Source organism: Aeromicrobium sp. UC242_57 (genome assembly GCF_044452305.1).
In the GTDB taxonomy this organism is placed as follows: domain Bacteria; phylum Actinomycetota; class Actinomycetes; order Propionibacteriales; family Nocardioidaceae; genus Aeromicrobium.
Genome location: NZ_JBIOAM010000005.1, coordinates 384,416 through 438,236, shown reverse-complemented (window position 1 = coordinate 438,236; position 53,821 = coordinate 384,416). Strand labels below are relative to the sequence as shown.

General features: G+C 67.5%; 58 protein-coding genes, 2 tRNA genes, 1 other RNA gene and 13 pseudogenes (2 of these 74 cut by a window edge). 50 read left to right on the top strand and 24 right to left on the bottom strand.

Translation table 11 applies throughout. The annotated features are described in order from the left end of the window. The 5 genes and pseudogenes from ACHMWU_RS24200 to ACHMWU_RS24180 form a co-directional block, all read left to right on the top strand. Positions 1-105: the 3' portion of an ATP-binding cassette domain-containing protein gene (locus ACHMWU_RS24200; protein WP_396047864.1), read on the top strand. The gene continues 681 nt to the left of window position 1, outside the view; the window shows 105 of its 786 coding nt (coding positions 682-786); its start codon lies off the left edge, out of view; the stop codon is at positions 103-105. Positions 106-113: 8 nt separating this feature from the next. Next, a complete protein-coding gene (locus tag ACHMWU_RS24195) occupies positions 114-1,292 on the top strand; it encodes a sugar ABC transporter permease (protein ID WP_396047862.1) in 1,179 nt (392 codons plus the stop codon). A 44-nt stretch (positions 1,293-1,336) separates the two neighbouring features. Continuing rightward, positions 1,337-3,202: pseudogene (locus tag ACHMWU_RS24190) on the top strand (acetoacetate--CoA ligase); the annotation flags it as partial. Then, positions 3,090-3,488: pseudogene (locus ACHMWU_RS24185) on the top strand (TetR family transcriptional regulator); the annotation flags it as partial. The pseudogenes ACHMWU_RS24190 and ACHMWU_RS24185, both read left to right, overlap by 113 nt. A 66-nt stretch (positions 3,489-3,554) precedes the next feature. Next, a complete protein-coding gene (locus tag ACHMWU_RS24180; protein ID WP_396049196.1) occupies positions 3,555-3,965 on the top strand; it encodes a hypothetical protein in 411 nt (136 codons plus the stop codon). Between the two features lie 62 nt (positions 3,966-4,027). On the opposite strand, the gene ACHMWU_RS24175 is transcribed toward ACHMWU_RS24180, so the two are convergent. Next, complete coding sequence (locus ACHMWU_RS24175) at positions 4,028-4,156, bottom strand: hypothetical protein (RefSeq protein WP_396047860.1); 129 nt, start codon at positions 4,154-4,156, stop codon at positions 4,028-4,030. 223 nt (positions 4,157-4,379) lie between these two features. Here ACHMWU_RS24175 and ACHMWU_RS24170 point away from each other — a divergent pair, with 223 nt between their 5' ends. From ACHMWU_RS24170 to ACHMWU_RS24160, 3 genes are all read left to right on the top strand, one after another. After that, positions 4,380-4,640, top strand: a complete 261-nt coding sequence (locus tag ACHMWU_RS24170; RefSeq protein ID WP_396047858.1) for a hypothetical protein — start codon at positions 4,380-4,382, stop codon at positions 4,638-4,640. Continuing rightward, a complete protein-coding gene (locus tag ACHMWU_RS24165) occupies positions 4,637-5,329 on the top strand; it encodes a GGDEF domain-containing protein (protein WP_396047856.1) in 693 nt (230 codons plus the stop codon). The genes ACHMWU_RS24170 and ACHMWU_RS24165 overlap by 4 nt, the downstream gene beginning before the upstream one ends. 62 nt (positions 5,330-5,391) lie before the next feature. Beyond that, positions 5,392-5,565 carry a CsbD family protein gene (locus ACHMWU_RS24160; RefSeq protein WP_396047854.1) on the top strand — a complete coding sequence of 58 codons (174 nt, stop codon included), beginning with the start codon at positions 5,392-5,394 and terminating at the stop codon, positions 5,563-5,565. Between the two features lie 80 nt (positions 5,566-5,645). On the opposite strand, the gene ACHMWU_RS24155 is transcribed toward ACHMWU_RS24160, so the two are convergent. From ACHMWU_RS24155 to ACHMWU_RS24145, 3 genes are all read right to left on the bottom strand, one after another. Continuing rightward, the gene (locus ACHMWU_RS24155) at positions 5,646-6,020 is read right to left on the bottom strand and encodes a hypothetical protein (RefSeq protein WP_396047852.1); all 375 of its coding nucleotides are present in this window, start codon (positions 6,018-6,020) and stop codon (positions 5,646-5,648) included. A gap of 183 nt (positions 6,021-6,203) precedes the next feature. Next, complete coding sequence (locus ACHMWU_RS24150) at positions 6,204-6,719, bottom strand: hypothetical protein (protein WP_396047850.1); 516 nt, start codon at positions 6,717-6,719, stop codon at positions 6,204-6,206. A 48-nt stretch (positions 6,720-6,767) separates the two neighbouring features. Next, positions 6,768-7,619: an alpha/beta hydrolase family protein gene (locus ACHMWU_RS24145; RefSeq protein ID WP_396047847.1), complete on the bottom strand. Its 852-nt coding sequence runs from the start codon at positions 7,617-7,619 to the stop codon at positions 6,768-6,770. A gap of 119 nt (positions 7,620-7,738) precedes the next feature. On the opposite strand from ACHMWU_RS24145, the gene ACHMWU_RS24140 reads away from it, so the two are divergent. The 3 genes and pseudogenes from ACHMWU_RS24140 to ACHMWU_RS24130 all read left to right on the top strand — a co-directional run bounded on the left by ACHMWU_RS24140 (position 7,739) and on the right by ACHMWU_RS24130 (position 9,230). Beyond that, a complete protein-coding gene (locus ACHMWU_RS24140; protein ID WP_396047845.1) occupies positions 7,739-7,882 on the top strand; it encodes a hypothetical protein in 144 nt (47 codons plus the stop codon). 59 nt (positions 7,883-7,941) lie between these two features. Next, a pseudogene (locus ACHMWU_RS24135) lies at positions 7,942-8,217 on the top strand (cation:proton antiporter); the annotation flags it as partial. A 122-nt stretch (positions 8,218-8,339) separates the two neighbouring features. Next, positions 8,340-9,230 (top strand): cation:proton antiporter, encoded by an 891-nt coding sequence (locus ACHMWU_RS24130; protein ID WP_396049195.1) that lies wholly within the window; start codon positions 8,340-8,342, stop codon positions 9,228-9,230. A gap of 28 nt (positions 9,231-9,258) precedes the next feature. Here ACHMWU_RS24130 and ACHMWU_RS24125 read toward each other — a convergent pair whose 3' ends face one another. Both ACHMWU_RS24125 and ACHMWU_RS24120 read right to left on the bottom strand, forming a co-directional pair. Continuing rightward, positions 9,259-9,729, bottom strand: a complete 471-nt coding sequence (locus tag ACHMWU_RS24125; protein WP_396047843.1) for a LytR C-terminal domain-containing protein — start codon at positions 9,727-9,729, stop codon at positions 9,259-9,261. A gap of 31 nt (positions 9,730-9,760) precedes the next feature. Beyond that, positions 9,761-10,063 carry a type II toxin-antitoxin system VapB family antitoxin gene (locus ACHMWU_RS24120; RefSeq protein WP_396047841.1) on the bottom strand — a complete coding sequence of 101 codons (303 nt, stop codon included), beginning with the start codon at positions 10,061-10,063 and terminating at the stop codon, positions 9,761-9,763. Positions 10,064-10,340: 277 nt separating this feature from the next. Here ACHMWU_RS24120 and ACHMWU_RS24115 point away from each other — a divergent pair, with 277 nt between their 5' ends. Both ACHMWU_RS24115 and ACHMWU_RS24110 read left to right on the top strand, forming a co-directional pair. Further along, positions 10,341-11,108, top strand: coding sequence for a helicase HerA-like domain-containing protein (locus ACHMWU_RS24115; protein WP_396047839.1), 768 nt, complete (start codon positions 10,341-10,343; stop codon positions 11,106-11,108). Further along, entirely contained in the window at positions 11,092-11,811 is a 720-nt protein-coding gene (locus ACHMWU_RS24110; protein ID WP_396047837.1) for a helicase HerA-like domain-containing protein, read from the top strand. The genes ACHMWU_RS24115 and ACHMWU_RS24110 overlap by 17 nt, the downstream gene beginning before the upstream one ends. 148 nt (positions 11,812-11,959) lie before the next feature. Here the strand turns inward: ACHMWU_RS24110 and ACHMWU_RS24105 are convergent, their stop codons facing one another. Next, positions 11,960-12,196 (bottom strand): hypothetical protein, encoded by a 237-nt coding sequence (locus tag ACHMWU_RS24105; protein WP_396047835.1) that lies wholly within the window; start codon positions 12,194-12,196, stop codon positions 11,960-11,962. On the opposite strand from ACHMWU_RS24105, the gene ACHMWU_RS24100 reads away from it, so the two are divergent. Then, complete coding sequence (locus ACHMWU_RS24100) at positions 12,195-12,743, top strand: phosphatase PAP2 family protein (RefSeq protein ID WP_396047833.1); 549 nt, start codon at positions 12,195-12,197, stop codon at positions 12,741-12,743. The genes ACHMWU_RS24105 and ACHMWU_RS24100 overlap by 2 nt on opposite strands. 324 nt (positions 12,744-13,067) lie before the next feature. Next, positions 13,068-13,532 (top strand): DsbA family protein, encoded by a 465-nt coding sequence (locus ACHMWU_RS24095; RefSeq protein ID WP_396047832.1) that lies wholly within the window; start codon positions 13,068-13,070, stop codon positions 13,530-13,532. 159 nt (positions 13,533-13,691) lie between these two features. On the opposite strand, the gene ACHMWU_RS24090 is transcribed toward ACHMWU_RS24095, so the two are convergent. Beyond that, positions 13,692-13,777: transfer RNA gene (locus ACHMWU_RS24090), tRNA-Ser, on the bottom strand. Between the two features lie 82 nt (positions 13,778-13,859). Here ACHMWU_RS24090 and ffs point away from each other — a divergent pair. After that, positions 13,860-13,956: signal recognition particle sRNA small type (gene ffs, locus ACHMWU_RS24085), an RNA gene on the top strand. 354 nt (positions 13,957-14,310) lie between these two features. On the opposite strand, the gene ACHMWU_RS24080 is transcribed toward ffs, so the two are convergent. Beyond that, positions 14,311-15,603 carry an MFS transporter gene (locus tag ACHMWU_RS24080; protein ID WP_396047830.1) on the bottom strand — a complete coding sequence of 431 codons (1,293 nt, stop codon included), beginning with the start codon at positions 15,601-15,603 and terminating at the stop codon, positions 14,311-14,313. Between the two features lie 82 nt (positions 15,604-15,685). Here ACHMWU_RS24080 and ACHMWU_RS24075 point away from each other — a divergent pair, with 82 nt between their 5' ends. Next, positions 15,686-16,333, top strand: coding sequence for a TetR/AcrR family transcriptional regulator (locus ACHMWU_RS24075; RefSeq protein ID WP_396047828.1), 648 nt, complete (start codon positions 15,686-15,688; stop codon positions 16,331-16,333). A gap of 67 nt (positions 16,334-16,400) precedes the next feature. Here the strand turns inward: ACHMWU_RS24075 and ACHMWU_RS24070 are convergent, their stop codons facing one another. The 5 genes and pseudogenes from ACHMWU_RS24070 to ACHMWU_RS24050 form a co-directional block, all read right to left on the bottom strand. Next, positions 16,401-16,814: an acyl-CoA dehydrogenase family protein gene (locus tag ACHMWU_RS24070; RefSeq protein WP_396049194.1), complete on the bottom strand. Its 414-nt coding sequence runs from the start codon at positions 16,812-16,814 to the stop codon at positions 16,401-16,403. A 439-nt stretch (positions 16,815-17,253) separates the two neighbouring features. Beyond that, positions 17,254-17,547 (bottom strand): annotated as a pseudogene (locus ACHMWU_RS24065) (acyl-CoA dehydrogenase family protein); the annotation flags it as partial. A 1-nt stretch (position 17,548) separates the two neighbouring features. Then, on the bottom strand, positions 17,549-18,715 hold the full coding sequence (locus tag ACHMWU_RS24060; RefSeq protein WP_396047826.1) for an acyl-CoA dehydrogenase family protein: 1,167 nt from the start codon (positions 18,713-18,715) through the stop codon (positions 17,549-17,551). Between the two features lie 64 nt (positions 18,716-18,779). Further along, a complete protein-coding gene (locus ACHMWU_RS24055; protein WP_396047824.1) occupies positions 18,780-19,430 on the bottom strand; it encodes a TetR/AcrR family transcriptional regulator in 651 nt (216 codons plus the stop codon). 57 nt (positions 19,431-19,487) lie between these two features. Further along, positions 19,488-20,792: a threonine/serine exporter ThrE family protein gene (locus tag ACHMWU_RS24050; RefSeq protein WP_396047822.1), complete on the bottom strand. Its 1,305-nt coding sequence runs from the start codon at positions 20,790-20,792 to the stop codon at positions 19,488-19,490. A 99-nt stretch (positions 20,793-20,891) separates the two neighbouring features. On the opposite strand from ACHMWU_RS24050, the gene ACHMWU_RS24045 reads away from it, so the two are divergent. The 15 genes and pseudogenes from ACHMWU_RS24045 (at position 20,892) to ACHMWU_RS23975 (ending at position 33,830) form a co-directional block, all read left to right on the top strand. Beyond that, entirely contained in the window at positions 20,892-21,878 is a 987-nt protein-coding gene (locus tag ACHMWU_RS24045) for an alpha/beta hydrolase (protein ID WP_396047820.1), read from the top strand. A gap of 3 nt (positions 21,879-21,881) precedes the next feature. Further along, the gene (locus tag ACHMWU_RS24040; protein ID WP_396047818.1) at positions 21,882-23,858 is read left to right on the top strand and encodes a DNA polymerase III subunit gamma and tau; all 1,977 of its coding nucleotides are present in this window, start codon (positions 21,882-21,884) and stop codon (positions 23,856-23,858) included. Then, a complete protein-coding gene (locus tag ACHMWU_RS24035; protein WP_396047816.1) occupies positions 23,836-24,561 on the top strand; it encodes a chorismate-binding protein in 726 nt (241 codons plus the stop codon). Before ACHMWU_RS24040 ends, ACHMWU_RS24035 begins: the two co-directional genes overlap by 23 nt. A gap of 82 nt (positions 24,562-24,643) precedes the next feature. Further along, positions 24,644-25,546, top strand: a complete 903-nt coding sequence (locus ACHMWU_RS24030; RefSeq protein WP_396047814.1) for a chorismate-binding protein — start codon at positions 24,644-24,646, stop codon at positions 25,544-25,546. Continuing rightward, a pseudogene (locus ACHMWU_RS24025) lies at positions 25,441-25,734 on the top strand (aminotransferase class IV); the annotation flags it as partial. The gene ACHMWU_RS24030 and the pseudogene ACHMWU_RS24025, both read left to right, overlap by 106 nt. Before the next feature lie 198 nt (positions 25,735-25,932). After that, a pseudogene (locus tag ACHMWU_RS24020) lies at positions 25,933-26,531 on the top strand (anthranilate synthase component II). A gap of 43 nt (positions 26,532-26,574) precedes the next feature. Further along, positions 26,575-27,735: an amidohydrolase family protein gene (locus ACHMWU_RS24015; protein ID WP_396047812.1), complete on the top strand. Its 1,161-nt coding sequence runs from the start codon at positions 26,575-26,577 to the stop codon at positions 27,733-27,735. A 33-nt stretch (positions 27,736-27,768) separates the two neighbouring features. Further along, a complete protein-coding gene (locus ACHMWU_RS24010; RefSeq protein ID WP_396047810.1) occupies positions 27,769-28,383 on the top strand; it encodes an amidohydrolase family protein in 615 nt (204 codons plus the stop codon). Continuing rightward, positions 28,380-28,919, top strand: a complete 540-nt coding sequence (locus ACHMWU_RS24005; RefSeq protein ID WP_396047808.1) for a TetR/AcrR family transcriptional regulator — start codon at positions 28,380-28,382, stop codon at positions 28,917-28,919. Before ACHMWU_RS24010 ends, ACHMWU_RS24005 begins: the two co-directional genes overlap by 4 nt. A 122-nt stretch (positions 28,920-29,041) precedes the next feature. Further along, positions 29,042-29,654: pseudogene (recR, locus tag ACHMWU_RS24000) on the top strand (recombination mediator RecR). Positions 29,655-29,768: 114 nt separating this feature from the next. Then, a complete protein-coding gene (locus tag ACHMWU_RS23995; protein ID WP_396047806.1) occupies positions 29,769-31,064 on the top strand; it encodes an aspartate kinase in 1,296 nt (431 codons plus the stop codon). Beyond that, positions 31,061-32,083: pseudogene (locus ACHMWU_RS23990) on the top strand (aspartate-semialdehyde dehydrogenase). Before ACHMWU_RS23995 ends, ACHMWU_RS23990 begins: the two are co-directional and overlap by 4 nt. 47 nt (positions 32,084-32,130) lie before the next feature. After that, positions 32,131-32,601 (top strand): hypothetical protein, encoded by a 471-nt coding sequence (locus ACHMWU_RS23985; RefSeq protein WP_396047804.1) that lies wholly within the window; start codon positions 32,131-32,133, stop codon positions 32,599-32,601. A gap of 486 nt (positions 32,602-33,087) precedes the next feature. Further along, the gene (locus tag ACHMWU_RS23980; RefSeq protein WP_396047802.1) at positions 33,088-33,474 is read left to right on the top strand and encodes a hypothetical protein; all 387 of its coding nucleotides are present in this window, start codon (positions 33,088-33,090) and stop codon (positions 33,472-33,474) included. Beyond that, the gene (locus tag ACHMWU_RS23975; protein WP_396047800.1) at positions 33,456-33,830 is read left to right on the top strand and encodes a hypothetical protein; all 375 of its coding nucleotides are present in this window, start codon (positions 33,456-33,458) and stop codon (positions 33,828-33,830) included. Before ACHMWU_RS23980 ends, ACHMWU_RS23975 begins: the two co-directional genes overlap by 19 nt. Positions 33,831-33,880: 50 nt before the next feature. On the opposite strand, the gene ACHMWU_RS23970 is transcribed toward ACHMWU_RS23975, so the two are convergent. Both ACHMWU_RS23970 and ACHMWU_RS23965 read right to left on the bottom strand, forming a co-directional pair. Beyond that, positions 33,881-33,953, bottom strand: a tRNA-Pro gene (locus ACHMWU_RS23970). A 7-nt stretch (positions 33,954-33,960) separates the two neighbouring features. Beyond that, entirely contained in the window at positions 33,961-34,875 is a 915-nt protein-coding gene (locus ACHMWU_RS23965; protein WP_396047798.1) for a metallophosphoesterase, read from the bottom strand. Between the two features lie 39 nt (positions 34,876-34,914). Between ACHMWU_RS23965 and ACHMWU_RS23960 the strand changes: the two genes are divergently transcribed. From ACHMWU_RS23960 to ACHMWU_RS23935, 6 genes and pseudogenes are all read left to right on the top strand, one after another. Beyond that, complete coding sequence (locus ACHMWU_RS23960) at positions 34,915-35,376, top strand: GatB/YqeY domain-containing protein (protein WP_396047796.1); 462 nt, start codon at positions 34,915-34,917, stop codon at positions 35,374-35,376. 110 nt (positions 35,377-35,486) lie between these two features. After that, complete coding sequence (locus ACHMWU_RS23955) at positions 35,487-36,503, top strand: hypothetical protein (protein WP_396047794.1); 1,017 nt, start codon at positions 35,487-35,489, stop codon at positions 36,501-36,503. Further along, entirely contained in the window at positions 36,500-37,354 is an 855-nt protein-coding gene (locus tag ACHMWU_RS23950; RefSeq protein ID WP_396047792.1) for a hypothetical protein, read from the top strand. The genes ACHMWU_RS23955 and ACHMWU_RS23950 overlap by 4 nt, the downstream gene beginning before the upstream one ends. 102 nt (positions 37,355-37,456) lie before the next feature. Further along, the gene (locus ACHMWU_RS23945) at positions 37,457-38,212 is read left to right on the top strand and encodes an RCC1 domain-containing protein (RefSeq protein WP_396047790.1); all 756 of its coding nucleotides are present in this window, start codon (positions 37,457-37,459) and stop codon (positions 38,210-38,212) included. Further along, positions 38,143-38,463, top strand: a pseudogene (locus tag ACHMWU_RS23940) (hypothetical protein); the annotation flags it as partial. The gene ACHMWU_RS23945 and the pseudogene ACHMWU_RS23940, both read left to right, overlap by 70 nt. A gap of 59 nt (positions 38,464-38,522) precedes the next feature. Continuing rightward, entirely contained in the window at positions 38,523-39,593 is a 1,071-nt protein-coding gene (locus tag ACHMWU_RS23935) for a fibronectin type III domain-containing protein (RefSeq protein ID WP_396047788.1), read from the top strand. Here ACHMWU_RS23935 and ACHMWU_RS23930 read toward each other — a convergent pair. Genes ACHMWU_RS23930 through ACHMWU_RS23920 form a run of 3 tightly spaced genes read right to left on the bottom strand, consistent with a single transcriptional unit; the run spans position 39,590 to position 41,742 of the window. Beyond that, positions 39,590-40,366 carry a penicillin-binding transpeptidase domain-containing protein gene (locus ACHMWU_RS23930; protein WP_396047786.1) on the bottom strand — a complete coding sequence of 259 codons (777 nt, stop codon included), beginning with the start codon at positions 40,364-40,366 and terminating at the stop codon, positions 39,590-39,592. The two genes, ACHMWU_RS23935 and ACHMWU_RS23930, sit on opposite strands and share 4 nt — an antisense overlap. Positions 40,367-40,376: 10 nt before the next feature. Then, positions 40,377-40,580 (bottom strand): hypothetical protein, encoded by a 204-nt coding sequence (locus ACHMWU_RS23925; RefSeq protein ID WP_396047784.1) that lies wholly within the window; start codon positions 40,578-40,580, stop codon positions 40,377-40,379. Continuing rightward, a complete protein-coding gene (locus tag ACHMWU_RS23920; protein WP_396047782.1) occupies positions 40,555-41,742 on the bottom strand; it encodes a transglycosylase domain-containing protein in 1,188 nt (395 codons plus the stop codon). The genes ACHMWU_RS23925 and ACHMWU_RS23920 overlap by 26 nt, the downstream gene beginning before the upstream one ends. Before the next feature lie 174 nt (positions 41,743-41,916). Between ACHMWU_RS23920 and ACHMWU_RS23915 the strand changes: the two genes are divergently transcribed. Beyond that, a complete protein-coding gene (locus ACHMWU_RS23915) occupies positions 41,917-42,174 on the top strand; it encodes a WhiB family transcriptional regulator (RefSeq protein WP_396047780.1) in 258 nt (85 codons plus the stop codon). A gap of 19 nt (positions 42,175-42,193) precedes the next feature. Here the strand turns inward: ACHMWU_RS23915 and ACHMWU_RS23910 are convergent. Both ACHMWU_RS23910 and ACHMWU_RS23905 read right to left on the bottom strand, forming a co-directional pair. Further along, a pseudogene (locus ACHMWU_RS23910) lies at positions 42,194-43,387 on the bottom strand (ArsA family ATPase). Then, positions 43,384-44,343, bottom strand: a complete 960-nt coding sequence (locus ACHMWU_RS23905; protein ID WP_396047778.1) for an ArsA-related P-loop ATPase — start codon at positions 44,341-44,343, stop codon at positions 43,384-43,386. The pseudogene ACHMWU_RS23910 and the gene ACHMWU_RS23905 overlap by 4 nt, the downstream one beginning before the upstream one ends. Positions 44,344-44,458: 115 nt before the next feature. Between ACHMWU_RS23905 and ACHMWU_RS23900 the strand changes: the two genes are divergently transcribed. The 5 genes from ACHMWU_RS23900 (at position 44,459) to ACHMWU_RS23880 (ending at position 47,261) form a co-directional block, all read left to right on the top strand. Then, complete coding sequence (locus ACHMWU_RS23900) at positions 44,459-45,019, top strand: hypothetical protein (RefSeq protein WP_396047776.1); 561 nt, start codon at positions 44,459-44,461, stop codon at positions 45,017-45,019. 52 nt (positions 45,020-45,071) lie between these two features. Next, positions 45,072-45,227, top strand: a complete 156-nt coding sequence (locus tag ACHMWU_RS23895; RefSeq protein ID WP_396047774.1) for a DUF4177 domain-containing protein — start codon at positions 45,072-45,074, stop codon at positions 45,225-45,227. Beyond that, entirely contained in the window at positions 45,227-45,685 is a 459-nt protein-coding gene (locus ACHMWU_RS23890; RefSeq protein ID WP_396047772.1) for a RidA family protein, read from the top strand. Before ACHMWU_RS23895 ends, ACHMWU_RS23890 begins: the two co-directional genes overlap by 1 nt. Beyond that, a complete protein-coding gene (locus ACHMWU_RS23885) occupies positions 45,682-46,275 on the top strand; it encodes an NUDIX hydrolase (protein WP_396047770.1) in 594 nt (197 codons plus the stop codon). The genes ACHMWU_RS23890 and ACHMWU_RS23885 overlap by 4 nt, the downstream gene beginning before the upstream one ends. 224 nt (positions 46,276-46,499) lie before the next feature. Further along, positions 46,500-47,261 carry an MBL fold metallo-hydrolase gene (locus ACHMWU_RS23880; protein WP_396047768.1) on the top strand — a complete coding sequence of 254 codons (762 nt, stop codon included), beginning with the start codon at positions 46,500-46,502 and terminating at the stop codon, positions 47,259-47,261. Positions 47,262-47,362: 101 nt separating this feature from the next. On the opposite strand, the gene ACHMWU_RS23875 is transcribed toward ACHMWU_RS23880, so the two are convergent. Continuing rightward, complete coding sequence (locus tag ACHMWU_RS23875) at positions 47,363-48,040, bottom strand: Crp/Fnr family transcriptional regulator (protein ID WP_396047766.1); 678 nt, start codon at positions 48,038-48,040, stop codon at positions 47,363-47,365. A 122-nt stretch (positions 48,041-48,162) separates the two neighbouring features. Between ACHMWU_RS23875 and nth the strand changes: the two genes are divergently transcribed. The 5 genes and pseudogenes from nth to ACHMWU_RS23850 all read left to right on the top strand — a co-directional run. Continuing rightward, positions 48,163-48,870, top strand: coding sequence for an endonuclease III (gene nth / locus ACHMWU_RS23870; RefSeq protein WP_396047764.1), 708 nt, complete (start codon positions 48,163-48,165; stop codon positions 48,868-48,870). Between the two features lie 46 nt (positions 48,871-48,916). Beyond that, positions 48,917-49,189, top strand: a complete 273-nt coding sequence (locus ACHMWU_RS23865; RefSeq protein WP_396047762.1) for a hypothetical protein — start codon at positions 48,917-48,919, stop codon at positions 49,187-49,189. Next, entirely contained in the window at positions 49,104-49,565 is a 462-nt protein-coding gene (locus ACHMWU_RS23860) for an NUDIX hydrolase (protein ID WP_396047761.1), read from the top strand. Before ACHMWU_RS23865 ends, ACHMWU_RS23860 begins: the two co-directional genes overlap by 86 nt. Beyond that, positions 49,562-50,272 (top strand): annotated as a pseudogene (locus ACHMWU_RS23855) (CvpA family protein); the annotation flags it as partial. The gene ACHMWU_RS23860 and the pseudogene ACHMWU_RS23855, both read left to right, overlap by 4 nt. Before the next feature lie 82 nt (positions 50,273-50,354). Further along, a pseudogene (locus ACHMWU_RS23850) lies at positions 50,355-50,735 on the top strand (trypsin-like peptidase domain-containing protein); the annotation flags it as partial. Between the two features lie 13 nt (positions 50,736-50,748). Here the strand turns inward: ACHMWU_RS23850 and ACHMWU_RS23845 are convergent. Together ACHMWU_RS23845 and acs are read right to left on the bottom strand one after the other, a co-directional pair. Next, a complete protein-coding gene (locus tag ACHMWU_RS23845; protein ID WP_396047758.1) occupies positions 50,749-51,138 on the bottom strand; it encodes a phage holin family protein in 390 nt (129 codons plus the stop codon). Between the two features lie 72 nt (positions 51,139-51,210). Further along, positions 51,211-53,168: pseudogene (acs, locus tag ACHMWU_RS23840) on the bottom strand (acetate--CoA ligase). A 214-nt stretch (positions 53,169-53,382) separates the two neighbouring features. Here acs and ACHMWU_RS23835 point away from each other — a divergent pair. Then, on the top strand, positions 53,383-53,821 hold the 5' portion of the coding sequence (locus ACHMWU_RS23835; protein WP_396047756.1) for a LuxR C-terminal-related transcriptional regulator. 293 nt of this gene lie beyond the right edge of the window; only the first 439 of its 732 coding nucleotides appear in the window; the start codon lies at positions 53,383-53,385; its stop codon lies off the right edge, out of view.

Sequence of the window (53,821 nt, the reverse complement as noted above, 5' to 3'; positions counted from 1 at the left end):
GACCGGGTCGTCGTGCTGCGTCTCGGCACCAAGGTCGCCGAGTTCGAACGAGGCAAGTACACCGCGACGGATCTCGTCTCGGCCATCACCGGTGCACACGAATGAGGAGCACGATGAGCAAGACACCAGCAGCGGGCAGCACCGAACGGGCGACGCCCATGGGGGCCCGGTTGATCGGCAGCTTCGACGAACGGTTCCGCAGCGTTCCGGTGCTGGGCGTCCTCGCGCTGATCTGGCTGTTCTTCTACACCCAGAACTCGGCGTTCCTCAGCTCACAGAACATCACGAACCTCGCCCTGCAGATCGTGACGACCGCGATCTTGGCCCTCGGCATCGTGTTCGTGCTGCTGGTCGGAGAGATCGACCTGTCGTCGGCGGTGCTGTCGGGAGTCGCGGCGACGATCGCAGCCAATCTCGCGGTCAACCACGGCTGGAACCTGTACGCGGCGCTCGCAGTCGCCCTCGTGGTCGGCGTCGTCGCGATGCTGATCCAGGCGGTCATCGTCGTGTTCGGCGTGCCCTCGCTGATCGTGACCCTCGGCGGCATGGTCGTCTTCCAGGGTCTGCTGCTCGTCGTACTGCCGCCTGAGTTCACCGTGAGCGTCGGTGGCACCGAGTACGCCAAGATCGCCAGCTCGCACCTGCCGACCAGCATCAGCTTCATCCTGACCTTCGCCCTGTGGGCGGCGTTCGCGGTCACCCGCTGGCGTGCTGGAGGTGCGAGTCGGCCGCTCGCGGCGCTCGCCCCGATCGTGCTATGCGGGATCGCGTTGTTCGGCGGAGTGGCCATCCTGACCCAGGCCAATGGGCTGCCCGTGCCGGTCCTGATCCTCGCGGTCATGCTGGTCGGCGCGTCCTACCTGACGACGCGGACCCAGTACGGAGTGCGCCTGTACGCCGTCGGCGGCAACCGCGAAGCCGCCCAGCGAGCGGGCATCCCGGTCGCGCGGATGGTCATCTACTCCTTCCTGATCCTCGGCGCCTGCGCCGTGATCGCCGGCGTCATCGACGCATCGCGGCTGCTCGGCGTGTCCAACTCGTCCGGCGGCGGTCCGCTGATGCTCAACGCGATCGCTGCGGCAGTCGTCGGCGGGACCAGCCTGTTCGGCGGCCGTGGCACCGTGTGGTCGGCGCTGCTCGGAGCCTTGGTGATTGGATCGATCACGAACGGGGTTCAGCTGCTGGGCTTCTCGCCTGAGGTGCAAAACTTCGCCACGGGTGGCGTACTGATAATTGCAGTGGCAATGGACGTGGTCATCACGCGCGGCTCCTTGTGGCCGCGACGCGTGTGAACGTCCAGCTGTCCGCACCTACAGACCAGAGGAGACCGTCAGACATGATGCGGTCGGTTGAACCCACACCAGATGAAGGGCAGCCCGCGTGGACTCCCACGCGTGACCAGGTCCTCGGATCACGGATCGTCGAGTTCGCGCGCTGGGTGCAGGAGCGCGAAGTCACCACGTTCGCCGACGTCACCGACTACCAGGAGATCCACGCCTGGGCGTCGACCCACCCGGAAGGGTTCTGGGGCTCGGTCGCCGAGTTCTTCGCGGTCGAGTTCCACACCCCGCCGAGCGCCGTCTGGGAAGGGCCTCAGATGCCGGGGACGAAGTGGTTCCCCGGTGCGACCCTCAACATCGCCGAGCACCTGCTCCGGTCTGCTGACGCCGACCGGGACGCGATCATCATGCTGCGCGAGGACGGCCTCGAGTCGTCGATCACGCATGGCGAGCTGCGCCGTCAGGTCGAACGCCTCGCCGGGTGCCTGCGTGCGCTCGGTGTCGAGAGCGGCGATCGCGTCGTGGCCTACCTGCCCAACTCGATCGAAGGCGTCGTCGGCTTCCTGGCGACCGCCTGGATCGGAGCCACCTGGGCGCAGGCGGGCCTCGACCTGGCCGCGCCGTCGGCCGCTGACCGGCTCGCCCAGCTGGAGCCCAAGGTCCTGATCGGCGGTGGCGGGTACTTCTTCAAGGGCATCGTCCAGGACCGGCGCAACGAGGTCCGGCAGCTGAAGGAGCTGTTGCCGACCCTGACCCACACCATCGCGGTCAGCACGTCGGGCCTGTCGCTCGACGCCGAGGGTGACGACGTCCTCGCGTGGGAGACCGCGCTCGCCAGCGCCGATCCGGTCGAAGTCGTGCCGGTGCCCTTCGACCACCCGTTGTGGGTGCTGTTCACGTCAGGGACCAGCGGCCTGCCCAAGGGCATCGTGCACGGGCACGGTGGAGCGCTGCTCGAACAGTTCGCGTCGCCCGGGTTCCACCTCGACCTTCGGGCCGAAGACGTCTTCTTCTGGTACACCAGCCCGAACTGGATGATGTGGAACGCCCAGGTGTGCGGGCTGCTGCACGGCGCCACCATCGTGCTGTTCGACGGCAGTCCCATCGAGCCCAGCGCCGACCGCATGTGGCAGATCGTCGACGAGCACCGGGTCACGGTGTTCGGCACCAGCCCGGGCTTCTTGAAGACGTGCGAACGGGCCGGCTGCGAGCCGGGCCGCGACTTCGACCTCGACCACATGCGCGTCATCGGCGTGACCGGCTCGATCCTGCCGGGCACCGCCAACGCGTGGGTGCGTCAGCACGTCAGTCCCACCGTCCAGGTGGGATCCACGAGCGGCGGCACCGATGTCGTCGGCATCTTCGTCTCGAGCAACCCGATGCTCCCGGTCTACGACGGTGAGATCAGTGGCGTCGCGCTGGGCATCTCGCTCGAGGTGTGGGACGACGACGGGCGACCGGTGCCCCCGGGGGCGTCAGGCGAGATGGTCATCACGCGGCCGATGCCGTCGATGCCGATCGGCTTCTGGAACGACCCCGACGGCGAGGCGTACACGTCGACGTACTTCGCGGAGTTCCCCGGCGTGTGGCGTCAGGGCGATGCGATCACCCTGACCGACCGGGGCACCGTCATCATTCACGGTCGCTCCGACGCGACGCTGAACCGCAACGGCATCCGGATCGGCAGCGCCGAGATCTACGACGCCGTCGAGTCCCTGCCCGAGGTCTCTGACTCCCTCGTGGTGGGCGTCGAGCGCGAGGACGGCGGCTACTGGATGCCGTTGTTCGTCGTCAACGACGGCAGCGAGGGTGACGCCGAGCTTGTCGAGCGCCGGATCCGTGACCGGCTGCGCGAACGGACGTCACCGCGTCACGTCCCCGACGAGATCGTCTTCACCGAGGCGTTGCCGCGCACCAAGTCGGGCAAGAAGCTGGCAGGTCCCGGTCAAGCGGCTCCTCGCAGGGCGACCGGCTTCCGACGTCGTGAGCAACGGCGCGGTCGACAACCTCGACGCCTTGCAGTGGCTCGTCGACTTCGCTGCGGAGCGGGCCGCGACGGCTGGCGAGGCGGCAGTCGAGCCGACCGACGACTACAGCAACTGGCGGACGTACTCGACCCAGCGCATCTCCAACATCCTGGCGGCGGCGTTGGACGCCTTCGCGGAGAAGGGCTATCACGGCACCAGCACCCGTCAGCTGGCCGAGCGTGCGGGACTGTCGGTGCCGGGGATCTACCACCACTACCGGTCGAAGCAGGACATCCTGGTCGACCTGATGATGGTCGTCATCGACGAGCTGATCGAGCGCAGCCGGTACGCGTTGGAGGAGGCGGGTGACGAGCCGCGGGCCCAGTTCGACGCCTTGGTCGACTCGTTGCTGCTGTTCCACATGAACCGGCAGAAGGGCGCGGTGCTGTCGGCCAACGAGATGCGCAGCCTCACCCCCGAGAACCGCAACAGGTACGTGTCGCGGCGCGACGAGCAGCAGCGCATGCTCGACATCGTGGTCTCCGACGGGGTCGAGAACGGCGACTTCAAGACGCCGCACCCTGGCGATGCCAGCCGGGCGATCACGTCGCTGTGCCTCGGCGTCTCCAGCTGGTACCGCGCGGACGGCGAGCTTCCGGAGGACGAGTTCCTGAACCGTTACCGGGGCATCGCGCAGTCGATCGTCGGAGTTCCCTGACGCTGACCGGTGCCGATCGCGTGGGCAGTCTGCTCGTGCGATCGGCCCGTCTGCTGGACGGGTCAGGCCTTGTGCTTGCGGGACCGGTTGCGGATCGCGTCGAACGCGATCAGGAGCGCGAGGACCAGGAGCCCGCCAAGGATCGTCATTACCGCAGTCATGATGATGAGACGGCGCAGCTGACGTTTCATGACGCGGATCCGACGAGACGGTTTGGAGAGGTGTGCTCGCTCCGCTGGACGGGACCGGGCTGTGTCAGCCTTTCCGAACTACGCGGAGTACCAGCAAAAAACCGAAAAGAACTACTCCGGTGTTCCGGTTGACGCCTTCGGAGTAGTTCATCCGGACCATTCTGCGCTGAGTGGTTCGTGTCAGGCTGTCTCCCCTTTTAGACTTGGGGCGAGGGAGACTGACATGAGGGTGAGACCGATCGAAGGGCTGCGCGCGCTGCCACCGTTGGCAGCCGCCTCGGCCTTGATGTACGGCGCGGGCGTCGTGCTGATCCTGCTCGGCCTGATCACGTGGCAGCCCGAGCGCAACCCGATCTGGATCCTGCTGGTCCTGGCTGCGGCCGCTACTGGCACCTTCGTCTGGACCCTCCTGAGGCGCGAGCGCTTCACGATGAACGAAGCCTTCATGTTCATGGGTCTGCAGCCTTCGCGATTGCGGCCATGACCTGGAACACCAATCAAGACCTCGGGGCGCTGGCCAACGGCACGGCGCTACCCATCCTGGGCGCGTACGCCGTCTGGTTCCTGCGCTGGCCGGCCGGCCGGACACTGTTCTATGCCGGAGTCGTGCTGTGGTTCGTCGCGATCCTGAGTCGCGACAACACGGCCCTGACCGGGTTCGCGCTCACCCTGGTCGTAGAGACCGTCATCGCGACCGAGGTGTTCTGGTGGATCAAGACCCGCATGGACCGTCTCGTCCGCACGGACCCGCTGACCGGCGTGCTCAACCTGCGCGGCGTCACCGAGGCGTTGGACCGCGAGATGTCGCGCTCGTCGCGCCGCCAGATCCCGTTGTCGGTCGTGTCGATCGACCTCGACGGGCTGCGCGCCCTCAACAACACCCTCGGCCATCGCGCGGGCGACGACCTCTTGCAGGCCGTGACCGAGCACTGGCAGCGCGAGATCCGCAAGTTCGACGTCATCGGTCGCACGGGCGGCGACGAGTTCGTGATGGTGCTCCCCGAGACCTCGATGGACGTCGCGGAGCGGGTCGTCGAGCGTCTGGCTCGTACGTCTCCGGGCCAGTGGTCGGCGGGAGTCGCCGAGGTCAAGCCGGGCGACTCGGTCGAGACCGTGCTGGAGCGCGCCGACCAGCGGATGTACGTCGACAAGGCGGCCCGACACACCGCGTGAATTCACCTGATTGACGCCGCCCCGGCTGGGTACATGGGGTGTAGTCAACGAAGGGAATCCTCATGGGACTCGAAGACAAGATCAGCAACGCCGTCGAAGACGCCAAGGGCAAGGTCAAGGAAGCGACCGGCAAGGCGACCGATGACGAGTCGCTCGAAGCCGAAGGCAAGGGCGATCAGGCCAAGTCTGACCTCAAGGGCGCTGGCGAGAAGGTCAAGGACGCGTTCAAGCACTGAGCGTTCAAGCGCGCGGATGATCGCGTGCTCCCAGATCCCGGGTGCACCTGCCACACGCTGGCGGGTGCACCCGTTCTGTGTCACCAGCTGTCGTTGAGCACCGTCAGACCTGTCACGGCCAGGCCGTTCGCGGCAAGGTCGGGGATCAGGTCTCTGAGCGGCGCCTTCGCGAGATGCTGTCCGTTCCTCGCGTCGATCGCTCGCAGGGAGTCGCCCGCGTCCGACTGGCCGACGACGTAGATCGTGTCACCGACCCGGGCCCACGCAGCCGGGGGATCGTCGAGCGTGAACCTCCGCTTCGCTGCCCCGGACCGGAGATCGACCTGCCAGAGTGTCGAGTCCTCGTCGAAGGACGAGACAGTGTCGGGATCGCTGCCCGCAGCGGCTTGTCGAGGTAGGCGCCGCCGAGGCCGGTGACCGGAGTGCTGGCAACCTCGCCGCTCTCGACCTCCCACCGCACGACCTGTGACTCCACGACCTCTTCATCTCCATCGAGGATGTCGTGGATGAACGAGAAGACGCCGTCAGTGCACACGGCGCTGCCGGAAGTATCAGCCGCAGTACCTGGCGACCAGCGACCGACGACCTGATCGTCGGGTGTGGCCGTCACGTCGATCAACGAGTACTCGACCGGGTCTTCAAGAGTGTCTGCCGCCAGGCCATATATCTTGTCGTCGCACACCGTCGTGCCCAGCAGGTCTGGAGTCACTTGTTGGACCACGACGGTGCTGGGTTCCGTCGTGACGGCCAGATACTCGTCCCCCCTCGTTAAAGATGCCCACACGGGTGTCCGGCTGGACGACGTGCAGTGCGTCCTGGCTGTGAAGGTCGACGTGTCGCGGCATGCTGTGAAGTCGGCCATCGGTCAGGGCGTACTCGTTCTTGGTGCCGCTGAAGTAGATCGAGTCATCGTCGGCGACGACAGCTGGCCCAATCGTGTCGTCGGTCTGCAGCCTGGTCGCGTGACCTGACTTGTTGATGAAGATGAGCGCCGATCCAGAGTCGCCCTTTTCGATCGGCACGACGCTCAGCACGGCGATGCTGTCGCTGACCAGGGACCCGTTCGGGTCGGCCTCGGGCGGCAGCGGTGGGGTGCAGGCGGCGAGCCCTGCGGCGATCACGACCACCGCGAACGTTGCCCGTGCGACTTTCACAGCTCTCCCTGACGTCGGATGCTGCCACAGGCTACCCAACGACAGGGCCTAGCCGGTGGTCGATGTCAGCGAGTCGAGGAGGTCCAGCGTCGTGGTCCACGCCGCAGAACGCGGATCGATCACGACGAAGTGGTCGCCATCGACTTCGGTCAGAGCTGCATCGCCACCCGCCGCGGTGGCGCGTTCGACGTATTCGGTCGACTGGCTCAGGGGCACGAACTGGTCGGCGGTTCCGTGGATGCACCTGATGGGGACGTCGACGGGAAGCTGCCTGGTCGGGTCGGCAGCGTCATAGCGGCTGTCGACCGTTCCGCCCATCAAGGCCTGCACAGCACCACGGCCCAGGTCGTCGTCGATGGCCGCAGCCAGGTCGAGCACCCCGGCTTGCGAGACCGCCGCCGTCACAGGCACGCGCGGGTCGGCCCACGGTGTCCCCGTCAGCTGCGGCCGGGACGCTGCCCACACCGCCAGGTGGCCGCCGGCTGAGTGCCCCAAGGTGACGACGGTTCCCAGGTCGAGCCCCGCGACGTCGGCCAGTGCGTCGATCGCTGCCGAGACGTCGTCGAACGTCGTCGGCCAGCCACCGCCGTTGCCGACCCGACGGTACTCGACGTTGTAGGCCGTCCACCCGTGCGACACGAGCGAGGCCGCCAGAGGCCGGCCTAGCGACAGGTCGTACTCGGCACGCCAGAATCCGCCGTGGATCACCACGACGACGCCCCTGGAGACGCCGACCGGACGGGTCAGCTCGGCGAACTGCTGCGCGTCCGGACCGTAGTGGATCTGCTCCATGCGCTGCCCCTTGTCAGTTGCGCGGTCGATCACGCGGTCGGTCGATCTCGACGAACAGGCGGCCACGAACCCGGCAGCCGCCAGGGAGAGAACGCTACGACGATCCACGCCTCCATCCCAGCCGACGTACGCGTCGTCCGCCAGCTGAACCCGCTCGGCGCAGTGTCAGGGTGACGCAGAACTACCGATAGAATCAGCACCTGTCGAGTCCTAGGAGGGGCCCTTTCGTGGACGTCCATGACCTCGATCGCTATCTGCTGGTCGGGTCTGGCGTGCTCATCCTGGCTGTCCTCGCCGTCCGTCTCTCGGTCAGCATCGGACTGCCCTCGCTGCTGGTCTACCTCGGACTCGGACTGGCCCTCGGCAGCTAGGCCTCGGCATCGACTTCAGCGACGTCGGGCTGGCCCACGCACTCGGTTTCGGCGGACTCGTGCTGATCCTCGCCGAAGGTGGTCTGACGACCAAGTGGGATCAGGTCAGACCCAATCTGGGCTACGGCCTGCTGCTCGCGACCCTCGGCTCGGCGATCAGCGTCGTCGTGGTCGCGATGGGAGCCCACTTCCTGCTCGGCATCGAGTGGGAGCTGGCCGTTCTCCTGGGCGCAGTGCTCACGCCGACCGACGCTGCCGCAGTCTTCTCGGTGCTGCGCACCGTGCCGCTCAAGTCGTCGGTCAAGGGCACCCTCGAAGCCGAGTCCGGTCTCAACGACGCCCCGATCGTGGTGCTCGTCGTCGCGATCAGCGCCGGCGAGGTCGCTGACAAGGGAGTCGCCTACCTGGTCGGCCTGATCCTGTTCGAGCCGCCGTCGGTGTCGCGTTCGGGCTCGCGATCGGCTGGCTGGGCGCCTACCTCCTGCGCCGCGTCGCGCTGCCCGCGTCGGGCCTGTACCCGCTGGTCGTGTTCGCGTTCACGGTGCTGGCCTACGGCTCGTCTGCGGCTGTGCACGCCAGCGGGTTCGCCGCGGTCTACGTCGCGGCGCTCGTGCTCGGCAACGCCGAGCTGCCACACCGGATGGCGACCCGGTCGTTCGTCGAGGGCATCGGCTGGCTGGCCCAGATCGGCCTGTTCGTGATGCTCGGCCTCCTGGCCAGCCCCGAAGAGCTGCGGTGGTGGCACGTCGGCCAGGGGATCGCGATCGGTGCCATCTTGACCTTCGTCGCCAGGCCTTTGACGGTCGCGGCTTGTGCCATGTGGTTCGGCCGCAGCGCCCGCGAGCAGGTCTTCGTGGGCTGGGCCGGACTCCGCGGGGCCGTCCCGATCGTTTTGGCGACGATCCCGTTGTCGGCGGGGGTGGCGGGTTCGCGCGATCTGTTCAACATCGTGTTCGTCGCCGTCGTGATCTACACCCTGCTCCAGGCTGCGCCGTTGGCCCGGCTCGCGGCAGCTTGCGGCGTGCTGACCGACGATGCGCGCGACGTCGAGGTCGAGGCGGCGCCGCTCGAACGAGTCAGCGCCGACCTGCTGCAGATCCACGTGCCGAAGGGCTCGAAGCTTCGCCGGCGTCGAGGTGGGCGAAGCTGCGGCTGCCGATCGGCGCGTCGGTGTCGCTCGTGGTGCGCGAGGACAAGACGTTCGTCCCCGCACCGCACCGACCGGATCGCCGTCGACGACGACCTGCTGATCGTCACCGCCCGGTCAGTCCGCGAAGCCACCGAGGTCAGGCTGCACCTGGTCGGGCGCTACGGCCGCCTCGCCGGCTGGGGCACCGAGCCCGTCTGAGACCGACTTGGCCCAGCGCTCGACCTCGTCAGACTGGCGGGGTGGCAGGCGTGCAGATGCTGATGTCGCGGTCGGTGCGCAACGACGTCTTGGGCGACTTCTTGAGCCCGGAGTACTTGTCGCCCACGATGACCGTGATGCCCTCGTCGACCGTGAGATCAGGCTTGGCGTACTGGACCTTGTCGCGGAACTGCGCAGCGACGAGACGGACCCGGGGGTCCTTGCGGTCATTGGTCAAGATCGCGACCCGACGCGGCTTGGTGACGCTCGTGCTGTTGCCGATCTCTCCGCCGCGGAAGCCGTTCGCCTGCAGGTCGATCCGTACGCGATTGGCCAGGCCGGAGCGCGCCGATGCATTGAACACGTTGATCACGACGGCATTGCTGTCGAGTGCTGTACCGGACGCCACGACCGAGGCCTGGCACGACGTGTCGGCCTCGACCGGCTCGGTGCCGGCGGTCAACAGGCGAAAACCGATGAAGGTCGCGACGACGAACACCGCAGCGGAGACCAGGAGGGTGACGGCTTGTTCATGCGTGTCGGCCGATCGAGTGAACCCGGGCGTGAAGCATGTTGCGCTGCTGGAGGGCCGCTCGGAGCGCACGGTGCAGACCGTCCTCGAGATACAGCTCGCCCTGCCAGCTGACGACATGGGCGAACAGGTCACCGAAGTAGGTGGAGTCGTCGTCGAGCAGATGCTCGAGATCGAGCTGGGTCTTGGTCGTGGTCAGGTCGTCGAGCCGCACCTGAGACGGCGATATCTCCGCCCACGCGCTTTGAGACAATCCGTGGTCGGGATAGGGACGCCCGTCGCTCACCCTCCGAAAGATCACCTGGTCAGTCTAGACAGACGTCTGTGAGAGCGGCGGTAGCCTGAGCCCATGACCGCGAGCGATGACGCCCAGGCTGCCGCCGACGAGGCCGCCCGAGTCGCTGCAGAAGCGCAGGCCGCAGCGGTCGCGGCCCAGAAACGGGCCGACGAGCTCGCCGCCGCAGCCGAGAACGCGGCAGAGAACGCGGCTGGGCAGACATCCGCAGCACCTGCAGCGCCCAGCGAGATCGTTCAGCTCGTCCCGCTCCGGATACGCCTTCGAGGGTGCGGCGATCGAGATGGGCGCGCTGCTCGACGGCGAGCCGGTGCCCGAGGCGCAGATCCGCATCCCGCTCGCGATGCTCAACCGACACGGACTGATCGCCGGCGCGACCGGCACCGGAAAGACCAAGACCCTGCAGGTCATGGCCGAGCAGATCGCGGCGCACGGGGTGCCGGTGTTTGCCGCCGACATCAAGGGCGATCTGTCCGGTATCGCCACGGCGGGCACCAGCAGCGACAAGCTGCTCGAACGCACCCGGAGCATCGGGCAGGACTGGCAGCCGATGGCCTCACCGACGGAGTACTTCGCGCTCGGCGGCATCGGCGCGGGTCTGCCGGTGCGGGCGACGATCGACGACTTCGGGCCCACGCTGCTGGCCAAGGTGCTGGGTCTCAACGGCACCCAGGAGTCATCGCTCGGCCTGGTGTTCCACTACGCGCGCAATGCCTCGCTCCCGCTGGTCGACCTCGCCGACCTGCGCGCCGTCCTGACTCACTTGACCAGCGCTGAGGGCAAGAACGAGCTGAAAGCGCTCGGCGGGGTGTCGACGTCCACGGTCGGGGTGATCCTGCGCGAGCCATCGTGTTTCGCCGACCAAGGTGCCGACCAGTTCTTCGGCCAGCCCGAGATCGAGGTCGCCGACTTCTTGCGGACGGCCCCCGATGGCCGCGGCATCGTGTCGCTGCTCGAGGTCCCGGGTGTGCAGGACAAGCCGGCGCTGTTCTCGACCTTCCTGATGTACCTGCTCCACCGGCTGTTCAAGGAGCTTGCCGGAGGTCGGTGACTCCGACAAGCCCGAGCTCGTGTTCTTCTTCGACGAGGCGCACCTGCTGTTCTCGGACGCGTCCGACGACTTCCTCGAGACGATCACCCAGACTGTCCGCCTCATCCGTTCGAAGGGGGTCGGCATCTTCTTCGTGACCCAGACGCCCAAGGACGTCCCGAGCGACGTCCTGGCTCAGCTCGGCTCGCGGGTCCAGCACCAGCTGCGTGCCCACACCCCCGATGCGGCCAAGTCACTGAAGGCGACGGTCTCGACCTACCCCCACACGGCCTACGACCTCGAAGAGGTGCTGACCTCGCTCGGCATCGGTGAGGCGATCGTGACGGTCATGAGTGACCGCGGCGCTCCCACCCCGGTCGCCTGGACCAGGCTGCGAGCGCCCCTGGGCTCGATGGACCCGACGCCGGTCGACCAGATCGAGGCTGCGGTCTCAGCGTCTGCGCTGCTGACGAAGTACGCCACAGCCGTCGACCCCCGGTCGGCCAGCGAGATCCTCGGCGAGCAGGTCGCCGCAGCAGCGGACGACGAACACCTTCGTCAAGAGGCAGACGCGCTCGACAAGGCAGCGCGCAAGACGCCTCGCACCGGTTCGCGCACCACATCTCGATCGCGTCGGATGTCGCCGGTCGACCGTGCTGTCGGGGAGGCGAGTCGGACTCTGGCCCGCGAGCTGATCAAGAATCTGTTCAGAAAACGTCGGTGACGATGTCTACCCTGGGGAATGAATTCATACTTTTGGCGGTTGCTGTATGAGTTGCATGAGGTAAGTATGAATACTGAGAAGGCGCACTGCGGCGCCTTCCGTCAGGCAGGGGCCTGAAGGGGAAGCAGGAGGAGTGGTGGCTCAAACATCACAGCAGGCTCATCGCACCGTCGTTGAGCGCGCCTCCGGAGCCCTGCCCGCAGTACGCCGCGCAGGCGTCGAGATAGCCCTCATCGGTGCCCTCTACATCGCCTACTGCATCACCCGTACCTTCGCCTCGACAGCGTTCGCACCTGCCCGTGGCCGTGCCCTCGACATCTTGACGTTCGAGCGGTCGTGGCGGTTCGACGTCGAGTCGTGGCTCAACGACCAGTTCCTGCACCATGAGTGGCTCGCCGTCGGCAGCAAGCTGGTACGCCACGACGCACTACCTCGTGACGTTGCTGGTGCTGATCTGGATCTTCCGGCGCAGCGCGGTCGAGTACCTGACCGCCCGCCGTGCCCTCGTGCTCGCCTCGGTGATCGGCTTGACGTTCTACCTGCTCATGCCGACGGCTCCGCCACGTCTGGTCGGCGGCTACCACGACATCTTGAGCCTCAACTCCGGCATCGGCTGGTGGAGCCAGAACGGGTCCGCCCCCAAGGGCATGGGCAACATCACCAACGAGCTGGCGGCCTTCCCGTCCCTGCACGCCGGCTGGTCGCTGTGGGTCGCCCTCGTGCTCATCCGGGCCGGCGCCCCGCGCATCGTCCAGGTGCTGGGCCTGCTCTACACCGCGATCATGGCGTTCGTCATCGTCGGCACCGGCAACCACTGGGTCCTCGACGCGATCGTCGGCTGGGCCGTCGTGCTCCTGGCGTTCGTGGTCATGGTCGGCTGGGAGCGTCGTGCACCGGCCGGCGAGCCTGAAGAGCAACCTGCGTTGACCTGACCTGGTCGCACCGGTCTGCCCTGAGCCTGTGGGTGCGCTGGGAGTTTGTCGGCAGTGGCGTTTGCCTGCGCTGAGTAGGTTGGCGGCCAGAGATCGTGGCGCGTGAGCCCGGTCCGTGTCGAGAGGACCGCCCATGCGGAGCCTGACCAGGCCACAAGTCGTCACCGGTGCAGTCGTTGCCGTGATCGTCGCAGTCTTCGCTGTCGTCGTCGCCGTCGAGGTCGCCACGAAGCCAGAGCCGCCCAAGGGCGCTGAAGCCGCCAAGCCACGATCCGCGCCGACAGCCACCGGCTCGACGACGTTCCCGAGGCCAAGGCGACCCTCGTGGAGTTCCTCGACTTCGAGTGCGAGTCATGCCTGGCCGCGTACTCGTTCGTCGAAGACCTCCGCGAACGGTACGACGGCCAGCTCACCTTCGCGATCCGCTACTTCCCGCTCGACGGGCACAAGAACTCCCGCAATGCCGCCCACGCGGTCGAGGCGGCAGCCCGCCAGGGAAAGGTCGAGCAGATGTACAGCCGGATGTACGAGACCCAGTCGCAGTGGGGCGAGCAGCAGGAGTCGCAGGCCAAGCTGTTCCGCACGTACGCACAAGACCTCGGCCTCGACCTCGACCAGTACGACACCGACGTCGCCAGCGCCTCGGTGGCCGACCGGGTCGAACGAGACTTCCAAGACGGCCTCGACCTCGGAGTCACCGGCACCCCGACGTTCTTCCTCAACGGGAAGCGGCTTCGCGCCGAGACCACGCAGCAGTTCTACGACGCGATCGACGCTGCTGTCTCCTGAGGCACGGGCCTGGATGCAGAAGAACCAGCGTCAGTCTGTGATTCCAGACCGACACTGGCTCTTTGCGTAGCGGCGGAGTAGACCTCCGCCGGTTCGGCTGTGCGGGGAACCAGCTCGGTCCGGTGCGTTCCAGACCGAGCACGGCTCCACGACTAGCGGCGGAGGATAGGGGATTCGAACCCCTGAGAGCTTTTCACTCAACCCGCTTTCCAAGCGAGCGCACTAGGCCACTATGCGAATCCTCCGTGGACGAGGCTACCTGTTGCCTGATCGCGACGGACAATCGGACTCCCCGTTGGGTCGTTGCACCCGCTTCCGTATGATGGTCGCAGCCCCTCGCGTGGCGATACATCACTCAACTCCCCCAGGGCCGGAAGGCAGCAAGGGTCGGTGGTCTCTGTCGGGTACGCGGGGGGTCCTTGCATTCCCACCGCCCCGACCGTGGCGCGGTGGTTTATCAACCTTGTCGGCCCGCCTGACCCCCGGCGTGGTGGTCTATCAACCTTGTCGGCCCGCCTGACCCCCGGCGCGGTGGTTTATCAACCTTGTCGGCCCGAATGAGGTTGCAGGGCCACCGGCCGGTGCGGATGAGGTTGCGGATCCACCGCCCCGGCCGGATGAGGTTGACAAAACCACCGCCCGGGGGAGGGTCAGGCTGCGAGGACGACGTCGTCGTTGACGACAGGCTCGTTCTCGGCCCGGCGCAGTGCCGCCCACGAGGCGACGGCTCCGGCCATGACCAGCGTTCCGGCGACGACGAGTCCGAGACGGTAGCCGCTCAGGAAGGCGTCCAGGGTAGGCCGCCGTCGCTCAGCACGGAGTCCTGGCGGCTCGTGAGGATCACGCCGATGACCGTGATGCCGAGCAGACCGGCGAGCTCGCGTGAGGTGTTGAAGACACCCGAGGCAACTCCGGCTTGGTCCTGCGGCATGATGCCGAGCACCGTCGCGGTCAGCGGGATCGTCAGTCCGCCGCCGATGCCAATCGCGATGAACGAGGGCATGAGGTCGAGCATCGAGGCGTCCTGGCCGAAGAAGGCCACCGACGTGATCGCGACCCCCATGATGCCCATGCCGAAGCTGACCGAGCGGTGCGCGCCGAAGCGTCGGGCGACTCCTTCGGACGTGGCTGCCGCGACGGCCATGCAGAGCGCCATCGGCACGAACGTCAGCCCGGCCTTGGTGGGGGAGAAGCCCAGGACGCCTTGCAGGTACAGCGAGGTGAAGAAGTAGATGCCGAACAGGCCGAATGCCCACAGCATCAGCGAGGCCAGGGCGCCCGAGAACACGCGGTCGCGGAACAGCCCGAGGTCGACCATGGGGTGCTCGATGCGGCGCTCGACGGTCACGAACCAGGCGGCGGTCACGACAGCGATCGCGAGCGCGGTGACGATCGGCGCCGACGTCCAGCCGCGTCCGGTGCCCTCGATCAGGGCGAAGGTCAGGGTCGACAGCGAGATGGTCGAGGCGACGAGTCCCCAGAGGTCGAGTCGGCGATCGACCGGATCGCGCGACTCCGAGATGGCCCAGACGGCCAACGCTGCGGTGACGATGCCCAGCGGCACGTTGATGAAGAAGATCCACTCCCAGGCGACGTGCTCGCTCAGGACTCCGCCGAGCAGAGGACCGGCGGCGAGGGCGAGGGCGCTGACAGCGCCCCAGATGCCGACCGCGACGTTGCGCTCTCGCTTGTCGGTGAACGTCGCCGAGATGATCGCGAGTGTCGTGGGCGTCAGCAGTGCAGCGCCGACGCCTTGGACCGCGCGACCAGCGATCAGCGTCTCGACGTTGCCGGACAGGCCAGCGGCGAACGAGGCGGCGGTGAAGATGCCGAGCCCGATCAGGAAGATGCGACGACGTCCGACGAGGTCGGCAAGACGTCCACCCACGAGCATCAGGCCGGCGAAGGTCAGGATGTACGAGCTGACGATCCATTCCATCCCAGCGGTGGTGAGGCCGAGGTCTTGCTCGATGGCGGGCAGGGCGACGTTGATGATGTTGTTGTCGAGGTAGGTCATGAACGTCGCGAGCGCGACGGCCACGAGTGCCCAAATATTTCTGCGGTCGTCCATGACCACTCCTTTACGTTGTAAATGTACAACGTAAAGGAAGCATATATGCCGTATAGTTGTCAACGTGAAGACGAAGAACTCCTTGAATCCCGACGTCGTCGTGGCCACCGCGCTGCGCATCGTCGACGAGCAGGGACTCGATGCGTTGACGGTCCGCAGAGTCGCCGACGAGTTCGGCGTGACGCCCATGGCGCTGTACTGGCACTTCTCCAACAAGGAGGCGCTGCTCGATGCGGTCGGCGATGCGGTCGTGGCGGGGTTGGCGCTGCCCGACCCGGCGCTCGACCTCGAGGCTTACCTCGGTGAGGCCATGACGTCGCTCGTCGACGTGCTGCGGTCCCATCCGCATGCGACGCCGCTGGTTCCTGCGCGGCTGCTGCTGACCGAGGCCGGTCGCGAGCTCACCGAGTGCACCCTCGACAAGCTCGTCGGGGCAGGCTTCCCGATCGACAAGGCCTCCGCTGTGGCGCACTACGCGCTGATGATCGCGCTGACGTTGGTGGTGGGCGAGCCCGGTGCGGAGACGTCCGTCAAGCCCGACGAGCGCGACGAGGCGCACGAGGCCAAGCTCGCGCTGCTGCTGTCGCTGTCAGACGACCGTTACCCGCGGCTGCGGGCTGCTGCCCCGTCGATGGTCGTGTGCGGCGACTCCGACGACTACTACGAGACCGCGATCGAGATCTTCGTCAAGGGCGTCATGACGCAAGTGAGCCCAGATTCGGCGGGTTGATTCCGCCAAACCTGGGCTCAGGAGCGATGCGGGGGCTGAGCCCGCCACATCGTGGGGCTACAAGCGATCAGGCCATGGGGTCGACCACGGCGTGGTCGTCCAGCGACGTGGTGAGCTTCGTCAGGTGGTAGCGACCGTCGCCGAGCAGGTGATCGATCGCGGTGAGCCGGCTCGTGTAGTGGCCGACGCTGTACTCGGCGGTCATGCCGATCCCGCCGTGCAGCTGGATCGCTTCCTGGCCGATGTGGCGACCGGCCTTGCTGACCTGCAGCTTGGACCGGGACGCAGCCTCGATCGCGTCGTCGGCCGATCCGCCGTCGAGCAGGACCAGCGTCGCCCACGTGACGGTGCTGCGAGCCAGCTCGAGCGACACGTACATGTCGGCCGCACGGAACGTCAGCGCCTGGAACGTCATGAGCGGGACGCCGAACTGCTTGCGCGTCTTGAGGTACTCCGTCGTGGTCTCCAGGGCAGTCTGCATCGCGCCGACCGACTCGTGACCGTACGCGACCTGAGCCTCCGCGATCACGGCGGGCAATGACGCCGGACTGGTTGGCCCCCGCCTCGCCGAGCGGCACTGCGGGCGTGCTGTCGAAGGCGACGTGAGCCGCCCGGCCACCGTCGAACGTCGTGTACGACGTGCGTGTCAGGCCGGCGGCGTCAGGCTGGACGAGGAAGAGCCCGGTCCCGCCGGTCACCGCTGCGCTGACGATCAGCAGGTCGGCACGCGCGCCGCCGAGAACCGGCTCCTTGACGCCGGTCAGGGTCCAGTCGCCGCCCGACGTGGATGCCGTGACACCGCTCGCTGACTCGTTGTAGCGGGCGCGGGGCTCGGTGTGCGCGAAGGCCGGAACCAGCGTGCCCTCGGCCAGCGAGCCGATGATCTCGGCGCGCTGCTCGGCAGTGCCGGCCGCCGCGACGAGACCGCCGGCGAGGACGACTGCCTCGACATACGGCTCAGGAGCGATGACGCGCCCGATCTCCTCGGCCACGATCGACACCTCGACCGGCCCGGCACCGAAGCCGCCGTCCTCCTCGGCGAACGGCAGCCCGAGGGCGCCCATCTCGGCGAGCCGCTGCCACGTCTTCTCGTCCCAGCCCGGATCGGTCTTGGTGACCTCTCGCCGGGTCTCGGAGGAGTCGTACGCCTTCGACAGCAGCGATCGCACGGCGTCGCGAAGCGCTGTCTGCTCTGCATCGAGTGTGAAATCCATGTCAGCCCCTCAGTCCCAGGATCGTGCCGGCGATGATCTGTCGTTGCACCTCGTTGGAGCCGCCATAGATCGACGCCTTGCGGAAGTTCAGGTAGTTGGGTGTCGCGACCCGCGCGAGGTCGGGGACGTCCGATCCGTCGCCGGCACCGGTCGCCAACGCGTTCGGTCCGGCCAGGTCGACCCACAGCTCGGTGACGGCCTGCTGCAGGACGGTGCCCTGCAGCTTCAGCACCGACGAAGCCGGGTGGGGCTTGCCGTCGGCCGAGTGTGCGACGACACGCAGTGCCGTGAGCTCGAGTGCCAGCAGGTCGTTCTCGAGCTCGACGAAGCGGGTCGAGATCAACGGATCGTCGAGCAGTGAGCTGCCGCCCTCGCCGGCTGTCCGGGCGAAGTCCTTGGCCCGGCTCAGCGACCGCTTGGTCGAGCCGACGGGGGCGACGCCGACTCGTTCGTTGCCGAGCAGGAACTTGGCGTAGTCCCAGCCCTTGTTCTCCTCGCCGACGAGGTTGCCGACCGGCACCCGGACGTTGTCGAAGAAGACCTCGTTGACCTCGTGCCCGCCGTCGATCAGCTCGATCGGACGGACGGTCAGACCCGGGGACGTCATGTCGATCAGCAAGAAGGAGATGCCGGCCTGCTTCTTGGCCTCGGGATCGGTGCGGACGAGCGTGAAGATCCAGTCGCCGTACTGACCGAGGGTCGTCCACGTCTTCTGGCCGTTGACGACGTACTCGTCGCCTTCGCGGACCGCGGTCGTCCGCAGCGAGGCGAGATCGGATCCGGCGTCGGGCTCGGAGAAGCCCTGCGACCACCAGATGTCGAGGTTCGCGGTCTTGGGCAGGAAGCGTTCCTTGATCTCCTGCGAGCCGAATGCCGCGATGACGGGGCCGACCATGGAGGCGTTGAACGCCAGCGGCGGCATGACGTCGGCGAGCTGCATCTCCTCGTGCCAGATGTGGCGCTGCAGCGGCGTCCAGTCCTTGCCGCCCCACTCGACGGGCCAGTTGGGCACCGCGATGCCGGCGGCATTCATCGCCTGCATCGAGGCGACGATCTGCTCCTTGGAGAGCTCGCGTCGCGCGGCGATCGTGTCGCGCACGTCCTGGGGAATCTTGGTGGTGAAGAACTCACGCATTTCCGCACGGAAAGCGACGTCTTCGTCTGACAACTGCAGTCTCATGGGTCTCCTAGGGGATGCCTACTGGCGCGTAACTTGTCTATCACCTCTGCAACTACTTGCACACGGTACCCGGGTCGTCCTCGGATCCCAGAAGCACCGCGAGCAGCGAGACCACCTGCCGCTTCAGGTCGGCGGCGGCGGTGAGCTCGCCGTTGAAGTGAGCCAGCAAGGCCTGCTGGAACAGCCCGTCGAAGGTGGCGTAGGCGACAGCGCGGTCGACCAGCACGTGCTGGTCGCGCAGCTCGGCGAAGCGCGAGAGGATGCGCCAGATCATGTCTTCCAGCAGTCGGTTGACCTCGAGCACGTCGCGGCGCAGCTCCTCGTCGAACTGGCTCTGGTTGCGCAGGTCGTACCAGAGGCGGTGCATCGCGTCGTCGTGCACGAGCGTCTCGCCGAGCTTGTCGAGGAAGCGGTGACCGAGCTCGGCCGAGGTGGTCGCCGTGTCGATGATCTCGTCGTAGCGGGTCGCGCACTGCGTCTTGTAGTGACGGACGCCGTGGGCAATGAGGTCGGTCTTGTCGCGGAAGTAGTAGTGCACGACGCCGTGCGAGAAATCGGAGTTGTCGGCGATGTTCCGCAGGCTCGTCCGGGCGTATCCCAGCTCGCCGAGCGTCATCAGAGCCGACTCTGCCAGCTGTGCGCGCCGCGCAGCGGTCTTTCCGGACGACGGACGTCCCACCCGTTTCCCCTGGATGCCGGTCACCTGCTCAGCGTACGTCAGGTATTTTCGCCGCGGCAGATGTCGCGGAGGAGCGGTTTTTCAGCGTCGCTTGGCCCGAGCGCGGAGCGGGCCGACCAGTCGGGGACCGGCCAGTCGTTGCTCGAGGCGTCGAGCCTCACGGCGCACGGGCTGGGCGATGAACTCGCCGAGGATGACACCGGCGGCCAGGGAGATCGCGATCGCCGCAGCAGTGATCATCGCGAGGATGCCGGCCAGATCGTTCTCGGCGAGCAGTGAGAGTCCGCGGTAGATCGACAGGCCCGGCAGCAACGGGACGATGCACGAGACGACGAGCACCAGCGGCGGCACCCGGCACCACGTCGCGGCGGTGAAGCCGACCATGCCGATGAAGATCGCCGCCACGGCGGCCGACCACGCGCGGCCGACATCGTGCTCGTTGAGCAACAGGTAGATCGTCGACGCCGCGCCTGAGATGGCCGCGATCGGCAGCAACGTGCGGCCCGGGGCGTACGAGGCGTACGCGAAGGCCGCGGCGGCCACGGCGGCACCGGCGATCATGAGCGGCAGCCGAGCCAGGCCGATGACGCCAGGGTCGAGGGCGATGTTGACGCCCAGCAGCCGGCCGATCGTCAGCCCGCCGCTGACGCCGACGATGATGCCCGCCGTCGAGATCATCACCTCGAGGACGCGCGCCGTCGCCGTGACGTAGAAGCCCGTCAAGGCGTCCTGGATCGCGCCGATGAAGCCAAGACCCGCCAACAGCATCACGATGCTCGCCGTGATGACCTGGGAAGGGTCGACGTCGACGTCAGCGGCCTGGGTCGCGACGGCCAGCAGCGTCGCGAACATGCCTCCGGCCGTCTGCGCGTAGAAGAAGGGCAGCCGCCGGCGGGCGAGCTTGCGCTGGATGACCTCGATGCCACACGCCGCGAAGGCCGCGATGACGGCCACGACCCAGCCGCCACCGAGCAGCACCGCGACACCTGCACCCATCAGCGCCCAAGCCGACGTGACCGCCCAGCGTGGGGTGTGGTGGCCTGTCGACACGATCCGGGCCACCCGGGTGCGCGCCTCGTCGATGTCGATCCGGTCGGCCAGCAGGTCGGCGACGATCTGGTCGACGTTGGTCAGGTCCTCGAAATCGGTGTCGCGATGCGTCACGTGCCGCACCACGGTGTGCGCGGGCAGGTCGTACGCCGACTGGTAGGAGATCTCCAGCTTGGTGAACGTGACGTCGACCATCGCCTGACGCAGCCCCAGATGGTGGGTGATGGACGACATCGTCGCGGTGACGTCGGCGGCCCCTGCGCCGTTCGACAGCAGCATCTCGCCCACGCGCAGGGCCAGGTCGAGGGTGCGGTGCACGGTAGGGCTGTCAGTCACACCCCCCACTATGGAGGCGAACCGGTGAGAAGCAATCCCGCCGGTACGCGCAGGGGCGTACGCTCGCCGTGACGTTCTTGCAATGACGGAGGCAATCGCATGGTCACGTGGGTATCCGACGAGCTCGGCGGCGACTACGAGCAGCACACCATCGCGTTGGGTGACGACCCCGACGGCGAAGGGACGATCGAGGCGACGCTGGTCCGTCGGACTCCGCCCGAGACGGTCGAGGCCGCCGTGCTCTACGTGCACGGGTTCAGCGACTACTTCTTCCAGACCGAGATGGCCGACTTCTTCACCGAGCGCGGGTTCGCCTTCTACGCGCTCGACCTGCGCAAGTGCGGGCGTTCGCGTCGCCCCGGTCAGATGGGCCACTACGTCTCCGACCTCGCCCTGTACGACCGCGAGCTCGACGAGTCGTTGAAGATCATCCGTGCCGAGACCGGCGGCAAGCCCCTGCTGCTGTCGGCGCACTCGACTGGCGGGCTGATCCTGCCGTTGTGGCTCGATCGGCTCAACCGACGTCCCGGTGGCTCAAAGGGGGCCGGCATCGCGGGCCTCGTGCTGAACAGCCCGTGGTTCGATCTGCAGGGCAAGCCATGGATGCGCACGATCGGCACGAAAGCGATCGAGGCGATCGCCAGGGTCAGGCCCAAGGACATCATCAAGCTTCCGCCATCCGATGCGTACGGCACGAGCCTGCACGTCAGCGCGCATGGCGAGTGGGAGTTCAACACGGTCTACAAGCCGCTCAACGGCTTCCCCGTCTCGTACGGCTGGCTGACCGCCGTGCGGCGTGGACAGGCGCAGCTCCACCGGGGCCTCGACATCGGCGTCCCCTCGTTGGTCCTGCGCTCCACCAAGAGCAAGTTCGCGAGCGCGTACTCCCCAGAGGTCGACGACGCCGACGCGGTGCTCGACGTCCGGCAGATCGCCCGCTGGGCCGGATGCCTCGGCGACGCGACGACCGTCGTGCCGATCGAGGGCGCACGCCATGACGTCTTCATCTCCAAGGACGAGGCCCGCAAAGCCTCCTACCAGGCTGTCGACACGTGGCTGCGGGCATCGAGATTGCTCGCGACGTAGGCAGTGTCGGCCACGGTCGATAGTCTCTACGGTGTGGATGCTCCCCTCGCTCTGTACCGCCGCTACCGGCCCGAGACCTTTGCCGAGGTGATCGGTCAGGAGCATGTCACCGACCCGCTGCGACATGCTCTGGCCGGCAACCGGGTCAACCATGCCTACCTGTTCTCGGGACCGCGCGGCTGTGGCAAGACCACCAGCGCGCGCATCCTCGCGCGGGCGCTCAACTGCGAGAAGGCCCCCATCGCCGATCCGTGCGGCGAGTGCCAGTCGTGCCGCGACCTGGCGCGCGGCGGGCCGGGCAGCATCGACGTCATCGAGATCGATGCGGCCAGCCACGGCGGTGTCGACGATGCGCGCGACCTGCGCGAGCGGGCGTTCTTCGCGCCGGTCAACAGCCGCTACAAGGTCTACATCATCGACGAGGCCCACATGGTCTCCCCGCAGGGCTTCAACGCCCTGCTCAAGCTCGTCGAAGAGCCGCCGCCGCACCTGAAGTTCATCTTCGCCACGACCGAGCCCGACAAGGTCATCGGCACGATCCGCTCCCGCACGCACCACTACCCGTTCCGGCTCGTGCCGCCGAAGGCGCTTGGCGACTACTTGCTGCAGCTGTGCCAGGCTGAAGGCGTCGCGCTGGCGCCGACGGCTCTGCCGCTCGTGGTGCGTGCCGGTCAGGGCTCGGTGCGAGACACGTTGAGCGTCCTCGACCAGCTGCTCGGCGGCGCGGGCCCCGACGGCGTGACCTACGACCTGGCCGTCGCGCTGCTCGGCTACACGCCCGACTCGCTGCTCGACGAGGCCATCGACGCCTTCGCCGCCAGTGACGGCTCGACTGTCTTCGGCGTCGTCGACAAGGTCATCGAGACCGGTCAAGACCCCCGCCGGTTCGCCGAAGACCTGCTGCAGCGGCTGCGTGACCTGGTGATCGTCGCGGCTGTGCCCGACGCCCTCGACAAGGGACTGCTCGACGTCCCCGGTGACCGGGCCGAACGCCTCGTGGCCCAGGCCAACGGCTTCGGGCCGTCCGAGCTGACCCGCGCCGCCGACATCGTCAACGCGGCGCTGATGGAGTTCCGCGGCGCGACGGCCCCGCGGCTCCTGCTCGAGCTGATGTGCGCACGCATCCTGGTTCCCGGCGCCGACAACTCGACGCAGGGCTTCCAGGCCCGGCTCGACCGGGTCGAACGTCGCCTGTCGATGGGTGGGGTCGAGTCCGTCCCGGCCCCGGTCCTTACGACAAGCTCGAGGAGCGAGGCCCCGCAGGCTGAGCCGAGCCTGCCGCCTGAGCCGGCCCCATCGGTGGAGCCTGTCGAAGTCCCGCCGGTCGAGCCGAGTCCGCCGGTCGAGCGTGCCGCGCCGGTCGAGCCGAGTCCGCCGGTCGAGCCGACTCCGCCGGTTGAGCCTGCTCCGCCGATCCAGCAGGCAGGCCCGAGGGTCGAGGCCGCGGCCCCGCCCGGCACCATGACGATCGCCGACGTGCGACGCCTGTGGCCCGAGATCCTCGACAAGATCCGCGACATGCGGCGGTTCGCCTGGATCATGCTCAGCCAGAACGCCCAGGTCATGGGTCTCGACGGAAACGTCCTGACCATCGCGCTGGTCAACGCCGGCGCACGTGACTCCTTCGTCAACAGCGGATCAGCCGAGTACGTCCAGAAGGCCCTGCAAGAGGTACTGGGCGTCACCTGGCGGATCGAGGCGATCGTCGACCCGAGTGCGCGTCCGGGTGTTCCCGACGTGCAGGAGGCTCCGCCCGAGTCGATGCCACCGCCTCAGGCTCCGCCGCCGTCCGCGCCGGTCGCCGTCCCCGACTCGGTGCGTCAGGCGATGCGGGAGCAGCACTCGCCCGAGACGCGGGAGAATCCCGACGACTCCGCTGACCGCAATGATCCGGTCGTCGACTTCGAGGTCGTCGATCCCGAGCTGCTCCTGAGTCGTGAGCTGGGAGCTCAGGTCATTGACGAGACCCCGCACGGGTGAGCTGATCCGGCGTCGGCTCGACTGCGATGCCGATCCGCTCGACGTGCTGCGTCGCTTTCGGGGCCGTGACCGGCTGGTCGCGCTGATCGGCGCCTGGCACCACGGCGAGGCGTTGATCGCCTTCGACCCGATCGAGGTGCTCGACGGTGATCCGTTCGACGGCATCGATCTCGATCCGTCTCCGCCCGAGGTTGCCGGGTTCGGCGGAGGGTGGATCGGTGCCTGGGGCTACCAGCTGGGACGGTTGATAGAAGATCTTCCGCCGGCCCCCCGCCGCCCCGGCCCGCAGCCCGATCATCGTCTGGCGTTCTACGACCACGTGCTCCGACTGACCGACGGGGTCTGGTGGTTCGAGTCGCTGAACCGCGACGAGCAGCGCGACGAGCAGATCCTGGCGAACTTGGCAGGAGCAGCTGAGCCTGCGCAGTCGTACGACGTCGGCACGTTCGAGATGACACCCTCGCCCGACGAGCATCGGGCAGCCTTGCAAGCGGTCCTCGAGCACATTCGGGCTGGCGACATCTTCCAGGCCAATCTGTGCACGCGGCTCGAGGCGCCGTTCGAGGGTGACCCGCTCGACGTCTTCTGTGCCGGGGTGCAGCGTCTTCGTCCGGCGTACGCCGCCTACGTGTCGAGCCCTGAGGGTGCGCTCGTGAGCCTGTCGCCCGGCTGTTCCTGCGTCGCACCGGTGACGAGGTGCTGAGCTCGCCGATCAAGGGCACCGCACCGCTCGACAGCGATCCGGCCGGCTCGTCGCATCGGCCAAGAACCGGGCCGAGAACATCATGATCGTCGACCTCATGCGCAATGACCTGGGTCGGGTCAGTGTGCCGGGCTCGGTGCGGGTGCCCGCGATCAACCGGGCCGAGAAGCACGCGGTCTGGCACCTGGTCTCTGACGTCGTGGGACACCTGGGACGAGGTGTGCGCGACTCCGACCTGTTGCGGGCCACGTTCCCGCCGGGGTCGGTGACGGGCGCGCCGAAGGTGCGGGCGATGGAGATCATCAACCAGCTCGAGGCCACGGGACGTGAGGCCTACACCGGGGCCATCGGCCATGTCAGCCCTGCCGCTGGGCTCGAGCTCAACGTCGTGATCCGGACCTTCGAGTTCTCGTCCAGCGGCGCAGGACCAGCGATCGACACGGTGTGGTTGGGCGTCGGCGGCGGGGTCGTGGCCGACTCGACCCCCCAGGGCGAGTACGCCGAGTGCCTGGTCAAGGCCCGTCCCTTGATCGAGGCGATCGGCGGACGGCTCGGCCTGGTCGCCGAGCCGTCGCCCGACGTGGCGAAGGTCGTGGCGAGCCCGCCGCACGTGGCGACGGTCGACGAGGCGCAGGGCATCTTCGACACGATGCTGGTGGTCGACGGGGTTGTCGCCGATCTCGACGCGCACCTGGCCCGGCTCGATGCGAGCGTCCGGGCGGTCTACGGCAGCACGATCAGGGCTGGTCTCGACGACGCGGTGATGCGCCGGGCCGCCGGCCTGGTGGGGCGATACCGACTGCGCGTCGACGCGGTTCCGACCGGTACCGACGTGACCGTGACGATGTCGACCCGTCCGATCGGCGATGACGTCGCTCAGTGGACGCTCACGCCGCGGATCCTCTCGGCGGGGCTCGGCCAGCACAAGTGGATCGACCGGGGAGCGTGCGGCACGACGGCCCAGCCGATGACGACCTGGTGCTGATCGCCGATGACGGCTCGCTGCTCGAAACGGCCCGAGCCAACATCTTCCTCGTCCACGACGACGGTGTCCTGACGCCGGCTGCTGACGGCCGGATCCTGCCGGGGGTCATGCGGTCACGCATCATCGAGACGCTGCGCGACGTCGGCATCCCGGTGTTCCAACGCCGTCTGACGGTGGCTGATCTGGCGTCAGCCACCGAGGTTTTCGTGACCAACTCGCTGCGCGGCGTCGTGCCGATCGTCTCGTGCGGCGGCGTCGGCACCTGGCCGGTCGGTCGGACGACGTCCTGGCTGCGCTCCCTCGTCCTGGGCGGTGCAGCAGCGTCCACGGCGTCTGCCCAGCTCGACGCCAGCGCACCGCCGACGGGGGTGAGTGCCCGCGCCAAGGTGCTGTTCATCGACAACTACGACTCCTTCGTCTACAACCTCGTGCAGTACGTCGGCGAGCTCGGCGCCTCGGCCGAGGTGGTCCGCAACGATGCCGTGACGGTCGACGGCTGGTGGCGGCCCGACGTCGCGGTGACTTCACCCACCTGATCGTCTCGCCGGGTCCGGGGACGCCCGCTGATGCCGGCATCAGCATGGAGGCGATTCGCCAGCTCGGGCCGACGACCCCGACCTTGGGGGTGTGTCTTGGTCATCAGGCGATCGGCGAGGTCTACGGCGCGACGGTCGTGCGAGCCGACGAGGTCGTGCACGGCAAGCCGTCCTTGATCCACCACGACGGGCAGGGGGTCTTCGCCTGGCTGCCGACCCCGATGGTCTGCGCGCGCTATCACTCGTTGGTGATCGATCCGACGTCCTTGCCTGCTCAGCTCGAGGCCACGGCGCACACGGCCTCAGGAGTCGTCATGGGCGTCCGGCACCGCACGCATCCCGTCGAGGGCGTGCAGATGCATCCAGAGTCGATCCTGACGACCCGGGGTCACGAGATGCTCCAGAACTTCTTGTCCCGCTCGCCCGAGGGCTATGGACTTAGCGAGTAGGTACTCGCTATGTTGAGTCCATCTTGGATGTGACGGAGGCCACATGAGCGAGCTCGACCTGGTGATCAGCGGCGGAACGTACTTCAACGGCTCGGGTGCACCAGGCCGACTCGCCCACGTCGGCGTCAAGGACGGCAAGGTGGTCGCCGTCAGCGCCGATCCGCTGGTAGTCGGCCCCGGCACCCGCGTCGTCGATGCGACCGGACAGTGGGTCATGCCCGGATTCGTCGACGCCCACACCCACTACGACGCCGAGGTGCAGGTCGCGCCAGGACTCAACGAGTCGGTGCGGCACGGTGTGACCACGGTCTTCGTCGGCAACTGCTCGATCTCGGCGGTCTACTCCTCGGCGCTCGACGTCGCCGACCTGTTCAGCCGTGTCGAGGCGCTGCCGCGCGAGCACGTCTTGGCATCGATGACCGAGGCCAAGACGTGGAACACCCCGCAGGGCTGGGTCGACGCCCTCGAACAGCTGCCGCTCGGCCCGCACATTGCCTCGTTCGTCGGCCATTCCGACGTCCGAGCCAGCGTCATGGGGATGGGCCGCGCGACCGATCCGGAGCACAAGGCGACCAGGGCCGAGCAGGGCGAGATCGAACGGCGCCTCGAAGATGCGCTGGACGCCGGATTCTTGGGCGTCTCGACCATGACGAACCCGTGGGACAAGCTCGACGGCGACCGTTACCGGTCACGCTCCTTGCCGTCGACCTATGCGAGCTGGAAGGAGTTCCGTGGCGTCAGCCGCGTGCTGCGGCGACGCAATCGTGTGCTGCAGGGCGTCCCCAACCTGAACAAGAAGTACGACGTCGCGTTCTACCTCGCCACCTCGACCGGCCTGGGCCGCAAGTCGTTGCGGGTGTCGTTGCTGTCTGCCGCCGACACCAAGGCTGAGCCGTGGGTGCGCCACATCTTCGCGCCGCTGGCGTTCATCGCGAACTCGCTGGGTCGCGGACGATTCACGTGGCAGCACCTGCCGACGACGTTCCGGGTGTGGGCCGACGGGATCGACCTGGTCGTGTTCGAAGAGTTTGGCTCCGGCCGTGAGGCGCTGCACCTGAGGGAGGAGATGGGTCGCAACGGCTGCTCAGCGACGAGTCGTACCGCCGATGGTTCCGGCGCGACTTCGACAAGCGCTTCTCGCCGCGGGTCTGGCACCGTGACTTCGACGACGCCGAGATCACCGAGTGCCCCGACGAGTCGCTGATCGGCATGATGATCGGCCAGGTCGCACGCGATCGTGGGGTGCACCCCGTCGACTGCTATCTCGACCTCGTCGTCGAGCACGGCACCCGGCTGCGCTGGACCACCGGTATCGCCAACACCCGCCCCGAGGTCCAGGACAAGCCGCATCAACGCCGCTGGCGTCACGATCGGCTTCTCCGATGCCGGCGCGCACCTGCGCAACATGGCGTTCTACAACTTCGGTGTGCGGCTGCTGAACCGAGTCCACCAGGCCCAGTCGAAGCCGCGTCCGTTCATGACGGTCGAGAAGGCAGTCCACAAGCTGACCGGCGAGCTAGGCGACTTCTACGGCATCGACGCCGGACGGATCGAGGTCGGCGACCGGGCAGACATCGTCGTGATCGACCCGGCCGGCCTGAGCGATGCCGTTGACGGTTATCACGAGGCGCCGATCGCCGAGTTCGGCCACATGAGCCGAATGGTCAACCGCAACGACGAGGCCGTGGCGGCGACGATCGTGTCGGGTGAGCTGGTCTTCCGGCGCGGAGAGTTCGTGGACGGTTTCGGTCGCACGCTCGGCACCGGGCGGTTCCTGCGAGCCGGCGAAGCGCGCGGAACTGTCGCACCGGTCCGTCGCCTCGATCAGACGGTGGCAGACTTGGCGCTGTGACGACACCCCCTCGCCGCACCCAGGCAGCACGCCGCGAGGCCACGGTCACCGCAGTAGTCGAAGCCACCGTCGACGCCCTCGGTGAGATCGGGTACGCGAGGACGACGACCAACGAGATCGCCCGCCGGGCCGGCATCTCACAAGGCGGGCTGTTCCGGCACTTCGAGTCGCGCCTCGACGTCATCGTCGCCGCCGCCGACGGGGTGCGGGCGCGCCAGCTGGTCGACTTTCGCGCAGCGTTGGAGCAGATGACGCAGTTCGACCTCGCCGAGGTCATCCGGCTGCTGCGCCGTGCGACCAGGGCACCGATCAACGCGGCCTGGTACGAGCTGCTCGTCGCGGCTCGCACCGATGCCGATCTGCACGTGCGTCTGGCACCCATGGTGGCCCGGTACCACGACGAGATCATCGAGCTCGGCCGCGCGCTGCCGCTGTCCACGACGATGTCCGAGGTCGAGCTCGACACCATGATCCTGGGCGTCGTGCACCTGCTCGACGGTGAAGCGCTCGCGGCGACGCTCCACCCCCCACCCTGAGCAGGAAGACCTCCGCATCGAGCAGCCTGTCCGCATCCTGGAGGGGCAGCCGTTGTTCGAGGCGTCAGCCGGGGGCGAGTCGGGCGCACCGCCCCAGACCTGACGGCATACCCTGAACACCTATGTATGACGGTGTGATTCAGGATCTGATCGATGAGCTCGGCAATTGCCCGGCATCGGTCCCAAGAGCGCGCAACGCATCGCGTTCCACCTGCTCGACGCCGACCCCGAAGACGTCCGACGATTCGCCGCAACCCTGCTCGAGGTCAAGGCCAAGGTCCACTTCTGCTCGACCTGCGGAAACGTCACGGTCGACACCGAGTGCCGGATCTGCGCCGATCCTCGCCGCGATCCTGCCGTGCTGTGCGTCGTCGAAGAGTCCAAGGACGTCGTCGCGATCGAGCGGACCCGCGAGTTCCGCGGCCGCTATCACGTCCTGGGCGGGGCCATCTCGCCGATTGCCGGCGTCGGGCCCGACCAGCTGCGCATCAAAGAGCTGCTCCAGCGGCTGCAAGATGGCGCCGTCACCGAGGTCATCATCGCGACCGACCCCAACCTCGAGGGCGAGGCCACCGCGACCTACTTGATCCGGATGCTGTCGCCGTACGGCCTGCGCGTCAGCAAGCTGGCCAGCGGCCTGCCGGTCGGCGGCGACCTCGAGTACGCCGACGGCTGACCCTGGGACGTGCCTTCGAGGGTCGGACCACGATCGGCTCGGCTGTCACCCGCAGCTGACCGCATCTCGATGTCCATCGGCAGGATCGCTGGTATGTCGGTACGACCCAACCGCTAGACTCAGGTGAGCGCAGCGTCGCGCATTCGTACGTCACCACCAGGTAGGACAGAACCGTGGGCATTGTCGTCCAGAAGTACGGTGGCTCCTCGGTCGCCGACGCCACCAGCGTCAAGAGGGTCGCCCAACGCATCGTCGCCACCAAGAAGGCCGGTCACGACGTCGTCGTCGTGGTCTCCGCGATGGGCGACACGACCGATGATCTGATCGATCTCGCCAACCAGGTCTCGCCGCTGCCCGCAGCGCGCGAGCTCGACATGCTGCTGACCGCCGGTGAGCGGATCAGCATGGCTGTCCTGGCCATGGCGATCGGCAACCTCGGCCAGGAGGCGCGCTCGTTCACCGGCTCGCAGGCCGGTGTCATCACCGACTCCGAGCACGGCCGGGCCAAGATCATCGACGTCACCCCCAGCCGCATCGAGGCTGCCCTCGAAGAAGGCGCAGTCGCGATCGTCGCGGGCTTCCAGGGCGTGTCGCAGACGACCAAGGACATCACGACGCTGGGTCGCGGCGGCTCCGACACGACCGCTGTCGCCCTGGCCGCGGCGCTCAACGCCGACGTGTGCGAGATCTACACCGATGTCGACGGCATCTTCACCGCCGATCCTCGGATCGTGCCGAACGCCCGACAGATCCCGCGCATCTCCTACGAGGAGATGCTCGAGATGGCCGCCAACGGCGCCAAGATCCTGCACCTGCGCTGCGTCGAGTACGCCCGCCGCAACGACATGCCGATCCACGTTCGGTCGTCGTTCTCCGACAAGACAGGCACCTGGGTCGTCAAGGCCGAGGACGTCATCCAGCAAGACCGCACCGATGAAGGGGGCACTGTGGAACAGGCCATCATTTCCGGCGTCGCACACGATCGCAGCGAATCGAAGATCACGGTCGTCGGCGTGCCCGACAAGATCGGTTTCGCAGCTGCAATCCTGCAGGCCCTGGCCGATGCGCAGATCAACATCGACATGGTCGTCCAGAACGTGTCTGCCGCTGCGACGAACCTGACCGACATCTCGTTCACGCTGCCGCGCGACGACGGACAGACCGCGATGACGGCGCTGGCCCGGCTCAAGGACGAGGTCGGCTACGAGCGTCTGCAGTACGACGACAGCGTCGGCAAGGTCTCGATCGTCGGTGCGGGCATGCGCTCCGAGCCCGGTATCACTGCGAAGTTCTTCCGCGCGCTGGCCGATGTCGGTGTCAACATCGAGATGATCTCGACGTCGGAGATCCGCATCTCGGTCGTCGTGGCAGAGGCGCACGTCGATGCTGCGGTCAATGCTGCCCACGCAGCGTTCGATCTCGGCACAGACGAGGTCGAGGCCGTTGTGTACGGAGGTACCGGACGATGACCTGTCTGGCAGTGGTCGGCGCGACTGGTCAGGTCGGCGTCGCGATGCGCAGCATCCTCGAGGAGCGCAACTTCCCGGCCGACAAGGTCCGCTTCTTCGCGTCCCCGCGCTCGGCCGGCAAGACCCTGCCGTTCCGCGGCGAGGAGATCGTCATCGAGGACGCCGACGTCGCCGATCTCTCCGGCATCGACATCGCCCTGTTCTCCGCCGGCGCCACGACGTCGCGCGCCCAGGTGCCGCGGTTCGCCGAGGCTGGCGCCATGGTCGTCGACAACTCGTCGGCGTTCCGCAAAGATCCCGAGATCCCGCTGATCGTCAGCGAGGTCAACCCCGAGGACATCGCGCTCGCGCACCGTCGCATCATCGCCAACCCCAACTGCACGACGATGGCTGCGATGCCGGTGCTCAAGCCGTTGCACGACGAGGCCGGGTTGGTTCGACTGGTCGTCAGCACCTACCAGGCCGTCTCGGGTTCCGGCATCGCCGGCGTCCGCGAGCTGCACGGACAGGCGTCGGCGGTCATCGACAAGGCAGACGCGCTGGCCTACGACGGAAATGCTGTGACGTTCCCCGATCCGGCCGTCTACGTCGCACCGATCGCGTTCAACGTCCTGCCGATGGCCGGATCGGTCGTCGACGACGGCTCGTTCGAGACCGACGAGGAGCAGAAGCTTCCGCAACGAGTCGCGCAAGATCCTGCACATCCCCGAGCTGCGCGTCTCGGGCACCTGCGTGCGTGTGCCGGTGTTCACGGGCCACTCGTTGTCGATCAACGTCGAGTTCGCCAGCGAGCTGACCGTCGCTCGTGCGACTAGCTGCTCGCGGCTGCGCCCGGCGTGCAGCTCGTCGATGTCCCGACACCGTTGCAGGCTGCGGGAGCCGACCCGAGCCTGGTCGGTCGCATCCGCCAAGACTCCAGCGTCGACGGCAGCCGTGGGCTCACGCTGTTCGTCAGCGGCGACAACCTCCGCAAGGGTGCGGCGCTCAACACGATCCAGATCGCCGAGCTGCTCGTCTGACCCACCCCGGACGTCATCACATCAGTACGTGCGTCAGCGCGTTCGTGATGACGTCCCGGGGGCTTCAGTCGATCTCGGCGGGGGGTGCGCTCGGCCAGGTCGATCAGCCAGTGCGCGAGGGTGTACGAGGCGAGGCTGAGCGTCGGGATGATCACGACGGCTGCGGCGGTCTGTGCGGGCTCGAGGAACAGGCCGAGGATCGCCACGACGGTCACCACGACGCCCAGGAGGCTCGTCAGTCGACCGGAGCGAGCGCCGAAGCCAGCCAGCAAGGCGCTGCCGAGCCACCAGGCGATCAGCGCGATCACGATGAACGCGAGGCCGCCCCAGAGTCCGCCGCCGGTGGCCACGCCGCGCACCTGCTCGAAGACCTGCAGCGAGGCGTAGCCGAGGACCACGGCAACCAGCCCGACGACCGCCCCCGTGACGACCGTCGCGAGGTAGATGTTGATGTGCGGCAGCCGCCACGCCGCCACGGCTCGAGCGCTGCTGCTCAGGCGGGCCCACGCGGCGCCTGAGCCGTCGCGGACGGCATCGGCGACGACCCACCAGCCATCGCTGACCCGGTGTCCGGCGGCCTGGAGCCTTGCGCCCACGTCGAGGCGGGGGCGCTCAGGCGGCGGCTTGGGTGCAACGGCGACCTTGGCGGTCGCTGTCTTGGGGCTGGCGACCTTGGCCTTGGGGGTCGGCTTGGTCGCTGTCGCGACTGGGCGCCCATAGCGCACCGTCGGTGCAGGTTCGGTCGGCGCGGCAGGGCGGACGACGGTCTTCTTGACCACCCGTTTGACGACCCGTTTAGCGGGCTCTCGCTCCTCGACCATACGCACAGTTTGTCACAGGGTGCCCCAGGTCACATGTCCTGGTTTCGCGGTCAGGCGCGTCCTTCATCTGACAGGATCTGCCAGAACGCCCGCGGGCGTTGCCTTACTGATTCGAGGAAAGACGACGCATGAAGAAGTTCGCCATCCCTGTTGCTGCGGCCCTGATCTTGTCGCTGGTCAGTCTTGGAACCGCGCCAGCGAGCTGATGCGGAGGAGAACAGCTACTTCGCGGACGGCTTCACGGTGTCGAACCGTGAGTTCTTCCCGATCGTCAAGGACGGCTTCAAGGACACAGTGACGATCTCGACCTACGACGCCCTGGACTACTCCGATGTCACCGCCACGGTCTACAGCTCTCGTGGTTCGCAGGTGCGACAGCTCAGCGGCCGGTCCAAGTGCGCGGACGAGGATTGCGAAGAGAGCGTCCTGTCCTTCACCTGGAACGGCAAGAAGGCGAACGGCAAGAAGGCAGCGAAGGGCAAGTACCGGGTGGTGCTTCGGGGACCACGTCGGTCCGTGGCCCCGACGACAGCTGGATCGAGCAGCCCGTCATGGCGACGGAGCCGGTGACTGTCGCTCATCGTTACCTCAATCGCACGATCGTCAAGGAGAAGAGCGGAACCGCGACCAGCAGCCGCAAGAAGGGCAAGGGTTGCTATTTCGACACGTACAGGAAGTGGCTCGAGATGGCATGTGAGGACGGGACGTCTGCCAAGGCGACCTGGACGTTCAAGCTGCCTGCCAATGCCAAGCAGGTCCGCGGTGACCTCTACGGTGAACAGGGCTACAGCCGTGCGGGCAAGACCAGCCTCACGGGCAAGCGGATCGGCAAGAAGAAGTACCGGATCACGCTCAAGATCACCAAGTGGCGCCAGGAATTCGTCGAGGTCGCGCAGGTGACGTACAAGACTCGCGTCAAGTCGTGAGACGAAGAAACTCCCGGATCTGTTGTCACAGATCCGGGAGTTTCACCTTGTCGGGCTGACAGGATTTGAACCTGCGGCCTCGTCGTCCCGAACGACGCGCGCTACCAGCTGCGCCACAGCCCGACGCTCCCTACAAGAGGGAACTGGAAGAGTCTATCCCAGTGAGGTTGAGCAGTGTTGCCTCGGGGCGGCATGCGAAGCGAACCGGGGTGAACGGCGAGGTTCCGAGGCCTGCCGAGACGTGCAGCCAGGACGGATCATGGTCGCCGACCTGGTGCCGGTGAAGGCCGCGAGCGCGGGCGCGATCGAGGTCGCAGTTGGTCACGAGCGCGCCGTAGAACGGGAGGCGGAGCTGGCCGCCGTGGGTGTGCCCGGCCATGATCAGCGGGTAGCCGAGCGAGTTCCAGCGGTCGAGCACACGTAGGTACGGCGCATGGGCGACGCCGATCGCGAGGTCGGCGTCGGGATCGGCCGGCTCGTCGTCGAGGACGTCGTACTCCAGGTGGGGGTCGTCGACGCCGACGAAGGCGAGCTGGCGACCGGCGATCTCGAGAGTGCCATGCCGATTGCTCAGATCGGTCCAGCCGCGTTGGCTGAATGCTGAGCGGAGCTCGTCGAAGGGCAGGTCCTTCTGACGCTGCCAGTCGCCGCCGCTGCTGACCCCCGTACCGCCCTTGAGATAGTGCATGGGGTTCTTGAGCACCGGCGAGAAGTAGTCGTTGGAGCCGAAGACGAACACACCGGGCAGATCGAGCAGATCGCCGTAGGCGCGCAGCACCGAGGGAACCGCGTCGAGGTGCGCGAGGTTGTCGCCGGTGTTGACGACGAGGTCGGGTGCCAGGTCGGCCAGGCCGCGCAGCCACTGCTGCTTGCGGTGTTGCCTGGGCGTCATGTGGGTGTCGGACAGGTGCAGGACGCGCAGCGGTGCCGAGCCGGGTGCGAGGACTGGCACCGTCACGTGGCGCACCGTGAAGGCCTGCGCTTCCACGGTTGCGTAGGCCAGACCTGCTGTTGCGGCGGCGGCAGACCAGAGGAGGGGGCGCATGTCTCCAGCATGTCATCCGACTGGTGGGACACTGGTGGCATGTCAGCTCTCAAGGATCAGCTCCACTCAGACCTCACGACCTCGATGAAGGCGCGTGATGCGTTGCGGACGTCCGTCCTCCGCATGGTGCTCACGTCGATCACGAATGCCGAGGTGTCCGGCAAGGAGGTCCGTGAGCTGACCGACGAGGACGTCCTGACAGTGCTGGGCGCCGAGGCCAAGAGGCGGCGCGAGGCGGCGACGGCCTTTGCCGAGGGCAATCGTCCTGAGCTCGCGGAGAAGGAGACGGCCGAGGCCGCGATCCTTGCGGAGTACCTCCCCGCTCAGCTGACGGCCGACGAGATCGCTGCGGTGGTGACGGCTGCGGTCGATGCTGCCGGGGCGGCAGGCCAGGGGATGAAGGCCATGGGCAAGGTCATGGGCATCGTGTCGCCGCAGGTCAAGGGCAAGGCCGACGGCGGTGCGGTCGCTGCGGAGGTCAAGCGCCAGCTCGGCGCCTGACGCACGTGGCGTGACCTGTGTCTCAGAGCAGGTCTCGAGCGTCACAAATCGTTTCACTTAGGTTAGCCTCAGTTTAGTAATACTGAGCTCTCAGAAATGGTGAACACGCGATGCCGAGAACGTCCGGCGCTCCTGCTGGCCCACAGTCCCACCACAGATGGACCACTCGGCGGCGATATCTCGCCTTCGCGGTCGCCTGCCTCGTGGTGCTGGCAGGCTTCCAGGCCACCTCCGCCGTGGCGGCGTCATCCAAGCCGATCAAGATCACCAAGATCAGCAGCACCGTGTCCGCAGCCAGGCAGGTTCCGGCCCGGTTGTCGTGCACCAGCAAGCAGCGCTGCCGGGGCACGGTGCAGGTCACCGTGGCCGGCGTCAAGAACGCCAAGAAGAAGATCTCGGTGGCCGGCAAGCACCGCAAGACCGTCACGCTGCGCCTGACCGCGCGGCAGACCAAGGTCATCGCTGCCTCGAAGGGCTCTCAGCGTGCTGCTCGCGTCGTGGTGCGGCTGACCAAGCCCCGCAAGGTGACGGTCGCCAAGAACGCCACGCTGCGGGTCAAGGTCGTCAAGCCCTCCGTCCCTGACGACGGCGGCCATCACGGCCACACCGACCCGGTCTACTCCCGCGCCTACCTGAACTCCTGGAAGCCGTCCGTCCACGAGCAGAATGCGACCGGCTGCACCGTCGCCGAGCACAACAGCTACGCCGTGACAGGGGTCGACGGCAAGCTCTACCCGGGCTGGCACCCCGCCGTGCACACCCGAAGTGATGGCTCGACGTGCACCTTCGGTCACGAGCACGGCGACGATCCGCGAGCATCGACGATCTACGACTGGGTCGTCAGCGAGCTCAAGAAGCAGAACCCCGCCGCGAACGGCCTCCCGTTCGGCTACGGCTCCGAACAGCTGTCGATCTATGCGGAGGCGACAGGCTCCAGCGTGCACCGGCACGAGGACGACCCCGGCCACAAGGTCATCGTCTCGAACGACCAGCAGATGGGCCAGGAGTTCCGCGATGCGAACGGCACGACCCGCAAGCTCGTGTGCGACATCCTGACCAAGTCGCACCAAGGCTCCTGGTCGTCGGACGCGACCAAGAACAACGTCCATGAGCCGTGTACGCCGTGAGGTGCAATGACGGCACCGAGGTGCTGTCGACCACGATGAGCAGCTACGGCAACGCCAACCAGCTGCACGCGTCGTGCACCCGCCCGTTCAACAGCACGCAGACGTCCGCAGAGGCGGTGACCACGATCGGCTCGAACCTGCCCGACGGCCAAGGCGGCATGCGGATCATCCCGACGAAGGACTGCCTCGAGCAGTACGTCAAGAACGGCGCGGCCGGCGGCACCGGCGTGCAGGACGACCTGCGCGGCAGCCCGGTCGCGGGCGCCAGCGGCTGGTGGTGGGCCGGCTACGAGCAGTGGCAGTCGTACAACTCGATCACCGACACGACGGGTCAGGAGATCGCCCGCTACGAGCCGTGGTTCGGCATCCAGAACCCCGCTCGCTACTACGCCGGCAACGGATCGACCGACACCGTGATCGGCTACCTCAACGACCTGGCTTGGGAGGACGGCAACCAGCAGGCCTGGACTCCGTGGGCCGAGCAGCGCGCCGCGAGCCCCGACGAACCGGTCGACGAGAAGTCGCCAGACTCGTGGTTCGACGGCACGATCAGGGATGCCTGGCTGGCCAAGACGCTGGTGAAGAACCAGGGAGGCAGCCGGGTCCTGTACGCCGACCCGTGGGGCAAGAACGCCCAGACCAAGCCCTTCACCGGATCGGTCCGGCTCGTCGTGAGCGCCAGCGACAACAGCGGCTGGATCAAGAGCACCCGGCCGTCGACGACGCGCCGGTTCCTGCACACCGACGAAGGTCTCACGCGCAACGGGGCCTCCGGCGAGAAGGCGCTCGGCTTCTTCTACGACTACGGCGTCAGCAACGGGCAGGACGCCCGGGTGCACGCGCCGAACTGACCAGCACCACACCCAGCAAGAACCACAGCGCAGGCACGGTCGACCATCGGTTGCCCGTGGTCCCTGCCTGCCATTTTCGGGGCACGACGAAAGGAAACGACCATGACCATCGACGACGTACACGCAGCAGACGAGGTGAGGGCAGCATCACGGCGGCGCAGGATCGCACTCGTCGCGGCCGCCATGCTCACGGTCTCCCTGGGCGCGGGTGGTCCCGCGGCAGCAGATCCGGAGCCGCTCGCCTCGACCGAGGTCGCCTTCACCCAGGTGTCCGCAGGAGCGACCCACGGAGTCGCCGTCGGCAGGGACGGCAAGGCGTACTCGTGGGGCTACAACATCCAAGGACGTCTCGGCGACGGGACCGGCGAGAGCCGTCTCTCGCCGGTCGCCGTCGACGCAGCCGACCTGAAGCTCGACCAGGTGTCTGCGGCGCTGTCGCACAGCCTCGCGCTGACGACCGACGGCACGGTGTACGCCTGGGGTGCAGGTTCGCAGGGCAAGCTCGGCGACGGCGCGGTCGTCGACCGGCTCTCACCGGTGAGGGTGCAGATCCCCGACACCGAGCAGGTCGTGTCGGTCGATGCCGGCAAGTACCACTCGCTCGCGCTGACCGATGACGGGGACATCTACGCCTGGGGCGCCGGAAGCCAAGGACAGCTCGGCAACAATGCCAAGGTGGACGTCTCGGTCCCGGTCAAGACGCAGCGGCCCGACGGGGTCGCGTTCGTGCAGGTCTCGGCCGGGGAGCAGAACTCGTCGGCGATCGGCGACAACGGTGTCGTCTACTCGTGGGGCTACAACAACCGTGGACAGCTCGGCACCGGCAGCACGACCGCCGTGTCGGTCCCACCCCCGTGACGTTCCCGGAGGGCGTGAAGATCATCGACGTCTCGGCAGGCGAAGGGCACACCGTCGCGACCGCCGAGGACGGCACTGCCTACGCGTGGGGCTACAACAACAACGGGCAGCTGGGCAACAGCAGCACTGTGAGCTCATCGGTCCCGGTGCAGGTGAGCACGCCTGACGGGGTCGAGCTCACCTCGGTCGATGCGGGACGCTACTTCTCGGTCGCCACCTCGAAGGATGGCCGGGCCTTTGCCTGGGGCACCAACCGCCTGGGACACCTGGGCAACGGCCAGGGCGGTACCGGCGTGCTCTCGTCGGTCCCGTGGAGATCGCGGCACCGCAAGGCGTCCACCTCACCCAGATCGCCGCTGGCGCGAATCACGCCACGGCTGTCGGCGACGACGGAAAGTCGTACTCGTGGGGCAGCAACATCGAGGGCTACCTCGGCGACGGCACCAGCACTGACAGCGTCATCCCGGTCGCCGTGGTCCTGCCCCTCGCCTTCGCCCCGAGCGGTGTCCCCGAGGTGCTCTCGGCAGACGTCGACGGCACCGCGGTCGCCGTCGGCTGGACTGGCATCGAGGCTGACGGCTACCGCGTCCGGCTGCACCCGTCGTCCGGTGACGACGTGATCCGCGAGGTCGGACCCGACGAGACCAGCGTGGTCGTCTCCTCGCTGATCCCCGGGTCGACGTACGAGGTGAGCGTCGCCGGCACCAGCTGGGTGGGTGCCGGACGCTACTCGGTGCCTGTCTCGGCGACGATCCCTGCCGTCGCGACCTCGGTGAGTGTCGCGGCCAAGACCGTGACCTACGGCCAGAAGGGCTCGCTGGACGTCCGCGTGGCCCCTGCGTCGGCGACCGGAACGGTCGGCGTCCGTGTCGGCGCTGCTACCTACCGTGCGCCCGTCGTCGCCGGCCAGGCCCGCATCGTGCTGCCAGCCCGTGCGCAGGGCGTCGGTCGGCAGAGCGTCGACGTGGCGTTCACCCCGTCGGAGTCGCAGCATGCGGCCTCGGCGGGGCGGGCGACCTACCAGGTCGTCAAGGCGACGCCGACCCTGAAGGTGACGACCAACAAGTCGCGGGTCAAGCGTGGAGCCGGGCTCAGGGTCGCGGTGCGGGTCAGCGCCCCAGGCCTCGCACCGACCGGTCGGGTCAAGGTCGTGGTGGCCGGGAAGTCGCGGACCGTCGCGATCAAGAACGGCAAGGCGACAGCTGTCTTCACGTCGCTGCGCCGCACCGGAACAGGCAAGAAGATCGTGGTGCGCTACCTGGGTTCGAGCACCGTCAAGGCCGGGACGGGACCGCAGCCGCAGCATCTCGATCAAGAAGTAGCAGCAGGACCAGTGACCTGTGGGACGGTTCGCGCCGTCCCACAGGTCACTGTCGGCTAACGGTCGCGGCCGCGGTTGCCGCGGTCGTTCTTCTTCTTCTTGGGATCAGCCTTCTTGACGGCGACCGGTTGACGCTTGGGCGGCGTGTCGAACTTCGCCGGGGCCAAGGAGTCCTGGATCTTCTGCATCGCCTTGGCCCACATCGGACCGGCCAACGATGAACCACCGACAGCCTGGAAGTTGAGGAAGGCGCCGTTGATCTTGACGCCGGCGAGCGAACGCGGGCTGCCGTTCTTCTTGACACCGGCGATCATCGAGGCGGTCGACAGCTCGGGGGTGTAGCCGGTGTACCAGACCGACTGGTTGTCCTGGGCGGTTCCGGTCTTGGCAGCCGACGGGATCTTCAGGCCGGTGCCGTTGTTGTAGCCGAAGCCACCGGGCTCCTGCACACCGCGCAGGATGTCATTGATCTGGGCGGCCTGGTCCTTGCTGAGGATGCGCTCACAGTCGGAGCCGTACTTCTTCAGCACCTTGCCCGACGAGTCGAGGATCTCGGCGACCGGGCGGGGCTTGCAGTACATGCCGCCCGAGGCGAACGTCGCATACGCCGCAGCCATGTCGAGCGGGCTGACATTGGTGACGCCAAGCGTGAATGGTCCGACCTGCTGATCATCGAGCACCTTGATGCCCATCGACTCGGCCATCCGGACCGTGTTGCACAGGCCAGCGTCCTTCTCGAGCCGCCAGAAGTAGGTGTTCACGGACTCCCTGGTGCCCGTGTACATGTTCTTCGAGCCTGAGGTGGTCGAGTTGCTGACCGGCCACGGCGACACGCCTCCGCCGTTACAGGCGAAGTAGCTTACCGGCCGGCATCGTCATCTTGGCAGGTGAGTTGTAGGTCTTGCCGACGTCGATGCCCTTCTTGAGCGCCGCAGCAACGGTGAACAGCTTGAACGTCGAGCCGGCCGGGAAGCCGCCGGACTGTCCGTAAGCCGTCGGCACCGTGAAGTTGATGAAGGACTCACCCTTCTTCTTGCTGCGACCCATCGTGCGCGACTGCGACAGCGCGCGCACCTTGCCGGTGCCCGGCTCGACCGAGGCGAGCGCCGCGATGGCCTGGGTGTCGGTCGTCTTGACGGTGTCGTAGACGGCCTTGTCGGTGGCCTTCTGCATGCTGACGTCGATATTGGACTTGATCGTCAGACCGCCACGCTCGAGGGCTGCCTGGCGATCTGCCGCAGTCTCTCCTAGGGCCGGCTGCGCCAGCAGCCACTGGCGGACATAGTCGCAGGAGTACTCGGCGCTGGAGTCGACACAGCCGTTGGGGAACTCGGTGGTCTTGAGCCCGAGCGGCTGCGACTGGAACTTCTCGGCTTCTTGAGGCGTGATCTTGCCGAGACGCGCCATGACCGCGAGCACCGTGTTGCGCCGCTGCAGGGCCTTCTCGGGGTAGACGTTGGGGTCGTACTCGACGGGGTTCTTGACCAGACCGGCCAACGTCGCGGCCTGCCGGGCGTTGCAGCTTGTCGGGGCTGCGGGAGAAGTAACGGTCGGCAGCCGCGCTGATGCCGTAGGCGCCAGCGCCGTAGTAGGCGAGGTTGAGGTAGCGCTCGAGGATCTCGTCCTTCGAGTGGGTCTCTTCGTACTGGATCGCGAGCTTGAGCTCACGGATCTTGCGGGCCGTCGACTTCTTGGTCGCCGCCTCGACCTGGTCCTTGGTCTTGGCCTGCGACACCAGCGTCAGCTTGACGAGCTGCTGGGTGATCGACGAGCCACCCTGGGTCTGGCCGTCGGAGGCGTTGTTGACGAGGGCTCGCAACGTGCCCTTGAGGTCGAGCGCGCCGTGCTCGTAGAAGCGGTTGTCCTCGATCGCCAGCTGCGCATCCTGCATGACTGGTGCGATGTCCTTGAGCGGGACGTCCTGACGGTTCTCCTTGTAGAAGTACGCGATCAGGGAGCCGTCAGAGGCGAGCAGCCTGGTCGTCTGGGCGCTCGGCTGGTCCTCGAGGGTCAGCGGCAGGTCGACGACGTCGTTGGTCACCTTGTTGAACGTGATCGCGACGACCGCAGTGGCGGGAATCAGCATCATCGCCACGAGCAGGCCTCCGAGGCCTGACAGTCGTGCCATCGCACCGATCAGGACGGACTTGCGTCCGGTGCGGGTTTCAGACTGGGCAGCGCGTCGCAAAGAGTTGCGAAAGTCGTCCAAGGCCATACCTCACAGGGTACGTGACTAGTTCCAACTGAAGTGCCAGGCGACAAGCTGTCTAGTCATTTGTGGCTAGACAAAATGATCCTGAACGCTCTGACGCCTGAAGAGCCAACTTCCTAGGTTTGTTTTAACCAACTTCGGCCACCGTGGCCGGTCTCGGGGAGGTTAGACATGTGGAATGAAAACTGGGCGGCCGATGCCGCTTGCCGGGGAAAGTCTGATGCGCTGTTCGTCAAGGGCGCAGAGCAGAACCGGGCCAAGCAGGTGTGCGGCACGTGCCACGTCCGGGCCGAGTGCCTGGCCGAAGCGCTCGACAACCGCATCGAGTGGGGTGTCTGGGGCGGAATGACCGAGCGCGAGCGCCGTGCGCTGCTGCGTCGTCGTCCCAACGTGACCGCCTGGCGCAGCGTTCTCCAAGTCGCCGTCTGACCTCAGCGCCCGTCGAGCCTTACGGGGCTGTGCGGGCGAGCAGGTCACCGATCTGACGTAGTCCGTCGAGGTCGTGGACGTCTCCGGGCAGAGCCGCGACCGACACCGTCGGCACCGACGGATGTGCCGCGCTGAAACGTCGCTTGAGGCGGGTCTCGCGGGCGTCGACTCGCATCCGGTCGGCGTGGATCGTCAGCAAGCCGGCGGTCATCTGGTCGGTCGGGGTCCCGGTGCTGAGCCGGTGGCTCGCCGACTCGGCGTCGGATGCGCTGATGGCGTCGGCGCCGTTCTCGTGGACCCGGTTGACCACCAGGCCCGCCAGCGGCATGTTCTCGCCCGAGAGGCGTTCGACGAAGTACGACGCCTCGCGCATCGCCGCGGGCTCGGGTGCGGCGACGACCACGAACGCGGTCCCGTCTGCCTGCAGCAATGCGTAGGTGCCTTCAGCGCGCTGGCGGAAACCGCCGAACAGGGTGTCGAACGCGGCGATGAACGTCTGCATGTCGGTCAGCACCTGGGCACCGAGCACCTTGTTGAGGGCGCTCGTGACGATCCCGAAACCGGCACTCAGCAGTCTCGCCGGTCCCTTCGCCGGCGCCAGCATGATCTTGATGAACCGGCCGTCGAGCATCGACGAGAGGCGGTCGGGGGCGTCGAGGAAGTCGAGGGCCGAGCGCGACGGCGGCGTGTCGACGACGATCAGGTCCCAGGTGCCGGTCGCGTGCAGCTGGCCGAGCTTCCATCGCCATGTACTCCTGCGTGCCCGCAAATGAGCTCGACAAGGCGATGTAGAACGGGTTGGACAAGATCTGTGCGGCCTTCTCGGGCGTCGCGTGCTGCTCGACGACCTCGTCGAACGTCCGCTTCATGTCGAGCATCATGGCGTCGAGCGATCCGCCGTCGGCCGCAGCGCCCTTGACGGGGCGCGGGGTGTTGTCGAGCCGGTCAGCCCCATCGACTGGGCGAGACGACGAGCCGGGTCGATCGTCAGGACGCAGACCGTGCGCCCCTTCTCAGCAGCCCGTAGTGCGAGAGCGGCCGCGGTCGTCGTCTTGCCGACTCCGCCAGACCCGCAGCACACGACGATCTGCGTCTTCGGGTCGTCGAGCAGGGCATCGACGTCGAGCTGTCCGGCCACCGTCGTGCGCTGGCCACCGCGCGGAGCGGTGCGACCCTTGCGCGTGGACGGACTGGTCTGCGCCTTTCCGGTCATGTCAGCTCCTCCAGCTGCTCGGCCAGCTCGAACAGCCCGCCAAGGTCGATCGCGTCGCTCAGCAGCGGCGGCTCGACGAGCGGGCGCCCGCAGTCGTCGAGGATCTCGCGCTGGCCGTCCTGCAGACGCTGGCGCTCGAGGTGCGCCAAGCCGCCTTCCACGAGAGCGGGGGCGGCGTCGTCGTCGAGGCGGGTCTTCGACAGCGACTTTGCGACCTTGCTAGCCGTCAAGGAGCCGCTCGACAGTGCTTCGGCCGTGGCCGGCGACACCAGCGACGGGCGGACGAGGTTCAAGATGACGTGTCCGACCGGCAGCCGCTCGGAGGTCAGCTCGGCGATGCCGTCGATGGTCTCCTGCACCGGCATCTCCTCGAGCACCGTGACGAGGTGCACGCGCGTCGTCTTCGCGCGCATCATCTCCATGATCGAGTCGGCCTGACGCCTGATCGGCCCGACCTTGGCGAGCCCGGCGACCTCGGAGTTGACGTTGAGGAACCGGGTGATGCGTCCGGTCGGCGGGGCATCCATGATGACGGCGTCGTACGTGAAACGGTCGCCATCGCGACGCCGGGCAGCCTCGTAGACCTTGCCGGTCAGCAGCACGTCACGGACACCGGGGGCGATCGTCGTGGCGAAGTCGATGATCCCGAACTTGTCGAGCGCCTTGCCGGCGCGACCGAGCCGGTAGTACATCGCCAGGTACTCCAGGAGAGCCGCCTCGGGGTCGATCGCGAGGGCGTAGACCTCACCGCCGCCGAGGCCGACGGCGACCATGCGCTCCTCGTACGGCAGCGGCGGGACGTCGAACAGCTGGGCGATGCCCTGACGGCCCTCGACCTCGCACAGCAGCACTTTCTTGCCCTGGCCGGCCAGGGCGATCGCGAGCGCGGCAGCGACAGTCGTCTTGCCGGTGCCACCTTTGCCGGTGACGACATGGAGCTCAGTCGATTGGGCCACGTCACGAGCCTACCCAGCCTGGGCAGGACCGCCTCTTGATCAGGGATTTCCCTACTTACCTCTCCGTTCGGCCGTTCCTACGCTGGAGGCTCCCCTGGGCCTGAGGAGCTCTGTCATGCGCCGATGTGTTGCTGCTGTTGCTGTTGTCCTGCTGTTCGCGGTCGGAGCCTGTGGAGGCAGTGACGACTCCGCGCCGGGCGAGGATGTCGCCACCAGCGACGCCAACGATGTCGCCGACTCCGACGACCAGGCGGCTGCCTTCGACCCGTGCAGCGAGATCTCGGCCGACGAGGTCGGCACGATCATCGGCGCGACCGTGACCTCCGAGGTCGGTCCGTTCGACGTGTGCGAGTACGACCAGGAGGATCCGCGGGCCACGTCCGTGGCGATCGACACCCAGCCCGAGGCCGAGCTGGGCGGTGGCTTCGAGGTCTACAAGTCCGGTTCCACGTCCGTGTTGACCGACTCTCAGCTGCACGAGATCGCCGACATCGGCGACGAGGCCTTCGCCGTCACCGGGCGGTTCGGCGACGGCGAGAACACCCAGCTGCAGGCTGCGGCGTTGGTCGACGGTGTCGTGATCACGGTCAACCTGACCCAGGCATCGGGCCTGGCGGCCGACGTGCTCGTCGACCAGGCGACCCAGCTGCTGCGGCTCGCGGCCGCAAAAGCCTAAGACCTCTGGGCTGAGCAGATCTCGGGGCTGCTTGGCCAGATACAGTCAGTGCATGACGAAATGGGAGTACCTCACCGCGCCAATCCTCGTCCACGTCTCCAAGCAGATCCTGGACAACTTCGGTTCTGACGGCTGGGAGCTCGTCCAGATCGTTCCGGGCATGAACCCCGAGAACCTCGTGGGCTACTTCAAGCGACCGGTCGCCTGATGTCGCGCGTCGATGAGCGGTTGGCCGAGATTGGCCTCACGGTGCCGGTCGCCCCTGCACCGGTCGCGGTGTACGTCCCGTCCGTGCGTTCGGGCACGTTCGTTTTCACCTCGGGACAGCTTCCCCTGCAGGACGGGCAGCTGCTCGCCACCGGCAAGGTCGGCGGCGAGGTCAGCGCCGAGACGGCCTACGAGTGCGCCCGGCAGTGTGCCCTCAACGCGATCGCGGCCGTCCAGCAGCAGACCGATCTCGATGACGTCGTGCGTGTCGTCAAGGCCACGGTGTTCGTGGCCAGCACGCCTGACTTCACGGGTCAGCCCGGTGTCGCCAACGGCGCCAGCGAGCTGTTCGGCGCAGCCTTCGGCGAAGCCGGCCAGCACGCCCGCAGCGCCGTCGGCGTTCCGGTCCTGCCGCTTGACGCACCTGTCGAGGTCGAGCTGGTCGTGGAAGTTCGATGATCCGGATCCCGCTGCCGGCGCGGTTGCGCGAGTCGGCGGGCAACCCGCCGGTGACGCCGGTCGAGCCGCGACAGGCAGCGACCATCGTGGTCGTGCGCGACGGAGCCGAAGGGCTCGAGGCCTACCTGATGCGTCGCCAGGCCAGCATGGCCTTCGCAGCGGGCATGTACGTCTTTCCCGGCGGCGGACTGATGGCCACCGACTCGACGCCCGGCATCCCGTGGTTCGGCCCGGGGCCCGATGAGTGGGCGAAGCGCTTCGGCTGTGACGCCGAGCTGGCTCGCGGTCTCGTGGTCGCGGCTGTGCGGGAGACGTTCGAGGAGACCGGCATCCTGCTGGCCGGCCCCGATGGTGACACCGTCGTCTCCGACACGACCGGTGCCGAGATGGAGGCCGCGCGCGTCGCCCTCGATGCGGGCGAAGCTGGCGTTCGTCGACTTCCTGGACCAGCGGGGGCTCGTGCTGCGGGCCGACTTGCTGGGCGCCTGGGCTCACTGGATCACGCCGGAGTTCGAGCCGCGCCGCTACGACACCAAGTTCTTCGTCGCAGCGCTGCCAGCCGGCCAGAGCGTCGGCAGCCTGAGCCGTGAGGCCGACCACGCCGACTGGGTGCCGTTGTCGAAGGCGTTGGCCGCTGTCGAGGCAGGCGAGGCCGCGATGATGCCGCCGACGATCTCGACGTGCCGTGACGTGTCGGCGTTCACTGCCTCGACCGTGCTCGCTGCGGCCGCCGAACGCACGATCGAGACGATCCTGCCGAGCTCGTCATGGTCGACGGCGAGGCCTATCTCGAGACCTACCTGGGAGATTCCGCATGACTGTCACCGTCGTCACCGACCGGGTCTCGTTCGTCCTGGCCGAGAATCCCGGCATCATGACCCTGACCGGCACCAACACGTGGATCCTGCGTGAACCGGGGGCGCAGCGCTCGGTCGTCGTCGATCCTGGTCCGGAGGACGAGAAGCACCTGCAGGCGGTGCTCGAAGCGGCTGGCGAGGTGGCACTGGTGCTGTTCACGCACCGACACTTCGACCACACCGAGGCCTTGGACCGGTTTGTCGAGCTGACGGGTGCGCCGACCCGGTCGTTCGACCCGGAGTTCACGACGGGTGCCGAACCGTTGGTCGACGGCGAGCGGATCGTGGTCGACGGACTGGAGATCGAAGTCCTCGCGACGCCCGGTCACACGACCGACTCGACGTGCTTCTTGATCGGCGCGGAGGGCTCGCTGCTCAGCGGCGACACGATCCTCGGCCACGGCACGACGGTCATCGCCCATCCCGACGGCGTGCTCGGGCCGTACCTCGACTCGCTGGCGCACATCCGCGAGCTCGTGGAAGAGGGCCTCGTCGACCGGATCCTGCCGGGTCACGGTCCGGTCATCACCTCGCCGGGCGCCGTGGTCGACTACTACCTCGAGCACCGGGCCGAGCGGCTCGACCAGGTCAGGGCCGCCGTCGAGGCCGGTGCGACGACGGCGCGCGAAGTCGTCGAGACGGTCTACAAGGACGTCGACGAGATCCTGTGGCCCGCAGCCGAGCAGAGCGTCAAGGCTCAGCTCGACTACCTCGCCTGACCCCGCTGCCGGTCTCCCACGAGACCTAGCGTTCTTGCCACGTACCTGGCGTTACAGCGCTGGGTACGTGGCAAGAACGCTCGATGTGTGCGGCGCCTGGGTCAGCGGGCGCGGCGCTGCAGGCGTTCGAGGTCGAGGATGACGACCGAGCGGGGCTCGAGTCGCAGCCAGCCGCGGCTCGCGAAGTCGGCCAGGGCCTTGTTGACCGTCTCGCGCGAGGCGCCGACCAGCTGGGCCAGCTCTTCCTGCGTGAGGTCGTGGTTGACGTGGATGCCGTCGTCGGCGCGGCGACCGAAGCGCGAGGCCAGGTCGAGCAGCGCCTTGGCGACACGGCCGGGAACATCGCTGAACACCAGGTCGCCAACGACCTCGTTGGTGCGACGCAGACGGCCGGCCAGCTGGTTGAGCAGCGCGTGGGCGACGTCGGGATGCGTGTTGAGCACCGGCGAGAGAGCCTCGTGCCCGAGCGACTTCAGCTCGACATCGGTCACCGCCGTGGCCGTCGCCGAGCGCGGTCCGGGATCGAAGAACGACAGCTCGCCGAACATCTGGCCGGGGCCGAGGATCGCCAGGAGGTTCTCGCGTCCGTCAGGCGAGGTGCGACCGAGCTTGATCTTCCCGTCGGTGACGACGTACAGCTGATTGCCGTCATCACCTTCGCTGAACAAGATCTCGCCGCGGCGCAAGGACGTCGATGACATCGATGCTTCGAGTGCCCCCGCGACCTCATCGTCGAGGCCGGAGAACAGCGGTGCCTGCCGGAGAACGTCGTCGGTCACGGTCTTCCCTATCGCTCGTTGCTGGGATCACCAAGTGTGTCCCCTGGTGCAGTTTCCCACATCCGGACGACTCTGGGCCAACCACTCGCCGTGACACGTAGGCTGACCTTGTGACGACTTCCGTGAATCGACCGGACACGTCGCTGGTCAGGCGGGCGCGCAAGGTGCATCGGGTGCTCGCCGAGACCTATCCCGACGCCGGGTGCGAGCTCGACTTCCGCGACCCCTTCGAGCTGCTGGTGGCCACGGTCCTGTCGGCCCAGACGACCGACCGCCGGGTCAACGCGATCACGCCGACGCTCTTCGCGGCGTACCCCGACGCGTATGCGATGGCGGCCGCCGACCGCGCCGCACTGGAGGAGATCATCCGTCCGACCGGGTTCTTCCGGGCCAAGACCGACAGCCTGCTGGGTCTGTCGAGCGCGATCGTCGAACGGTACGACGGGCAGGTCCCTGGCCGTCTCGAAGACCTTGTGACCTTGCAGGGCGTCGGACGCAAGACGGCCTTCGTCGTGCTGGGCAATGCCTTCGACGTCCCGGGGCTGACCGTCGACACGCACTTCGCCAGGCTCGTCTGCCGTCTGGGCTGGGTGCCGCCCGAGATCGCCAAGGACGCAGTCAAGACTGAGCACGCGGTCGCGGCGATCTTCCCCCGCAAGGACTGGACGATGCTGAGTCATCGACTGATCTGGCACGGCCGCCGGCGGTGTCACGCCAAGAAGCCGGCGTGCGGCGCGTGTCCGGTCGCGCACTGGTGCCCGTCCTTCGGGGAGGGGCCGACCGATCCGGTCGAGGCGGCCGCACTTGTCACGACCCAGGGTCCGGCATGACGGTCTGCGTCGCCGCACTGTGGAGTCGCAGTCCACAATGGTGTCCATGACCGCCGCCGAGAGCCTGCCCGAGTGGCTGCGTCCCCTCGAGAAGCTCGTGACGTCGGTCGAGGCCGCGCAGCTGTCCCCCAACTTCACGACGGTCCCCGACGACGCCCGTCCCGCCGCCGTGCTGATGCTGTTCTCCGACGGACCGCACGGCCCCGCTGCTGCTGACCGAACGGGCCAAGACGATGCGCAACCACCCGGGGCAGGTGGCGTTCCCGGGCGGCAAGTCCGATCCGGAAGACTCCGACGCGGTCGCCACGGCGCTGCGTGAGGCCGAGGAAGAGATCGGTCTCGACCCGTCGACCGTGCGGGTCTTCGGCGAGCTGCCGACGTTGTGGATCCCGCCCAGCAACTTCGCCGTGACGCCCGTGCTGGCCCACTGGTGCGAGCCGACGCCGTTGCGCCCGGTCAGCGACCAGGAGGTCGTGTCGGTGCTGCACCTGCCGATCCGTCAGCTGATGGATCCAGCCAACCGCTTCAGCGTCCAGCACACTTCGGGCTGGAAGGGACCGGCCTTCGAGGTCGGCACCGACATGCCGCTGTGGGGATTCACCGCCGGGATCATCTCGCGCCTGTTCGAGCAGGTCGGGTGGGAGCAGCCGTGGGACGACAACATCGTCCGCGCGCTGCCTGAGCTGCGCTCATGAACTCGCTCGACCTGATCATCGTCGTGGTCCTGGTCGGTTACGCGATCTCGGGCTACTTCCAGGGCTTCGTGGTCAACTTGATCGCGACAGTCGGTCTGCTCGTCGGGGGACTGCTCGCGATCGCGTTCATCCCCCAGGTCCTGTCGGGGGACACGCCGACCCTGTCGAGCTCGTTGGTCGCCTTGGCGGTCGTGATCGGCGCGGCGGCGATCGGTCAAGCGATCGGGACGTACGTCGGCACCGACCTGCGCAACGGGATGACGTGGCGTCCGCTGCGCTGGGTCGACGCCGTGGCCGGCAGCGCGTTGAGCATCGTCGCGGTGCTGTGCGCGGCGTGGGCGTTGGGCTACTCGGTCAGCGGCGCATCGATCCCGTACCTGTCGATCGCCTCGCGCGACTCGTCGATCCTGCAGCGGGTCGACGGCGTCATGCCCCAGCGCGCGACGTCGGCGCTGCGGTCGTTCAACGAGGTGCTCGACACCAACATCTTCCCCCGGTACATCGATCCGTTCCAGAGCGAGGACATCGCGCCGGTCGGTCCACCGGACGACGCGACGCTGGCCCGTCCGGGCGTGCAGAAGGCGCGCGACAGCGTCGTCAAGATCCTGGGACAGGCGAAGTGCGACCGGGGCATCGAAGGCTCTGGCTTCGTCTACGCAGACGGCCGGATCATGACCAACGCGCACGTCGTGGCAGGCGTCGAGTCGCCGTCGGTCGTGATCGACGAGCGGCGGGTCCCGGCCAAGGTCGTGCTGTTCGACCGAGAAGCTCGATGTCGCCGTCCTCGCCGTCGACGGCGTCGACCTCGACCCGCTGAAGTTCGACCCGACCGGCAAGGACGGGCAGTCGGCGGCGATCCTCGGCTTCCCCGAGAACGGTCCGTTCGACGCTCGCGCTGCCCGCATCCGCAACGAGCTCACGCTGCGCAGCCCCGACATCTACGACCGGGGGCAGGTCGAGCGGCAGACGTTCTCGGTGCGCGGACTCGTCCGGTCGGGCAACTCCGGTGGACCGTTGGTCTCGGAGAAGGGCGACGTGCTCGGCGTGATCTTCGCAGCGTCGATCTCCGACAAGACCACGGGCTACGCGCTGACTGCCGAACAGGTCGCCGAGAATGCCCGCAAGGGTGTCTCAGCCACTGCGACGGTGTCGACCGGCGGCTGCGCCTAGGAGGCTGGCTCTACTACGAGGTCTTGCCCTTCAGCGCCGCTGGGATCTCCTTGGCGGTGTCGATCGTGCGTTGGGGTGCGCGGATCTTCTTCAACGCCTTGATGCCGACGAGGATCAGCAGCACCGCGAGCAGCAGGTAGGCGCCGGAGACGATGAGGAACGCCCAGGCCGGGTGCAGGCCCGTCATGGTCAGGAAGTACGCGAACGAGAACGACAGCAAGATGATGATCATCAGGCCGAGGAAGCCGGCCACGGCGATCATCCCGGCGCCGATGCCGCCAGCCTTGGCGCTGACCCGCAGCTCGCTCTTGGCCAGCTGGATCTCGGCCTGCACCAGTGCGGAGATGTCGCGGCTGGCATCTGCGACGAGCCGGCCGATGGTCGGGTCTTCCTGGGTGCTCATGCTCCGACCCTACAAGCGACCGCCGATCCCGCGCAGGGGACCGGCGGTCACCGGGACAGCAGATTGTCGGTGTCAGTCCTCCGTGGACGTCTTCATGCCAGACGTGATGAGGTCCATGACGCCGCTGTCGGCGAGGGTCGTCGTGTTGCCGACCTCGCGGTTCTCGGCGACGTCGCGCAGCAACCGCCGCATGATCTTGCCCGACCGCGTCTTGGGCAGCTCGGGCACGACCATGATCTGGCGGGGCTTGGCGATCGGGCCGATCTGGTGCCCGACGTGGTTGCGCAGCTCGGAGATGACGTCCTCGCCACCGTCGCCGGCCGACTCTCGCAGGATCACGAATGCGACGACGGCCTGGCCGGTGGTCTCGTCGTTGGCGCCCACGACGGCGGCCTCGGCGACCTTCGGGTGCGAGACCAGCGCAGACTCGATCTCGGTCGTCGACAGTCGGTGACCCGACACGTTCATGACGTCATCGACGCGGCCGAGCAGCCAGATCGCGCCGTCCTCGTCCTTGCGGGCACCGTCGCCAGCGAAGTAGTAGCCGGGCCAGCGCGACCAGTAGGTGTCCTTGTAGCGCTGGTCGTCGCCCCAGATCGTGCGCAGCATCGACGGCCACGGCTCGGTGATGACGAGGTAGCCGCCCTCGCCGTTCTCGACCGGGTTGCCGGCGTCGTCGACGACCTCGGCCGCGATGCCGGGCAGGGCCGTCATGGCCGAGCCGGGCTTGCCGGACGTCACGCCCGGCAGCGGGGTGATCATGTGTGCGCCGGTCTCTGTCTGCCACCAGGTGTCGACGATCGGCGTGCGTCCGCCGCCGATGTTGTCGCGGTACCAGACGTATGCCTCGGGGTTGATCGACTCACCGACCGAGCCGAGGATGCGCAGCGATGTCAGGTCGTACTTCGCGGGGATGTCGCTCGCCCCACTTTCATGAACGTGCGGATGGCGGTCGGCGCCGTGTAGAAGATGGTCACCCCGTACTTCTGGATGATTTCCCACCAACGTCCTCGGTTCGGGGAGTCGGGTGTGCCTTCGTACATGACCTGGGTTGCTCCCTCGGCCAACGGCCCGTAGGTCAGGTACGAGTGACCGGTGACCCAGCCGATGTCGGCGGTGCACCAGTAGACGTCGGTCTCGGGCTTGTGGTCGAAGACCGCCCAGAACGAGTACGCCGCCTGCGTCAGGTAACCGCCCGTGGTGTGCAGGATGCCCTTGGGTGAACCGGTCGTGCCCGAGGTGTACATGACGTACAACGGGTGCTCGGCGTCGAACATCTCCGGGGTGTGGTCGGTCGACGCGGCGTCGACGGTGTCGTGCCACCAGACGTCGCGACCCTCGGTCCACTCGACGTCCTGACCCGTGCGGCGCACGACCAGGACGTTGCGGACGTCGGGGCACTTCTCGAGCGCCTCGTCGACCGCAGGCTTGAGCGCCGACGGGGCGCCGCGACGGTAGCCGCCGTCGGCGGTGATGACGATCTTGGCCTCGCAGTCGATGATGCGGCTCGACAGGGCATCTGCGGAGAAGCCGCCGAACACGACGGTGTGCGGCGCTCCCAGGCGTGCGCACGCCAGCATCGCCACGACGGCCTCAGGGATCATCGGCATGTAGATCGCGATGCGGTCACCGGTCTGGACGCCGAGGTCGATCAGCGCGTTGGCGGCCTGGGACACCTGGTCCTTGAGGCGCGTAGGTGATGTCGCGAGCGTCGTCGATCGGCTCGCCGACGAAGTGCAGCGCGACCTTGTCGCCGCGACCGGCTTCGACGTGGCGGTCGACGCAGTTGTAGGACGCGTTGGCTGGCCGCCGACGAACCACTTCGCGAAGGGGGCGTTGCTCCAGTCGAGGACGTCGTTGAACGGGGTTCCCCAGTCGAGCCGGTTGGCCTGCTTGCCCCAGAACGCGATCCGGTCGCTTGCGGCGACGTCGTACTCGTCGGCCGTGACGTTGGCTGCGGCGGCGAGGTCGGCCGGGGGATCGAAGGTCCGTTCCTCGTGCGACAGGTGGCTGATGTTCGGATCGTTCACAGTTGCTCCTCGTCATCGCAGTCGGTCGGCGGCTCGGACGTGCATCGGGTCGCCGTGACAAACTGGGTGTGGTCTACCCCACATGGTCGCGGGGTGGTGGAAGAAGTTCTAGCCCCAGAAGGGGGTACGTCGTGGGGGATGCTGGTCGGCTCGAGGACCACGATCTGTTGCGGTCGGCCGCAGCGCGCCTGCGCCGCGACAGCGACGTCCCCTGGTGTTCGGCGGCCTGCGTGACGAGCACGGCGTGCCTGTCACGCTGACGATGGGCGAGATCACGACCGACCTGTCGTCCATCACGATCCGTCCGGCGGCAGGCCTGGGCGGCAAGACCTGGCTCAGCCGGCGTCCCGCGTACGTCAGCGACTACGGCACGTCGCCGGAGATCACTCACGAGTACGACCGGCAGATCCTTGGCGAGCGGGTCACGTTCCTGGCGGTCGTGCCGATCGTCGTGCGTGAGGACGTCCGGGGTCTGCTGTACGCCGGGACGCGCGGTGAGGCCGAGCTGTCGCCCGAGGCGTTGGAGGCCCTGGTGGCCGAGTCCCGTCGGGTGGCCGGTGAGCTGGAGATCCGCGACGAGGTCGACCGGAGGGTCGGCTTGCGCGACGCCCAGGCCGTCGCGGGTCCAGAGACTGCGGAGCGGCAGCGGTTCC

Coding starts and splice junctions, on each gene's coding strand:
- ACHMWU_RS23895 (WP_396047774.1), top strand. CDS start 45,072: ATGACGAAATGGGAGTACCTCACCGCGCCAATCCTCGTCCACGTCTCC.
- ACHMWU_RS23860 (WP_396047761.1), top strand. CDS start 49,104: ATGCGCAACCACCCGGGGCAGGTGGCGTTCCCGGGCGGCAAGTCCGAT.
- ACHMWU_RS24045 (WP_396047820.1), top strand. CDS start 20,892: ATGGTCACGTGGGTATCCGACGAGCTCGGCGGCGACTACGAGCAGCAC.
- ACHMWU_RS23985 (WP_396047804.1), top strand. CDS start 32,131: ATGACGTCCCGGGGGCTTCAGTCGATCTCGGCGGGGGGTGCGCTCGGC.
- ACHMWU_RS23890 (WP_396047772.1), top strand. CDS start 45,227: ATGTCGCGCGTCGATGAGCGGTTGGCCGAGATTGGCCTCACGGTGCCG.
- ACHMWU_RS23880 (WP_396047768.1), top strand. CDS start 46,500: ATGACTGTCACCGTCGTCACCGACCGGGTCTCGTTCGTCCTGGCCGAG.
- ACHMWU_RS23925 (WP_396047784.1), bottom strand. CDS start 40,580: ATGGGTCGCAGCAAGAAGAAGGGTGAGTCCTTCATCAACTTCACGGTG.
- ACHMWU_RS23965 (WP_396047798.1), bottom strand. CDS start 34,875: ATGCGCCCCCTCCTCTGGTCTGCCGCCGCCGCAACAGCAGGTCTGGCC.
- ACHMWU_RS23900 (WP_396047776.1), top strand. CDS start 44,459: ATGCGCCGATGTGTTGCTGCTGTTGCTGTTGTCCTGCTGTTCGCGGTC.
- ACHMWU_RS23945 (WP_396047790.1), top strand. CDS start 37,457: ATGACCATCGACGACGTACACGCAGCAGACGAGGTGAGGGCAGCATCA.
- ACHMWU_RS24165 (WP_396047856.1), top strand. CDS start 4,637: ATGACCTGGAACACCAATCAAGACCTCGGGGCGCTGGCCAACGGCACG.
- ACHMWU_RS23955 (WP_396047794.1), top strand. CDS start 35,487: ATGCCGAGAACGTCCGGCGCTCCTGCTGGCCCACAGTCCCACCACAGA.
- ACHMWU_RS24080 (WP_396047830.1), bottom strand. CDS start 15,603: ATGGACGACCGCAGAAATATTTGGGCACTCGTGGCCGTCGCGCTCGCG.
- ACHMWU_RS24105 (WP_396047835.1), bottom strand. CDS start 12,196: ATGGTGCAGGAACTGGTCGTTGAGCCACGACTCGACGTCGAACCGCCA.
- ACHMWU_RS24015 (WP_396047812.1), top strand. CDS start 26,575: ATGAGCGAGCTCGACCTGGTGATCAGCGGCGGAACGTACTTCAACGGC.
- ACHMWU_RS24115 (WP_396047839.1), top strand. CDS start 10,341: ATGGGCGCGCTGCTCGACGGCGAGCCGGTGCCCGAGGCGCAGATCCGC.
- ACHMWU_RS24175 (WP_396047860.1), bottom strand. CDS start 4,156: ATGAAACGTCAGCTGCGCCGTCTCATCATCATGACTGCGGTAATGACG.
- ACHMWU_RS24195 (WP_396047862.1), top strand. CDS start 114: ATGAGCAAGACACCAGCAGCGGGCAGCACCGAACGGGCGACGCCCATG.
- ACHMWU_RS24100 (WP_396047833.1), top strand. CDS start 12,195: ATGAGTGGCTCGCCGTCGGCAGCAAGCTGGTACGCCACGACGCACTAC.
- ACHMWU_RS24180 (WP_396049196.1), top strand. CDS start 3,555: ATGATGGTCGTCATCGACGAGCTGATCGAGCGCAGCCGGTACGCGTTG.
- ACHMWU_RS23865 (WP_396047762.1), top strand. CDS start 48,917: ATGACCGCCGCCGAGAGCCTGCCCGAGTGGCTGCGTCCCCTCGAGAAG.
- ACHMWU_RS23915 (WP_396047780.1), top strand. CDS start 41,917: ATGTGGAATGAAAACTGGGCGGCCGATGCCGCTTGCCGGGGAAAGTCT.
- ACHMWU_RS23885 (WP_396047770.1), top strand. CDS start 45,682: ATGATCCGGATCCCGCTGCCGGCGCGGTTGCGCGAGTCGGCGGGCAAC.
- ACHMWU_RS23975 (WP_396047800.1), top strand. CDS start 33,456: ATGGCGACGGAGCCGGTGACTGTCGCTCATCGTTACCTCAATCGCACG.
- ACHMWU_RS24030 (WP_396047814.1), top strand. CDS start 24,644: ATGATCGTCGACCTCATGCGCAATGACCTGGGTCGGGTCAGTGTGCCG.
- ACHMWU_RS24070 (WP_396049194.1), bottom strand. CDS start 16,814: ATGCAGACTGCCCTGGAGACCACGACGGAGTACCTCAAGACGCGCAAG.
- ACHMWU_RS24160 (WP_396047854.1), top strand. CDS start 5,392: ATGGGACTCGAAGACAAGATCAGCAACGCCGTCGAAGACGCCAAGGGC.
- ACHMWU_RS23845 (WP_396047758.1), bottom strand. CDS start 51,138: ATGAGCACCCAGGAAGACCCGACCATCGGCCGGCTCGTCGCAGATGCC.
- ACHMWU_RS23960 (WP_396047796.1), top strand. CDS start 34,915: ATGTCAGCTCTCAAGGATCAGCTCCACTCAGACCTCACGACCTCGATG.
- ACHMWU_RS24170 (WP_396047858.1), top strand. CDS start 4,380: ATGAGGGTGAGACCGATCGAAGGGCTGCGCGCGCTGCCACCGTTGGCA.